Here is a 57,671-nt window from a genome sequence, read left to right on the forward strand (position 1 = left end):
TTCAATAAGCTATTAGTTTTTAACTCTAATAGTTTAATAATGACTCAGTTCAATGAAATGGACTATTAAAATGACCTTATGGCTAATGAGAATGTATAGTTCTTATTACACAATAAAATGCTCGTTTGATAATACAGAATTTCGGTAAATATTGAGTCATCAATGCATAGTTTTACTATGCTATTCACTTAATTTCATATCTTTTTTCATTAAAAAACCACAAATTTCTACTTATATATACGAGAAGTTAATTTGATATGACAATTATAAAGGTTTAATCTGATAGTAGTTGTATGCCTGTATTAAAAAACATTGGTTTCCTGGCAACATGTAAGGATAAGGGAGCGCAGAGTGATATCCATCCCATTACCCAAGCTGCAATCGCCTGGGAAGGGGATAGTATTAAATGGGTAGGAAAGGAAGCTGCTTTGCCCGATCAGTATATGAACGAAAAGATGCATGACGCCGGTGGCCGAATGGTTATCCCGGGACTGGTTGACTGCCATACGCATTTAGCTTTTGGGGGATGGCGCCCGGGTGAGTTTGAGATGCGTGTACGCGGAGAAAGCTACCTCGATATTGCAAAAGCCGGAGGCGGAATCTTGTCAACGGTAGAGGCAACTCGCAAGGCATCAGAACAGGAGCTGTTTAAAAAAGCATCCGGTTTTCTTGATGAAATTGCCAAGCAGGGCGTTACAACGGTGGAATGCAAGAGCGGCTACGGATTGTCGCTGAAACATGAGTTGAAGACATTACAGGTGTACCAGCGGCTGGCAGAAGAGAGTCCACTACATATTGTTTCCACCTTTTTGGGGGCACATACTATTCCGCCTGAATATAAAGATGACCGTGAGAGTTATATAGAACTTATTATTGACGAGATGATTCCCACTGTGGCTGAGGAGAGGCTGGCAGACTTCTGCGATATTTTTACCGAAGAATCGGCATTTGATATTGAGGAGTCCCGTAAAATTCTATTGGCCGCAAAAGCAGCAGGACTTACTCCCAAGCTCCATGCAGATCAGCTCACTTCTTGCGGAGGAGCGGAACTTGCGGCCGAGGTAGAAGCAGCCAGTGCCGATCACCTGGAGCAGATTTCAGAACAGGGAATTGAGGATATGGCCGAAGCCGGCGTTGTAGGCGTGACCTTGCCACTGGCTACTCTTTACACCCAGGAAGAACCTTTAAACTGCCGAAAGCTGGTTGATGGCGGTGTGGATGTAGCGGTAGCCACCGATTTTAATCCCGGTTCAGCTCCCACTTACGACTTGCCACTGGCAATGATGTTAACCTGTAACCAGGGACGGTTAACGCCTGCCGAGGTTCTTAAGGGGGCTACCATCAATGCTGCTAAAGCGATTAAGCGGGATTATAGGGTTGGTTCTATTGAAGTAGGTAAGTCAGCAGATTTTGCTGTTATCGATGCTCCTAACCCGAACTTCTGGATGTATCATTACAAAGGAGCAAATTGTGTGGAATCTTATGTGAAGGGGCAAAAGATTTAGAAAGATATAAATTTAGTACATTTAAGGTACTGGAAGGAGATAAACGTTCTTTTCAAAAAATATCTTATGACTAATGATTTTAAGGCCGAGAAGAGAGTAGCAACGATCTTGTTTTGTGATATACGAAACTTCACGAATCTTTTTGATGATGAAGATCCCTTAAAAGCAGTGCATTTTGCAAACACGGTATTGGCTGAGCTTGGAGAAGAGGTAGAGAAGCAGGGTGGAAAGGTAGATCGCTTTACAGGGGATGGTTTTTTGGCACATTTTGGGATTGCAAATGATACTGCAAACCATGTAGGAGATGCTTGTGAAGCTGCATTAAGGATGCGTGGTGCGCTTCAAAATATTAATGCTGCCCGATATTTAGATGTGCAGCAAGTGGTAACTGCTGGCATTGGCATACATACCGGCACTGTTGCAGTTGGTGAGATATCGACAAACCATATCAAACAGACTACTGTGTTGGGAGATGTGGTGAATACAACTGCCCGGATAGAACAATTGACTAAATATTTTTCGGTGGATGTTTTGCTTTCTGAGCAGAGTTATAAGAGGGTGAAAAAAGAGTTCCAGTTTAAGAAGATGCCACCTAAAAAGATAAAAGGTAAAAGAAAGGAAGTTACCACGTGGTGGTTGCTTCCCATGAATGATATGAACGATTAATTATATTTTTAAACTTAACCAGTTGTTATGCAGATTACCGTTGAGGATGGCAGTCAAATTAGTGAGGAAGCCATAGAAGAGCTAAGTAAGCACGCTGACATGATTGAGTGCGAATGCCCGGCACGACTGATGGAGATTTTGGAAAAGGTGCGGGCATTCACAAAATATTCGGAGCAGTGTATTGAAAAATATCCCGAAGATAAAGCAACCCATAAATGGCTGCGTTCTTCTTCAATGAATCTGGACCAGCTTATCTCAACGACCCTTATACAGCTGGCTCGTTATGAAGGGTTTATTAATGAGGATAATGAAATTGTTGAGCGCCCCAGCTCCTGATTGTTATCCTGATATACAGTGAGGAGCTTTTTCCTTTGCCTTGTATTGTTTTTGAAAATTCTTCAACAGCTCAGGGATTCTCCCTAATTTTTCTCCATTTTCTTTAGCCTGTTGTTCAATCTGCTGTGTGTTTTTAATAATATCGCAGGCTTCTTCAAAGTTGTCGATCTCCAGGTATGCTTCAAATAACCACCGGTAAGAGTGATAGTCCCGATCTTTTAACGGTCTATCTGTCTTTTTCTGCCAATTAACGGAAGCGTCATAAGCCTTTATATTAGATTGTATCACTTTATCCCACATCTTCAGCTGCTTAAAAATATGGCTGGGCATATGAATAGCATGAGAGGACGAGTAGGCTACCTCTGAGTAATCATTGGCCGGACGAATTCCCATCTCGGCAAAAGTGCTGTTATCATAAATATGAATAAGGTAGTGCATGCCGCCGGGATGCTTCGGATTGCGTTTGTATAGCTGCTCAAGATTGGCCGCAATAGGAACAAGTTTATCCGGAGCGGGATTGCTGTAATTGTAGTCTGGGGTAGTCATTGAAGCCAGGGCAGAAAAAGCCAGTGTTTCATCACTGGGGTACTTTTCATAAAGGGATTGCATCGCTTGGGCATATTCGGTACGCCGGTCATCCATATCTTTGCGGTCGTTATAGAGAATACGAACGGCATCTAAGTACCCTTTTTCGCGCTCCGTCCAGCTTATGCTACCACTTTCTATTTGACGACCTAATCGTTTCAAAACTTGTGAACCGGCAGACTGATTGTGTTGTTCCCATATTGGGTGGTCATACGTCATCAGTTCACCCCAGTAGGCCATTGCAAAGGTGGGATCTAATGTTTGAGCTTTTTTAAAATGGTCACGGGCCTCCGGGTACCAAAAGCTGTGGAGTGCAAGGACTCCTGTCAAAAATTCTTGTTGTGCTTCGCCGTCTGCCGAAGTGGGGAAATGGATGGAGCCTAATTTAAGCTGGCTGTTAGTCGTTCTGTTTTGAGCAAAAATTGTTGATGAACTTATAAGCAATAATATGCAGGCAGCAAATGATAACAGGAATGATTTTAAATCTAACATAATGGCCAGTGGGTGAAGATTTTGATTCAACAACTCAAGCACTAACATACAATACTCTGAGATCTGTAGAAAGGCCGACAACTTTTTTTACCTAAAAACTGAATTATCATAATCTTACCTGATATTAGTATTGTTTGCGACTCACCTAGCCTTTTAATCGTTAGGCTTAAGGGCTTGCTCCAGCTTTGTAATAATGTTATGCTTAGGGCTATTATCACAAGCAATTTAAAAACGATAAAACAATTCCGCTGTGTCTGATTTTAATCCACCCTCTGTAGCTATTCTTGAAACCGCTAATGATGATCCCCGGTTAGGTCACTGGTTCCGGGATAATCAAGATAATGTTGAGTCGGCAGATGTAGTGTTGCTGGGGTTTCCCTCCGATGAAGGAGTTGCTCGTAATGGAGGGCGTACGGGTGCTTCGGAGGCCCCTAGTGCTATTCGTGAACAGCTTTATAAAATGACGCCCAGTACAGAATATTATCAACCGTTTGTTGAACTGCTTGATAAAACAGCAGATGTCGGGGATGTAGAAGTGACCGGGAGTCTGGAAGAAGATCAGCAGCGCTTAGGGAATGCCGTGGCCGGTTTCTTGGAGCAAGGTGTGGTACCGATCATTTTAGGTGGGGGGCATGAAACAGCGTTTGGCCATTTTTTAGGTTATGCCAAGGCCGATAAAAATACGGCTATTTTTAACCTGGATGCCCATACTGATGTGCGTCCATTGAAAGAGGGGAAGGCCCACTCCGGATCGCCTTTTCGACAGGCGTTAGAACATGAAAGCGGATGCGGTGAAACCTATCTTGTATCGGGAATACAACCTCACTCGGTAGCGCAATCACACCTTGATTTTATTAGAGAACATGGCGGGAACTATATATTTCGTGACGAGACAAATATTACGGCAATATCCGGACAGTTCCACCAGCATGAAAGTGAGCGGTTAATGGTTACTTTTGATATGGATGCGGTGGATCAGTCGCAGGCTCCCGGGGTAAGTGCGCCTTGTACCAATGGGTTGCCGGCCGATTTATGGCTGACATCGGCATATTTGGCCGGCCGAAACGAGCAGGTTTCTTCTTTTGATCTGTCTGAAGTAAATCCTGAATACGATCGTGATGGCCAAACAGCTAAACTTGCGGCCTTAACGATTTGGCATTTTCTACTTGGTTTGAGCCAGCGGTAATAGAACGCGGATCTTACGGGTAGGGCTGGTTTTCACAGGACTGTATTTGTGCAAGTTCGTTGGATCCGGGAACCAGTGTTCTATTATGGCTTATCACTTTATCGCGCAACCATCTCATTTGTGCGGTAATAGTAATAGCTTTTTTACAACAAAACCCCCAGCGTCTTCAAAAACGCCGGGGGTTTAATTGGTATTAAATTTCACTGCAAGCTATGTGGCAGTCCAATATTTAGGGCTTAATCTTAATATCGATTTTCTCCGTAGGATCTTGCTCCTTATTTCGGATAGCCAGCTGCTGAATCACATTGTTTGAAAGTTCAACAAACTTCTTGGCAGAGACAGAATCCAAGTCCTCATCCAAGACAATAGGTTTGCCTTCATCCCCGCTTTCACGCACTTTTTGTTCTAATGGGATTTCTCCAAGGAAGTTGGTACCAATGCGTTCGGCCAAATTCCGAGCCCCGTGCTTTCCGAAAATATGATATTTCTTGTCCGGCATATCTTCAGGGATAAAGTAAGCCATGTTTTCAACGATGCCGAGTACGGGTACATTTACTTTCTTAAACATAGCAACGCCTTTCCGGGCATCATCCAAAGCAACATCTTGAGGGGTAGAGACAATCACAGAGCCGGTGAGCGGCACTGTTTGTACCAGGGTTAACTGAATATCGCCGGTTCCGGGTGGAAGGTCGAGAACCAGATAGTCGAGCTCGCCCCATTCCACTTCATTCATAAACTGTTTAACAGCACTGGTGACCATCGGTCCACGCCAGATCATCGCCTGGTCGGGATCGACCAGCAGGCCCATAGAAAGGAATCGAACCCCGTATTTTTTCATCGGGATAAGCTTTTTGCTTGTCGTAATATTGGGGCGCTCGTGAGTATTCATCATTGTTGGGATACTTGGTCCGTAAATATCGGTATCCAAGAGGCCCACTTTTGCTCCTGTACGAGCAAGGCCACAAGCCAGGTTAACGGCAACAGTAGATTTTCCAACACCGCCTTTTCCGGAAGCAACGGCAATAACATTTTTAACCCCGGAAAGAGCATCTGCTTCCTCATCTTCCTGCTCTTTCTTTTGGCGATGTCCTTGTCCCGGGAATTCTCCCTTATCTTCATTGTCGCGAAACTTGGAGATATTAACGGCAGTATTGATATCCAGCACTGCATCCTCATCGACAAATTTGCGAATAGCCTGCTCGCATTTTTCTTTGAGCTTGGCTTCCAGCTTGGTGTCTTTTTCGGGGAGGTCGATGGTGAAGGTGATAAAGGTGTCTTGTACGACAAGGTCCTCGATCATATCTAAGGTCACGAGATCCTTTTCCATCTGTGGGTGCATCACATGGGTGAGCGCCGTACGCACTTGTTGCTTGTTAATGGCCATCAGCTATAAAATCTTGGTTGTATCTTTGTTAAGTGAAGTCTTCAAAGATAAGCATTTAATACCAGATGCTAAACGTATTTTGTGGATAAAGAAATTAGCCAAAAAAGGAGAGTCAGAGCTTTGATCGCACCTTTTTTGAAGATATATTTATAGTAATAATTATCACAAGAGAATATTTTATGATCCCTTTCGATGTTAGTGACATTAAGAATGAAAAGACATTCTCTATTCTATTGTTAAATCTGTATTTTGGCCCACTCGATTACAGGATATAGGTCCGCGTTCCTTGGCAGAGGGTCCATAAACCAATTCTCTGCGTATATTCTGTATTTAAAACGCTGAAGCGTAACAAAGCTGGTAAAAGAAACTAAACGAAAAAACATATAACTGATGTTAACACGAACTCCTTTTTACGACCTTCACGAACAAGCCGGAGCAAAACTTATCGACTTTGGCGGATTTGAAATGCCCGTGCAGTACGATAGTATCCGAAAAGAACATAACGCAGTACGCGAAGAGGTGGGTATCTTTGATGTCTCTCACATGGGAGAATTTTTTGTATCCGGTGAAGAAGCAGATAAGCTTATACAGTATGTTACTGTTAATGATGTGTCAAAACTGGAGCCGGGGAAGGCACAATATACCGCTATGTGCTACGAAGACGGTGGTATTGTCGATGATCTGATTGTGTATATGCTGGAGGAAAACAGTTATATGCTTGTTGTTAACGCCTCTAATATTGAGAAAGATTTTAACTGGATTAAAGAGCATAATACGTTTGATGCTGAACTGGTTAATAAATCCGATGATTATTGTTTATTGGCTGTTCAGGGACCCAATTCAGTAAAGACGCTGCAAAAACTGACCGATAATGACCTGGAAGAGATTGGATTTTATCGTTTTGAGATTGGAAATCTCGCCGGCTATGATGATGTGATCTTGTCAGGAACCGGGTATACGGGGGAAAAAGGGTTTGAGCTGTATTTTGATAAAAATGAAGTTGACCCCGCTGAAATATGGAATGCTATTTTAGAAGCCGGGGAAGAGTTCGGTATTGAGCCCTGTGGGCTCGGCGCGCGCGATACGCTACGACTGGAGAAGGGATACGCACTTTATGGCAATGATATCACCAAAGATACCCATCCGCTCGAAGCTCGCATGGGATGGTTAACGAAGCTAGATAAGGGTGATTTCATAGGGCGCGATGCCTTGCTTGAAGCCAAGGAGAATAGTTTAGAGCGAAAGCTGGTAGGGCTTACCATCGACGATAAGCGTTCCATTCCACGTAAGGGATATACCATTTTAGATCATAATGATAATGAAATTGGTTTTGTAACAAGCGGATCGCGGTCTATCACTCTTGGAAAAAATATTGGTATGGGCTATGTAACCACTGAACATGCAGAAGAGGGCAATACGGTGATGGTTGAAATCAGAAACAAAAAGGCCGAAGCTACAGTAGTAAAACCACCCTTTGTTAAATAGCAGTGATTCCAAATTTACGATTCATTAATTTTTTTGAAGAAATACTTGGCACCATTTATTTATGATTGATACACTTGATGTTTTTTCATCAGCCCATTCTTTCCAGGAAGAGGACCTCCGCGATAAAACGGTGGTAATGATTGATGTATTACGGGCCAGCTCCACTATGATTACTGCTCTGCACCATGGAGCCAAAGGAGTGATTCCGGTAGGAGACATGGGAGATGCGGGGAAAATTTCGCATAACCTTGACTCTGAGAGCTTCATGCTTAGTGGCGAAAAAAATGGCGTAAAGATTGACGGGTATGATCTTACGAACTCGCCCTTGGAACATACCGGTGAGAACGTCGTTAATAAGACTGTGATCTTAAATACGACCAATGGTACAAAGGCGATAAAGCGATCGGGTCATGCTAATCGAATCATTATAGGAGCTTTTTTAAACCTGGCTACAATTATTGATCATTTAAAAGAGGTCGACGAAGAAGTAGTATTGGTTTGTGCGGGCTGGCGTGGGCGACTTTCCTTTGAGGATTTACTTTGTGCTGGAAATATTATTTACGAACTTAGTTCAGGAAAGCTCTCTAGTAGTGCACGGGATGCGGTAAAAGTGGCTTTTGGTCTTTATGAAAAATTTGCTGATGATATAGAGGGCAGTGTTAAGTCATCAAATTACGCAGAACGGTTAAAAGATGTTGTCAGCGAGGAGGATATCTCTTATTGCTGTCAGCGTAGTACGCTACAGGTACTGCCTGTATTAAACGAAGGAATTATTACAGATTTCAATGACAAAGAAAAATAGTTCGGGAAATTTTTTGGGAGGTCTTTCAGAATCCCGAAAAATGGAAATATTAGGGATTCTGATCATGGCTGTAGGCGGTCTGATAGGCCTTAGTATTATCAGTTATGATCCTGCAGACTTTACCCTTATACAATCGCTTTCCAGCGATAGCCTCTTTATGCTGGATCAGGGGCCAGCCCTGCGTATTCAAAACTGGTTGGGCGTTATTGGTGCATACCTGGCACATTTCTTCGTATATCTCCTTTTTGGGTATATGAGTATTATTGTGCCACTTATTATTCTGGGGTATGGATGGTTTATATTTCGAGACCGCGATATTGCCCAGATGTTGTGGCCTACGGCTTACGGTATCTGGAGCATGGTTTTACTCTCTAGCATCCTGGGTTGGTTTAATATCGAATATGACTGGTATTCCTCGGTATGGAATGGCTCGGCCGGGATCGCTATTTCACGTATCTTGCAGAATATTACGGGTATTGGATCCATTATTATCCTTTCAGTATTGCTGTTGACCACATTGTTGGCACTGCTGGATCGTGACCTGCAACAAACGGTTGAACGCTTTAAAGAGTGGATAGCAGGAATTAAAGCCTCGTTTGCAGACTGGCAAGAGCGTCGGCAAGCCAAGAAGGAGGCTAAGCGTGAAAAGAAGAAACAGAAGGCGAAAGAAAAAGAGATCAGGCGCCAGCGCAAGGCCGAGAAACAGGCAAGTCAAAAGAAAAGCTCGTCTGAGCCTAAAACAAATTCGACTCCCAAAGAACCGGAGGAGGATTCAAAGCCTAAGTCAATTGATGAAATTGTAGAGCAGTCGCAGCAACAAGATCGTGAGCGAATAAAGCGCGAGCAGGAAGAGGTACAGTCGCTGGACTCTCGACCCCGGGCCGATATTGAGAAAAAGAAAATTGCCGAAGACGAGGAAGATGATGTTGATATCTCAGTATATGTGGGCGAAGGCGATGAGCAGGCTGATGAGAAAGAGCTCGACAAGCAGAATAAAGATAAGGCCAAAGAGATACCCCAGGTTAAATACAAATTTCCGACAATTGATCTGCTTGATTCGCCTCCCAATGAAGGCAATGATGTTGATCTGGAAGAGATCAAAGAGAATAAGCGTATTATTCTTGATAAGCTGAAGCGCCACAATATTGAGATTCGGAGCATTAATGCTATTGTAGGCCCCACCGTAACACTTTATGAGTTGGATCCGGCACCGGATGTCAAAATCAGTAAAATTGAAAGCTACGCCAATGACCTGAAGATGGCGACTGCAGCCAAAGGGTTGCGTATTATGGCGCCGATCCCGGGTCGTTCGGCCGTTGGTATCGAAGTGCCTAACGGTTCGCGAGAGACCGTATTTATAAAATCTGTTATCAATACAAAGAAGTTTGTGGAAAGTGACCATGAACTGCCCCTGGCCTTTGGTAAGACGATTGAAAACGAGGTGTTTATGGTGGATCTCACCAAGATGCCTCACCTGTTAATTGCAGGGGCTACAGGTTCGGGTAAGACAGTGGGTATGAATACAATTATTACCTGTCTACTCTATAAATGTCATCCGGATGACCTGAAATTTGTGATGATCGACCCCAAGAAGATTGAGCTTTCGCTTTTTCAAAAGATTGAAGACCACTTTTTGGCTACCTTGCCCGGCGCCGAAGAGCCTATTATTACCGATACTGCTGCCGCACAAGAAACCCTGGAAAGCCTCACCAAAGAGATGGATGAGCGCTATGATCTGCTCAAGGATGGTATGGTGCGCGATATTCGATCGTATAACGAAAAATTTGATAACGGTGAGCTCGATGAGGAAGAAGGTCATCGCCACTTGCCATACATCGTAGTGCTTATTGATGAGCTGGCTGACTTGATGATGACGGCAGGGAAACAAATTGAAGAACCAATTTCTCGCTTGGCACAGCTGGCACGAGCAGTGGGTATTCACTTGGTTGTAGCTACCCAGCGCCCTTCAGTAAATGTTATTACCGGTACTATTAAAGCGAACTTCCCGGGACGAATTGCTTACCAAGTAGCGTCAAAAGTTGATTCCCGGACGATTTTGGATACGGGTGGGGCCGACCAGCTTATTGGTCGCGGAGACATGCTCTTTACCAACGGCGGTGGTATGACGCGTATTCAGAACGCTTTTGTTTCTACAGAAGAGGTAGAGAAGATCACCGATTTTATTGGGAAGCAGAGAGGATATAATAAAAAGTACGAATTACCTGTTCTACAAGATGAAACTTCTTCGAGTGGCGATATCCCCGATCCACTGGAAGATATTGATGAACTTTTCGAAGCTGCAGCAAAAGTTATTGTGCTGCACCAACAGGGTTCGGTATCACTGTTGCAGCGAAAGCTAAAGATTGGATATAATCGAGCCGGACGAATTGTTGATCAGTTATTTAATGCGGGCATTGTAGGGCCTTACCAGGGAAGTACAGCACGTGATGTACTAGTTGAAGATGAAGAGGAATTAGAACAATTATTAGATGATCTGGACGAGTTTGAACGATAATATTTTTCGTTTTCTATTTGCAGTATGGTTTCTGGCAGGATACTCAGTAATAGTTAATGCACAAAACACTCATTTCGATAAGCTCAAACAAAAGTTTGAGCGGGGTGAGGTTTTTAAAGCAGCATTTAACCATGAGTCCATCGATTCCTATACCCAGGATACGGTATCAAGCCAAGGTAAAATTTGGGTTGGACAGCAGCGGTATAAAATCAGAGGTAGCAACCAGACGGTGGTGGTAGATGGCCAAACATCGAGGGTGTATGATGACAGGCGGAACCGATTAATTATTAGTAAATATGAGCCACAGGAAGATGATTTTGCTCCTTCCCGTATATTGAACGGGATTGATTCAACGTTTGCAATTAAAACACAGCAGAAACGTAATAATCAGATTTATATACAGTTGGTTTCTGATGATCCTTTTGCGATCTATAAAAAGGTAGAGATTTATCTTTCCGAGGCATTGATACCTCAAAAAATTCGTGCTGTTGATCCGGTTGATAATATCATCACCACACGCTTTCAAAATGGAAAATTTATGGAGCCTCAAAAAGGATTATTTGTGTTGGAGTATCCGCAAGAGGCTGAAGTTGTTGATATGCGTAACTAGCGTTCTAAAATATTTATAATGTACAAACGACTACTGAAAATAGGCCTCGCACTCATGTTGGGGGCGTTATTTATGTGGCTGGCTTTTCGCAATGTGCGGCTTCAAGAGGTTTGGGAGTATTCAAAAGATATTCAGTTTGGCTGGATTATTCCTTTTGCAATCTCCGCACTATGTAGTCATGTTGTTAGAGCAGAGCGGTGGCGCCTGCTTATCGAGCATGATAAAAAAGAACTCGATCGCGTTACCCTAATATCAGGGGTACTGGTCGGGTATTTGATGAATATTGTGGGGCCTCGTCTCGGAGAGGTTTCTCGACCGGTGTATGTGGCTAAAAAAGAAGGACTGAGCACGTCTAAGTTGATGGGTACTATTGTGCTCGAGCGGATCATTGATGTGATAGTTATGGGTTTTCTGATGTTGGTGGTATCCGTGTATTTGATCTCAGACCTGAACTTGCTCAGGCAGATTTTTGGCGACCAAACTGTCAACTTTCTCACCAATGAATCTAGCCTTATCACTTACGGTTGGGTTGCTCTCTTTGTATTGTTGATGATAGGTTGTGCTTATATTGGCATAAAGCTGATACTCTATTTGGGCACAAAGTTTGAAACGCTCCAGGTGTGGATCGATCGAGCTAAAGATGCTCTTATCTTGTTTAAAGATGGGGTGTTGGCGGCGCGGAAGGTACAGCGGTGGTGGCTTTTTATAACGCTTACCGTTCTTATCTGGTTTTGTTATACCTTAATGACCTATATTCCTTTCTGGATGTTTGATATGCAGGAGGTTTACGGCCTTGATATGCTGGATGCCTTGGTGATAACAGTGATTTCTGCTATCGGGATAGCGATCCCTTCCCCGGGTGGTATCGGTACGTATCACTACTTTGTAAAGCAATCACTTTTGGTTCTGTTTGCCGTTCCTGCTGTAACGGGTATCGCCTATGCTACGATAACGCATGCGGGCATGGTGATTTTTGTAGCCAGTATTACTCCGTTGTTTCTATTTATTGATAAATGGCGCGCGACTAAAGCGGGGAAGCCAATATTTTAGCAATCTTCTACTCATTTTTACGTTTATTGAAACAGATAGACGCAGCTTCGGTATAAAACAGCGAATTGAGGCATTATTCGTTGCCAAAAAATTAGTACCTTTACATCTGATTTTTCTCCGTATAAAAGTATGCATCAAAATTTCATGAAACGCTCTTTTTTATCAGTATTCGTATTATTGCTCACTATTGTGGCTGCAACGGCTGTTAAGGCACAAGACCAGCAATCGGGAGAGGGGTCACTGCTGCCCGAAATTGATCCACAGGATATTGAAATTCGAAGTCAGTTTAAGGCACGTTTCCCGGGATTGCGTCGCCAGCCAATTCTTGGTTTTGATCCCACCCCGCGAGTCTATCAGGTAGACCCCAATCGCATGCCTTTTATGGAAACTGCCGAGCAAGTAGTGGCGGATATGCCGGTAAGCAACCTTTCGCGACCAGAGGCACCAGCTTATGTCCCTCTGCACTATTCCCCTGATATCAACATGTTTAGCCGAGCGGGTATAGGTAGTTTTATGAGCCCCGAAGTTGATTTTTGGGGTGTTCGCAGGCTGACCTCCAAAAGTTATATTGGTGGTGATTTAGATTACAGTTCATCATCAGGGCATCTTGATAACCAGGAAAGCAGTTTTCGATTTTTGAATGCAACAGGGGAATATGTAACCAAAATTAGTTCTAAAAATCGCATAGGTTTTCAGCTTGGAGTAGAAAACAGTTTTAACAATATGCCCAACTTACAAGGTTTAGGAACCTTGGATAACGCACGCAAAAAGTATGGAGGTTTTAACCTGAATGCTGATTTTGAGCATTTCAATAATACTATTTCCGGGTGGAACGTGCAGGCTAATATGCGCTATTACAAAATTGAGCTTTCCAATGCAGGAAATCTTTATACCGGTTCCAGCCAGGAAGAGATATACAATGGCTCTGTTGCAAAACGTTGGTCAGGCAGTAATGTTGATGAGACCTTTACTGTTAAAGCTGGAGCAAAAGTCGGGAGATATGATAATAATACGATAAATCCCCAAGACTGGTTGACAGCTCAGGCAGGTGTGGTTTATGATCGACTTTTCAACTACAGTACCAAGGTCCACGCTGATGCCAGTATATACTATACGCAGAATGGATTTACAGACGCGGTGTATATTGGTCCGTCATTAAAAGTAAAGCATCCGTTTATGGAAATGCTGACGCTGACATTGAAAGCGGAAGCAAAACCCAATATTAAAAGTATTCAACAGTTACATTCAGAGAATAGATTCCTGGCTGTAAATAATAACCTGCGACATTCATATAGAATTAACGGATCTGTTGAAGCTGAGCTCGAGTATAATGAGTTGGGTTCAATGAACTTTGGCGTACAGTATACGAACACAAGTGATCGTTCTGTCTATATACGACAAGATGGGGGGCGTACTACTGTGAGTGGAGAATCATTGTATGACTTTTACAGTACGACTTATGCAGATACCTATACAATGCGAGCTTTTGTTGGGGCTACTCACCAGATTGTGCCTGAAAAGCTCTGGGTTGATGCAAAGTTTTATATGCAGTCTCCTCAAATTAAAGGTGGAGATCGTATCCCATATGAAGAAAAAATTGGTCTGAAGTCTGGAATAAGCTTTCGCCCATTGGAACAGTTATCAATTGAAGGGTGGGGTGATTATGTAGGATCACGACAGACCTTTCAAACCAATGAAGAGTTGAGTGGATACTTTTTGTTGGGAAGCCGGGCGGATTATCAGATTACTGACCGTTTTGGTGCTTATGTTAAATTAGTAAATTTACTAAATCAGGAATACGAAGTGTGGCAGGGTTATACCGAGCGTTCGTTTCAGGCGTACGGCGGTATAACAGTAAAATTATAGATGGTGATGTATAACGAATTTATAAAAGCATTTTCTGAAGTAGTGCGTGAAGAAGTTATGCGTAAAAATGAGGTACAGGTTGATGGTATCGGTTCTTTTCAATTTAAGCATAGAAAACAGTTTCAAAAACAGTATGATAACGGAAGAGTTGTGATGATGCCACCCAAAGATACGATCACCTTTGAGCCGGAAAATAACCAGGGGATATGACCATCGATAAGGAACAACTAATAGAACTGCTTGTTGAGAAAACCGGGTTAGAGCATGACCAGGTTAAGGGACAGCTTTCAAAGTTGATTCAACGTATTCAGCAAGCAGCCGAAGAAGGGAAAACCTTTGAGATTGAAAATTTCGGTACTTTTGGTATGGAAGAGGGTGTACTGCAATTTACGCCTGCCGATAGATTAGAAACAGAGATCAACAATAAATATGCCGGTATGAAGCCTATTGAATTGATAGGTGCTTTTAAAGAGCCGGAGGGAGATGAGATCCCTGATGTTTCTGAGATGGAAATTGAGCAAGGTGAGAAAGCCTGGAGTTTTGACAGGGATGCTGCCGAAGAAGAGGAAAAACAGGCAGAACCCGATAGTGAGCCTGTTCCGGAGCAGGCCGAAATTGAAAAGGTTCCCGGGCAAGAGCCCGTAGATGAAGAAGCACAGGAAGAGTTTGAGGAGTTGATTAACGCCGATCAGGTGGATGAGGCTCAACCATCCCCGCAAAAACAAGAAGAAGCTACGGATGAACCGGTCGTTGCGAAAGGTGAAGACAAGGATCCCATCGGTCGGCTCTTGATAGCAGCAGTAGTTCTGTTAGCTGTGGGGATAGGAAGTTTGTTGATGTATGATATGGGAATGTTCCAGGAGTTAGGGTTGACCAATAAGGAATCTCCCTCTCAAACAGCGGAGCAGTCACAAGCCTTGGATAATACTGATCGCGATGAAGATCGTACAACAGAGCAACCGGTTATTCGTTCGGAACCTAAAGGGAAAGATCCTGTATCTAATGGTGAGGGTGCCAAAGAAGCTCCCGGAGATAATCAGCAGGGATATGGCTTGGAAGGTGAGTTTAACCCATCGGTAAATAATGGCTATATGATTGTGGTACACTCAATGCGAGATAAGCAGCAAGCAAAAGCCAACAGACAAGAGTTAAGAGAAAAAGGCTATCGAACATCTATTAATGAGGCAAGTGTACAGGGAACAACCTACTACCGGGTTGGCATCGGGCAGTTTGAAACGATAGAAGATGCCCAAAACGCGATTAGTAAAATTCCCGAGCCATATCGTAGCAATAACTTTATTAAACGAATTCAATAATTTCAGCAACTAGGCAAATAAATTATGCAAGTGTTACTTTTTATATTTATTCAATCTCAGGCAGATACTTCCACAGCTGCTGATACTTTAGGTTTAGCTGCTCAACAAGAAAGCATGTCGATGTTTGAGCTACTTGCCGAAGGGGGAATCTTGATGATTCCACTATTTATTTTATCACTGGTAGCTATCTTTGTGATTGCCGAGCGTTGGCGCTCACTCAATAATTCGCGCATAGAAGTAGATGGTTTTTTACGGACGGTAGGCAGTATGCTTAAGGATGGTGATCGCCAGCGTGCACTTACCTATTGTGACGGTATTGATAAACCATTGGCTCGTATTCTCAAAGCCGGTATCAAGCGGTTGGGACGCTCTATTCGTGATATTGAAGATGCCATCCATAATGCAGGTAAAAAAGAGATTTTTCATCTGGAAAAACGGATGAACTGGCTGGCTACTATTGCCGGTGTTGCTCCTCTCATTGGCTTTACCGGTACGGTTACCGGGATGATCGAGGCCTTTATGGATATACAGTCGTTACAGGGGAATGTGAATCCCAGTGTGTTGGCCGGTGGTATCTGGGAAGCGCTTATTACTACTGCAACAGGGTTAATTGTTGGTATTATTGCGTATGGATTCTATAATTTCTTGCTCGGGAAAATAAATCGCACGGTTCATGAGTTAGAAAATGCTTCGGCCGATTTTATTGATATGCTGCAGTCGCCTTCAAAGAATAAAAAAGATAAAGATCGACAGAAGGTAGGATAATGAACTTTAGAGAAGATAATGATCGTATGGAGCCGTTGACGCTGTTTTCACAGTCGTCGCTTACGGATATTGTATTATTGCTGCTTATTTTCTTTCTGTTGACCTCTTCTTTTGTTACCAACTTTGGGATTAAGGTTGATATCCCCAAGGCCGAAACAGGAGCACAGACCGAGTCGCAGATGATTACGGTCGCAGTAACGAAAGACGGTGAGTTTTTTGTCAATGGTGAGCTTACAAGCAGTGGAATGCTCGCCTCGGCTTTACGTGAAGCAAAGTCTGATCAAGGGCAGAACACCCTTGTATTGCGGGCTGATAAAGAGGCCATTATCGATAATGCTGTTCGGGTAATGAATATTGCCAAGGCCCTGGAGCTCAAAATTGTGATGGCCACGGAACAGGCCTCCAGGTAAAAGGAACCAAGTGAATTTATGGAGCTTCCAAACTTTAAAGAAGAAGATCAGTTTGCACTCACCGTAACGGGAGGGGTACATATTGCTCTGATAGCATTTTTTCTGCTTTATACATTCTCTATAGAAGCGAATGTACGCCCGTCTTTTATTGAAGTTGAGTTTGGGGAGTTTCAGTCGGGCACGCCTACCCAGCAGGCCGAACAAAAGGCCGAGCAGGTGGAAACTCGTCCCAACCCCTCGGAAACAGAGCCGGAAGAGCCTGAGCCAGAAAAGCCTGATCCGGTGGAAGAGCAAAAGTCTACTACCAAAGAAACTACCAAGCCGGTAGATGTGCCTGATCAAAAAGAGGAAGTAGAAGAGGAGGAGGTTAAAACCCCCGAAACGGATAAGGTAGATCCCCAAAAAGAGACCTCTACTGAAGAGAAAAAAGAGGTGACGGTACCTCCGAAGACGGAGAAAGATGAAGTACAGCAAGAGGGAGTTAAAACAAGTGGCGACAAAGAAGGAAATACCGGGGAGCGAAATGCTGACCAGGGGACCGGGAATGAACAGGAAAAATCGGCCCCTTACGAGTTGAAATGGGAAGGCGATATCGAGCGTAACCCCATGGTTCAGCCACTACCTACGAATACTACGGATGCCGAGGCTACCATTACCATTCGTTTTGAAGTAAAACCTGATGGCACGGTTGGCCGTATTATTCCGCTTAAAAAGATGAACCCGGAACTGGAGCGCGAAGTGATGAAAACGCTGCGTAGCTGGCGTTTCTCTCAATTGCCTTCCGGAGTACCTCAGCAATCGCAATGGGGAACCATTACTTTCCGATTTGTGCTTGAATAAATGGACTTCTTATAGGCAGAACTTTCTGCCACCAGGCCGCAAGCAGGTGGGGCATATTATTTTTCTGGATCGAAGTATCGACCCGCTTGTTGGCACTATTTCTGGTTTTGGCACATTGGCTAGCTCTCGTATTTAAGAGTGTTTTTTAGATTTTGATATTTGGGATGATTAGCCTTGCCGTAATTATGATGTGGGAAAGTAAAATTACGGCCTATGATCCCGGCTATAAAACAAAACTGTATCCATGGGTACAGATAATCGGGAATTTTAACCCCGGTGGTTCTTATCACCAACTCGGAAGCCTTCCGGTGGGGCTGCCACAGGAGGGATTGAATTGGCAGATACTGAGGAACCTGTTTATGCGGTATTTGTACCGAAGATCATTTGGAGATAGCCTATCCCATAAAAGAATATCACGACAAGAAAATTGGTGATATCCCTATAGACCGTGACTGCCATATTGAAATTATCAAGAGAAATGGAGGCTTGATAGTACCCCATGGCGATACAGTACTGCAGGCCGATGACAGGCTCACCATTGTTGGTAAAAAAGAGGCTGTTCAAAAGACCCTTTCAATGTTCGAGACTTAAGTTGTGCCTAGAGGTCAGGAGTAATGTTTTTTGATAAAGAGATATGGGAGTATTGAAACCCTAAATAAGATCAGTTAGTGTGCTATCCACTTGGAAGGGGGCAAAATCAAAATTTGTCTGATTTTTTTAGAATAGCCGTTCTTTAGACGCTATAACTATTTATGCCCCTGTTATAAGAGTATTCCACCTACACTTCTTTGGAAAAAGGTTGTTTTATCTATTATTTGTAGAACAGCAATTATTTTGATTTGGCAAATTATAGCCAGCTTTTAACTATGAGTTTTGTTCTTCTAACTCTTCAATAGCTTCAATCAAGGGTTCTACGCTCCCCCTTTTCAGACGATTATTAACCGCTTGAGGGGTGATGCCAAGATGTTCCGCAATCATTTTTTGAGATACGTCAGCATCAATCATCATTTTCAACACCTTTTTCTCGGCTTTATTTCTATTTCTTTTTTGCATTTCTTTTAAGTTTAAACAATGTTTATTTATAAATTAATATGTAAATTCATCAATTCACATATTGTGAACATATATAATACAGCTATTAAACGAAAGTGAATACTATATTAGAACGTATTAAGGAAGCTTATCATTTGGAGACAGATGCCGATGTAGCAGATTTTTTAGAAATGAATCCCAGTACCCTCAGTATGCAAAAAAACAGGGGACGTATAAATCTGAGAGTTATTATTGATAAATGTTGTGATATTAACCTGAACTGGTTGCTGCATGGCAATGGTCCTATTCGCACACTTGACGACGAGAGTTCTATACATGTACCGGTATACTCAGGGGATATGCTGAACCAAAATGGTAACGAGCTTTTTAAAGACGAAAACAAACTCGGCTGGCTTAAAGCAGAAGGAGATTTTTTAGAAGGCATGGATAATGGATATGCTAATACTGATTTACTGGGATATCTTATTTCTGATTATCCTGTGCCTCCCACACTTACTAAAAATGATATTGCAATAATTAGCAGGTCAAATATAAAAATGGAAGAAGGGATATATTTAGTGAGTGTAGACAGTACAGTGGCGTGCAGGCGTGTCCAAAGGCAATCTAACGGTAACTTTGTAATACGGGATAATCATTTAACGGAAGAAAATATCACAGTACACGATGATCCAATGAATACTTATATTCTTGGTAAGATGGTTGGGGCTATGCAGAAAAACTGTTAGTATTTCTGTCATATGATAAAAGGAAGTATCTTGAGATAAGCTCCTTTTTTATCATATTGTCAAAACAAATAATCTAAAAGGTGAATAAAAAATTTAGGGAATGGTCTTTAAAAAGGGATTAATCTTAGTAATAATTTCAGTTATTTGCACTACAATAGGAAATGCACAGACAGCGGTTCATTCGAAGGATAAACAGATTAAGGCAGCTGTAAAAGCAGCACCTGCAGCAGAAAGGGCAGAAGCTACAGTATTCGGTTACAGTGAAAAAGGTGAGCTAGTTAAATTTCGGGAAGGTGATAATTCCCTGGTTTGCCTGGCTGATGATCCCAATCAGTCGAACTTTCACGTTGTATGCTACCATAAAGACCTGGAGCTATTTATGAGCAGGGGGCGGGAACTGAAGGCGAAAGGGTATTCGCGCAAAAAAGTTGATAGTCTCCGTAGAAAAGAGATTGAAGCCGGTAAACTGACGTTACCAAGAAAGCCTATGGCGTTATATTCGTTAACAGGCGCAAAAGATGCTTACGATTATTCATCGGGAATGATAAAAAAAGTTTCTCCACTGTATGTTATATATGTTCCCTATGCAACGGAAAAATCTACTGGGCTTTCAAGCAAGCCTCAAATAAAGGGAGCACCATGGCTTATGGAACCCGGCATGCCGTGGGCACATATTATGGTTATGGGTACAAAAGAAATTGGAAATGGTATAAGAAACTAGTTGAATTTTCTTGGTAGTTAATAGTTGGAAAAAATAAAAAAGCGGCCGGGTTATCGGCCGCTTTTAATCTTAGTAAAAAAGAGAAGTGGAAATTATCCTTCTTCGCCACCCGTCTCTTCAGACCCTTCAACTTTTAGCATGCCTTTCATACCGGCAGCATAGTGTCCCGCAAAAGAGCAGATATATTCATAGTCACCGGGCTCTTCGGGAGCGGTAAATGTAACTTCTACAGTTTCTCCACCTGCTGCAAGCCCTGTCTCGGCAAGAATTTGATCCTTTTTGTCAGCGGGGATGTAATCATTGTCTTTAGCTTGTGATGCTGCAGTTGCAAAAGCCTGACCATCGGCTTCCATCGTCAATAGTATCCAATTGTGAGCCATGGCGTTTGCCGGAAGGTCGCTTTTTGTAGTCAGCTTAATGCGAATCTCTTCACCTGGTTCTGCAGAAATACTTTCCAGTAACAGGTTTCCATCACTGCCTACGGCATCACCAACAGTGATTCCTTCTTCGTTCTCTTCAACTACAAATTTCATTTGGTTAGTACCGATAACTTCGATAGTACGTACATTGTCGTCACTCGCCATTTCTGTTTCCTCAGATTGGGCAGGAGTTTCGGTTTTCTGTTGGTCACCAGATTCTCCTCCACATCCGATAAAAAGCATGAGGGAAAGAGCGATAAGCGTGTGTAATAGTTTCATAATATTTGTGCGTTTATTTGTTTTAAATTATGTGATATAGACGTAACAGAGGTTATTTAATAACCATTCAAGATACCGAATTTGAGATAAGGATCCGAACTCTTCCGCCTTTAAAAGCTTCTTTGAATATGCAACCTTCAGAAGCAGTAGCGGAGGCTATTCGAATGGTGAAAGGCAATAAAAAAGGACCAAGAGCTTAACTTGGTCCTGGTAATATAAGTTGCAATATCATTAATGAAAAGACAACGAAACAGTACCGCCAGAAGTTCGGGCTTTTAATTGTGCGCCGCCTCCGTTCAATCGTCCTTTAACTTCATCTTCTTCAATCTCGCCAGAGAGGTTTTCAAGCTTGGAACTTACGTAACTGCCCCGCAGGTCAAGGTCTAACCCCAAGTTACGATGAACAGAGATACTAATATTTCCACCACTGGTACGAAGACTAACAAATTGGTCGATAGATGTTAGATCTGCTGTTATACTACCACCGCTCGTTTTTGCATCCACACGGCCGTTAGTATTAGCAAGATCTATATATCCACCACTGGTTTTTACTGCCAGTTGGCCATTCGCATTATTGACATTTATGTGTCCGCCACTTGTTCGGGCTTCCAGATCGCCTTCAATATCTGTGATATTAATATGACCTCCTGAGGTTCTGGCATCAATGGTTCCTTCAAGGTTTGCTAGTTCAAGATGTCCGCCGCTGGTTGAAAGGTGCTGATTACCCATTAGGTTTTCGATATCTATATGTCCCCCACTTGTTTCCAGGTCGGTGCTAATCTCACGGGGACTATAGACAACAAAAGAAATTGACAGGTTGTTGTTCTTGCCAAATAAACTCCATCCGGATGATCCTTCACGTTTGGCAACAGCTCGCAGTGAATTGCCAGACTGGGAAATATCAATATCCCATTTGTCGATATCCGTATCCTCAGGCAGTAAATTACGTCCATTCTTACTTACATACATTTCTATACGCGCTTTGGTAGAAGAACGCCCCTTAACCGTTATATGTCCTCCGGAAGTTTCAACCTCAAGGTTTCCCGGACTGGTTATATCAAAGGTATCAACTCGATAAGGTTCATCCTGTATTTTCGACAAAGAGGCAGAAGCCATCGAGGTGCTCATGAGTGCCAAGGTAAACATTAGTGCAATGAACAAGATAAGTGCTACTTCTGTTAAATATGATTTTCGACTAGTCATAATATTACCTGATATAAATTGGGGGCTGGAATTCAAATCTACAGTATGACCATATCTGCCACAGGTTTCATTAAATTGTTTTTATAGCGCGTTTTTGGTAGGAGAGATGCTATCAATTCATTATTTTCAGTCAGCTCCAATATCAGATAAATATATTATTAGCACACCATGAAGTTACCATTTGCTCTCGCAAAGCGATTTGTTGCCGGCGAATCTTTTGAAGATGCCAAACCAAAAGTAGAAAAGCTTAATAATAAAGAGATAAAGATTACGCTCGATCTTCTGGGTGAGAATGTAGAAGATCGCGAAACGGCCGATGAAACGGTAGAGAGTTATATTGATCTGCTAAAAAGTATCAATGCCGCAGGTCTCGACAGTACGATCTCAATTAAGCTTACGATGATGGGGCTGGATATCGACCGAGCGTATTGCAAGGATAATTTATTCCAATTATTGGATGTAGCTCGTGACAACGATCAGTTTGTTCGTATTGATATGGAAGGTACGGACTATACCCAGGAGACCATCGATCTTTTCACAGAAGCTTTTGAAGAGTACGGAAAGCATGTGGGTATCGTAATTCAGGCATATTTACATCGAACAAAAGAAGATATTGATGAACTTGCCGAGCTTGGTGCAGATGTGCGAATCTGTAAAGGCGCTTATAATGAGCCGGCTGATTTAGCGATTCAGGATATGGATAAAATCCGTGAATCATATAAAGAATGTACAAAGGTATTGCTCGAGAAAACCGATTATCCTCGTATTGCTACTCATGATGATGAACTGATCGATTGGGTAAAGGCCTATGCCAAAGAAAATGATATCGATAAAGAGTGTTTCGAATTCCAAATGTTGTATGGCCTGCGACAAGATACTATGGAGGAGTTTGTTGAGGATGGCTACAATGCTCGTATTTATGTACCATTTGGAACAATGTGGTTCCCCTATTTTAAACGGCGGCTCATGGAACGAAAAGAGAATATCTGGTTTGTGCTTTCAACGATGTTTAAAAAATAACCTATGGGTATTTCTCCAGAAATACATCGTTATATTATAGCTGCTGCTTTTGTTGCAGTAGGGATTTTACACTTCATTAAACCCCAGCTTTTTGTCCGGATTGTTCCCGATTTTGTTCCCTATCATTTGGCTATGGTATACATAAGTGGGATAGCAGAAATATTAGGGGGTATCGGCATCTTGCTCACCCAAACAAGATCGTTAGCTGCATGGGGATTAATCTTATTACTGTTAGCTGTTTTTCCAGCTAATATAAATATGACTGTTATGTCTGTTAAAGAAACGGGATTTACCTCGTTGTATAGCATTGTAACTATCTTGCGTTTGCCTTTACAGTTTGTGCTTATCTATTGGGTTTACTGGGCTTGTTTGCGGTAAGCAAGCTACTCTCGATTCTTAGTCTTTACTCTGTTACATTATTTCCATGTTTACGATAGACAGAAGTTTTGCAACCCAGATCGCAGGGCCTATTCTTATTGGTACCCTGTTGCTTTTTGTACCTCTTTTGGGGGACTTCCATTTTGAGTCGGCCCTCCTGGCTTCTCTGATTGGATGCTTTTGGGCAGGCACCAAAGCATCAAAAAAAAATCATGCTGCCGGTGACTTCTTTGATGCCCTTCGCATAGGATTTTTTTTGTTTTTGATGGGCACCCCGCTACTGGTAAATGCTATATTTACGGGATGTTTTAGTATCCACGGGCTTGGTTTTTGGTTGATCTTCCCCTTGCCCAGTATTTTTTTCGGCTATTCGATAGGGCGTTTATTTCGGCAGTGGAATATTTCGTATGCAGCAACACTAACATTTTTGCTGCTCCTGGTGGTAGCGGTTGGCATTTTTGTTTATGAACTGCTGACATACCCCCAAGTGTACTTTTTTAATCATGTATGGGGCGGTTGGCCGGGCCCAATTTATGATGAAATGGTTGTTGTTACCGATGCAGCCGTCTTTTTTCGATTACTTACCATACTTTGGGCGCTATTTATCTGGCATATTCCAACAGTTGGAAGAGACAAGTATTCTGCCTGGATCGTTGGTTTTGCTTCAATTTCTATTGCACTCTTTTATCCACAGTTGCCAGAAATGGGAGTTGTATCACCTCCGGCGCATATTCAATCTGAGCTAGGAGGCGCCCATTCCACAAAGCATTTTGAGTTGTATTATGATCGAGATCACTACAGTAAGCACGAAATCCAACGGATAGCTAAAGAGCATGAATTCTATTTTAGCCAGATTGTAGAAAGACTTCAATTAACTTACCCCGATAGCAGTAGAATAACGAGCTATTTATACGGTCATCCCTGGCAAAAGAAAAAACTGGTAGGGGCCAAATTTACCAGTTACGTACCGGTGTGGCTTCAACAAGACCAGCTACATATTGCCAAACAGCAAATCTCCGGGAGCCTCAAACATGAGTTGGTACATGTACTAACGAAACAGTTTGGTAATGATCTGTTTAATGCCAGCTGGAGTATAGGATTAATTGAGGGCCTTGCCGTTGCAGTTGCCGGCGGTTCTTCATCAACCTCTACTATCGACCAGATCGTAGTATCAGAGAAGCCATATCCCACAGCAAAACAGCTTGAAAATTCATTTTCATTGAAAGGATTTTATGGCGGTCGTTCAGGGATTAACTATATCACCAGTGGATCTTTTGTTCGTTTCTTATTGGATAAATATCCAGTAAAAGATATAAAAGAAGCCTACCGGACAGGTGATCTTGTTAATTCATATCAGGCAGACTGGCAAACACTTGCGAAAGGGTGGCACCAGCATTTAGACTCAGTGCAGGTTGATTCGTTGGATGAACAAACGGCAGCCCGAATATTCGGATACCCGTCACTTTTTGAGCAAGACTGCCCCCATGTGGTTTCTGATTTTATGGCCTCGTGGGATCGATACCGATACGCGATGGCTACAGAAGACACTACTAGAGCTTTGAGGGCGTTAGATCAGGCTGTTGCTACAGGCGACAGTGTGCCCCCAATAAAGGCCGAATGGAGTTTCCGCCATTTGGTAATTAGCGACCTTGGTTTAGTGCAGAAAGCCGCCTCACTGCAAGACACAACGGTAGACTTACAGTTACTGTATGCTGATGCCAATATAATGACAGGAGATACGGTACGGGCGAAAAAACATTTAACACGAGCTAAAAAACTATTTGCTGAAAAGCCCGACTCGTTACTGGAGCCAGCTCTTGCTGTTCGAATGAATAAAAAGCATTGGGCCTTCTATAGGACATTGCGATATAACAACCAATTACCGGATGCTACCCGTTTTTCACGTATGCACTATCGTTCTAAAACTCGGAGTATTAAAAAAGCTATTACCCAAGAACATTGGCCGTTACTTACTGCCTATTCCCGAGAATTACTGAGGCAACCAGTAAAACTTCGTTATTTTGACTCTTATCAATTGCTCATTCATGAGCTTGCCGCTTTGGAAGAACAGGCTCTGGCCACGTCACTCTTAAAGAAAGTTCAGGGATTAGCACTACGGAGACGATTTAAAGAGAGATTAAAGATCGAAAAAGAGTGGCTGCAATTTTTAGAATCAGATCGGGAACCTAGCCTGCAATGAATATGTTATTGATCGCTTGATACTGAAATAGATATAGCCAACTGCAAGCAGGGTTGGATATATTTTACCGGTAAAAGCTGGTAAAATATTTTGGTGAGAAAGGATTTATAGGTAGGTAAAAAAAGAGAGGGAGAACGGTCAGGTTCTCCCTCACAAGGGTATTGGTAGGTTACAACTGTTAAAAAACAAGGTAGTATCAGTAATGCTGATACTTTAAATCATTTCAATTCAGCAAATAATATATTGTTTGGTGCAATTGTGTTTTAATGGAATACAAAAACCTATAGCTGTTAATTAATCACAAGGTGAAGCACAATTACTCTAAAACCATTTCGATATCTTTTGAGATACAAAATATATTTTGTGTTTGTTTATTTCGGTTAGATCCTTTTAACAAAGCCCTTTTTAAGTAATTTATAATATTAATTAGATCGTATTAATATTATCGTTTAATTCGAGATTCGTGATTGCGAAGGAGGGTCACGGAGCTGCCGGCCGAATCATTTCTAGGGACCTTTGCAAAACCAGGCAGTCATCCTGAATGTAATGAAGGAACTCCCTTTCAACGGCAGCAGATGGATACGGGAGATTCTTCGACAAGCTCAGAATGACGAAATAAAAGGTTTTGCAAAGCCCTCTTCTAATTATACCTTTGCTCTGAGATGATAGAGTATAACGATGTTGATACTGTTCAAATTAAAATCCTTGTAACGTTTGAAATGCAAGGATTTATCATACGGCTGTATTAAAGAAATAGCTGCTGTTATTACTGGAGAATCATCACAAGTACTTAAATCGATTCATAAGACAGAGAAAACAGGGGGGTACTAAAGGAGATGGTGATATTCGGGGGATTCTTATTTATAATACAGCAACAAAAGAGGAACCCGTAATCTGGCTGAGCAAGTTCCCGCTTTATAGCGGGGCGTTTGGAAGTAATGGTTCATCACAGTGGGCAACAGAAGTTTCAACACTAAAGAAGAGTATTTATGGGTATGATTAAGCAAAAGGTACAAAATGAGATCAATGATCAAATACAAGCTGAGTTCCAGTCAGCCTGGCTTTATTTAGCCTATGCGGCCTGGTTCGAGGAGAAAAACCTGGAGGGGTTTGCTCATTGGATGCGGATGCAGTGGCAAGAAGAACAAGCCCATGGTATGAAATTCTATAACCACATGCTAAGCCGGGGAGGCACGGTTGAGTTGCAGGCGCTTGATAAACCTGTAGCAGATGCTGAAGAGTCAGAAGAGGTTTTTGAAAAAGTACTTGAGCATGAGCGTTATATCACCAAGCGAATTCACAGTCTCTATGATCTTGCCAAAAGTGAGGGAGACTACCCACTGCAAACACTGTTGCACTGGTTCATTGATGAACAGGTTGAAGAAGAAAATGCCGAACGTATTTTAGAACGGTTAAAACTAATAGGTGATGACAATGCAAGTTTATATATGCTAGACCAAGAGCTGGCCGGAAGATCGGAAGAGGAAGATGCCTGAAGAATATACATTGAGCTTCCAACAGGCCAACTGGTACGGCCTGGCTCTTTTTATACCTCTTACGTCGATATTGGTGCTGCCATATGCCGGTATGTACGGTTGGTCAACTTTGGTTAAAGATCTAGTCTTTTTTTTGCACGACTTTCCTCTTTTCTTGGTGTCAGTAGTTATTGGTACTATCGCCCATGAATTGATTCATGCAATATGTTGGGTACTGCTGGGGAATATTCCATGGTCGCATATCCATTTCGGGTTTAACTGGAAGGCTTTGGCTCCCTATGTTCATTGTCCTGATCCGGTAGAGGTTAGTAGCTATCGCTGGGGGGTAGCAATGCCCGGTATTATACTGGGGCTGATCCCTTATCTTTATGCCCTATTGTTTCATCAGGAGTGGTTGTTGGGTTTTAGTCTCTTTTTTACTCTTGCTGCCGGTGGTGATATGTTAATTCTTTGGTTATTGCGAAGAGTCAAAAGGGGAAACAGGGTACAGGATCATCCAGATTTAGTTGGTTGCCGCCTAATAGATTCTGATACAATGACTGGTACTGGTGACGGTGGGTCATAGACCTTAAAGGTGATTTCTATCAGCTTTAGGTAAGCTAACTCAGCTTAGGCTAGGAATAAAAAAGCTAATCTGGTTAAATCATAAAGTAAGGAAAATAGGGCAGCTTACGTGAATAAGTAATTATCAACAAAGAATAGGCCAGCTAGACGCAGTTAAGTTTACTGTGGCAAGAATAGTTTGAGCTTCCAGCTGCCCTCCGTTAATTGCCAGCAGAGGTATAAAAGTCATAAGTAAAGGTTCCTTCGCGGTAAGCCCCAACAAAGCCAAGTCCACCGTCGATGTCTGGTGATTGGAGAGGGTTTTCGGGTCCATATCCCCCGTTTGCATGTTCCCAATCTGGTCCAAAGTGAAGATACTTAACCCGAACAGTTTTTGAATCTAGTTGGTTGCAACTAACAGTTGGGTTTAAATAGAGGGGGTTAACATTTCGATTGCCAATTTCGGGTGGTGGAAAGACTTCAACCAAGAGTTGGCGTGTACTCAAGGTAAGATACATTTCATCAGTATTCTCACGGTGTTTTACTTGGTCAACTTTACCTACTTCCGACCACTTGTATTGCCCTTTATATTTGAAACCTATTTTCATTCGGATACTTTCAGGATCGGGAACATTTTTATAGTTAAAGGTTATCTGTTGCGTGCAAGCCACACTATCAGGATCCGATAAAGATATTTGTGTGATGTCAGGTGTTGTTATTGTACTTGTTATCGGTTCTTCTGCAGCCTTCCCATCAACAGTAACCTTATAAGTAGAGGCAGGGTCCATTTTTTGTTTGACAATAAAGTTGTGGGTATAGTGCCCTGAAAAGTTGACAACGGTATCTTCGAGTATGTTACGGCTGCCAGTCTGTAGGTCCTCAAATGTTACCTTGGCATCCAAAGATTTGGCTTTTTTTGATAGGAATGGGGTATTGAGATTCTTAACCCTGATGTAATTGGGTGAGTCATCAATTTTTAGGGCTCCATACATTGAATAGGTGCCTGTTTTTTCTTCAAACGGACTGATATTTCTGTCTTCACATCCTACGAACAGAATGCAGGTAAACGTAAAGAGGATGAATATAAAGGGATATTTTGATTCAAACATCATAGTAAGACAAGACAAGTTTATAATTAGGCCATACTTATTTATTAATGTTGGCAGTTACTGAGATGTAGGGTAGTAATGGGGTTTGGTCAACTTGGCTCAAAGTATTTACATCATAATAGAATACATTTCTCATGTTATAGGCATTAATCGCACCGGCTTCTGCTTTCAGTGCAAAGTTGGGTGTCAGTTCAAAGTTCCGACTCAAGGAGATATCAAGGCGATGGAAGCTTGGAAGTTTGCCGTCAAAAGGTTTTGAGTACAGGGATTTTGCAGTGCCCCGGTTGGTTAGTACACCATCGTCGGGTAAATTATCGAGCTTCAGATCAAAGGCAAAAAGACGTGTGTAGGGACTTCCACTACTGAATCGCCAGTTTAGGTTAGCCGTAAAGCCAGCCACTTTGTAACTTGCGATAATGTTAAGTTGGTGTCGCAAATCGTGTGATGGATTGTATGTGAATTCAGAGCCTTCAAACCAGGTTGGAAGTGACGATTTCGGCATTTTGTATGTTACTTCTGCTAATCCGTATCCGAGAGAGAAATAAAATGGGTATGTGTTAAGCTCTAGTTGAATATCTGCTCCGTAAGTAAAGCCATCAGCAGTAATAGTACGGATGGTATTCCCGGGTTCTTGCGTCCACTTAGAAACCAAAATATTGGATTGATCTTTTACATATCCTTCTATACTTGCTTCAAAAGATTGGCCTACTTGGCGTCGATATCCTAAAATGCCATGCAGGGCTGTAGGCATTGCTCCCTCTGAACCTACTGGTTTATAAACATAGAAGACCGTTCCCGCATCTCGTTCGTCTGTTATACCTTCCGCCATTTGTACATATCGGCCAGCTGCGAAATTAAACTCATGACGGTCATTGTTATTAGGGTTCCATGCGATACGGATACGGGGTTCAAATGTCAAATGCATATCTTGAAGCCTGTTTTGAGAGGCTATGCTTGGCGTTATAGTCAAGCCTTCAAAAGGTTTTAAATCCAAGGATGCATATCCGCTGAAGATTGAATTAAACTTGTCCATAGAGCTATCTAAGCCGGGAAATCGTTGCTTTTTATCCCGTAATTCGGGATAAGGTTCATCCAGTTTAGCATCATAAAAATTCAAATTCCATCGAAACCCATAATCCATCTTCATGCCCAAGAAGGTTCCGCCATTATCAAATTGGAAATAGGCTTTGGTAACCCCGGATTCACGCCCAAAACCGTCGACGCCTCTTTCTGAACTGTTAAAATTGGAATATCCTGCAGTGATATCCAAGGTATGACTGACGTTCTCACCATATCCCAGACAGCGAATACCGGCAGCTGAGTTATTCCACTTGAGTTGCAAATTCCGCTCGGGATTGATTTTACCCCGGTCGTAGGTATGAAGTCCAGTTATATTACAGCTAAAACCAGGCCAGTTTACCGAGTAGCGAGCTATCAGATCATTAAATAATATCGGTACCTCTTCTCCAGTTAAAGAAGGAGCGGTTTGATCGATAGCAGAATGTCGGCCGATAATAAAGAACGAGCTTTTTTCTTTCATTACGGGACCTTCGGCTTGGAAAGAAACAAGGTATGGGCTTAAAGAAGCACTGCTCTCGTACTGTTTTAAATTACCTTGCTTCAGACTCACGTCAAGTACTGATGAGGTAGCTCCGGTATATTTGGCGCCAAATCCTCCGGCATAAATATTCACATTGTTAATAGCTTCTTTAGGGAAGGCTGAAAAAAGGTTAGAAATATGAAATGGTTTGATGATCGGCATATTATCGAGAAGAACGATGTTCTGTGAAGGGGTGCCACCCCGGATATAAAATTCGCCTCCTTTGTCACCTGTTGTAACCACCCCAGGCAGGGTTTGAAGATAGCTGCTAAGGTCTCCTCCAGAGCCCGGAGCTGGTACTAGGTCAATATCTTCAGTAGTAATAGTTTGTTGTCCTGCTTCGCGTTTGACACTTCCGCTTTTAACGCCAACAGTAACTCCCTCAGATTCGATAGTTTCGGTTTTAAGCGATACTTTTTGAACATGGGGGTCACCGCTTTCAAGGGTAATGGCTTTCCGATATTTTTGATATCCTATGTAGCTTATATGAATGTGATAAGTTTTGGGAGCTATGTTTGAAAACTCTTTAATTCCGTTTACACTGGATGCTCCGGCATGAAGGGTATCTCCTTCGGGATTGGTAAGTACTATATTGGCATTAACTATGGGCCTTCCGTTATCTTCAGAGGTGATAACCAAGCGAAGAGTCGCATCGGATGATTGGGCAAATGAGGATAGGATCGTTATTAGGATCCAAACGACAGTTAAAAAGCCAGTTTTGCTCGATTGAGAGAGAACAGTAGATTCTTTCATTATTGAAGTTATATTAAGATATCGAGAAAATATAAGTCCCGTTTTTCAACGCTGATAAATAGGGCTTAATAAATACCTAGAATTTAGATACATCGCAATTATAACAGGGTAAAATAGGTCTGGATAAGATTAATATTATTTAATACAGTTGATATAATCCTTAAAGGTGAGGTTGTAAAGTAGGTGTTACGTTTATTATAAGGGGAAAATTGCCTTTAAAAAAAGTAGTGCGAACCTTTAAAAGGTTATTGTAAAAGTTTATAAAGGTTCATTGGGGGAAGGAAGAAGTCTTATTTAGGAATGTAGCTGTTGTTATATAAGTATTCTTTTTTAAATTGCAGTGAAAATGAGATAGTCCCATAATTATAAGAGTAATAAAGCAGATCTTATGAATAGCAAAAACTTTGTTTTACATAATGAATACGAAGAATATCCTGTAGAGGAGATGCGCGAGAGAGCCCGCTCATTTTATGAGCATATGAGCCGGCGTCGAACAGTAAGAGAGTTTTCAGAACGTCTGGTACCACAAGAGGTAATCGAAGATTGCTTGATGACAGCAGGTACTGCTCCAAATGGAGCAAATATGCAGCCATGGCACTTTGCCGTAATAAGTGACCCGGAAGTAAAAAATGAGATCCGAGAAGCGGCCGAAGAAGAGGAGCGAGAGTTTTATGAGAATAGAGCTACTGATGAATGGTTAGAAGCTTTAGCCCCGCTTGGTACTGATGCTAATAAACCATTTTTGGAAGAAGCACCGTATTTAATTGCGATTTTTTCTCAAAGTTATGGAATCGATGAAGAGGGGAATAAACAGAAGCACTACTATGTAAAAGAATCAGTCGGTATTGCTACAGGTATGTTGATTGCAGCCGTCCATAACGCGGGCTTGGCTTCTCTAACCCATACTCCCAGCCCAATGGGTTTTTTAAATGAAATACTGGATCGGCCAAGTAATGAACGTCCCTTTCTTTTGCTTGTGGTAGGATATCCGAAAGAGAATGTTAAAGTACCCGATATTTCTAAAAAGCCGCTGAAGGATATCGCCAGCTTTATTTAATAGCTATGGGCCTATTTTGCCAACCTCTGCTGGGGCGGAGGCGATTATTGTAATTTGTTAATAAACACAATAACTTATCCGTTTATCGCTTTATGAATGGGTAGGCTTTTGATGTTCAATAACCAGTGAATATTGTTTTACTATTTGCAGAAAAGTGAGCATAGGTGAAGCAATCGATTTTAAAATACTATGAATGAGCTAGAGCGCGGAGCTTTATGGGGTAGTTGGGAGCTCAATATTGCAACGGATACATTCCGGTGTTCTTCCAAAGCAGCCCACATATTGGGACTGTCTTCCGGGAGAGGTCTGGATAAAGAAGAATTATCTGCCCATATCCCGTCGGGAGAGCGTAATAAGTTTGAAACTGTTATAGACAATGCAGCTAAGAAGGGGACTCTTGATACGGAATTGCGGATAGAGGAGAAAGATTCTTCATTCCGATATATTAAGTTACAAGCAGAACTGGTTGGTGCTGATGCCAATCAGCAAAAGCGATTAGTAGGAACAGTACATGAGTTGCTTAGTCCTGAGGCTGAAGTAAAGCTGGATAAGTCCCTGTCCAACTCAATGATCGATGGCTACCTGTTGATTTCGATGAATAAGAATGAAATTCTTGATGTTAATCCGGCGTATTGCCAAATGGTCGGTTATACGGCAGATGAGCTGATAGGAAAAAAAATTAATAACCTTGACCTGGTTGTTAATCAAGAGGACTTTAAGAGAAGAACAAAAAAGATAATAAAACAGGGTGGGGGTAGATTTAGAACTCGCCATCAACATAAAAGTGGCAAGGCTATACACTTGGAGGTGAGCATAACAATTTTGGAAAAGCGCGGAACCACCTTTGTTATGGCCTTTATGACTGATATTACTGATCGTATAACGACTAAACAAAAACTGGAGGAAAGTGAAGAACGCTGGCACCGGTTGGTAGAAAATGTTCCCCAAGGGATTGTTATTAGTGTTGACGGGCGGTTGCAATATTTAAACCAAGCAGCTTCGAATTTAGTTGAGGTAGCCGATCGTGAAAAACTGCTTGGTGAACAGATGGTCAACTTTGCCGATGGAAAGTATAAGGAGCGTCTTAGAAGTAGGCAGGAAAAAATAAAAGAAGTCGAAAAACTTCCGCCTGCTGATTTCGAGATTCCTGTTGAAGGGGATGATAAAAAAGTGATTCGTACTTATCCGGTCACCATAAAATATAAAGGGCAAGATGCCATTCTTGCTGTTTTAAACGATATTACAACTTTAAAAAAGAAGCAGGAAGAACTAAGGCAAGGGGAGAAAAAATGGAGGCATCTTGTTAAAAAAAATCCACAGCCGGTACAGATTGTACAGGCAGGAAAAATTGTTTTTATCAATCAGGCAGGAGCTTCGTTATATGGTGCGGAATCTCCTGATGAACTTATTGAGCGGTCGGCTTTCGATTTTACTCATCCCAATAATATAGATCTTGTTAAAGAGCGAAGAAGAAAATTTGAGGAAGGCTTACCGGTAGAAAACGAGCAGGAACAGAAAATAATTGACTTGGATGGTAATGAAAAACATGTATTAATTCATTCTATTGCTACGATCTATCAAGATAAACCGGCAATACAAACAGTACTTTTTGATCTTACAGAGAGAGAGCGTGAGCAGCAGAGGATTCGCAGCTCGTTAAAAGAAAAAGAAACGATGCTCAAGGAAATTCATCATCGCATTAAAAATAACTTGTCGGTGATTTCCGGTCTTCTGGAACTGCAAGCGATGAACACCGAAGAAGAGGCAACTTTAAATACGTTGAGAGATAGTCAGCAGCGTATCCATTCAATGGCTATGATTCATGAAAAGTTGTACCAATCAGAAGCTTTGGCAGATATCGGGTTTGATACCTACCTCAAAGAGCTCGTCGAATCGATAAGTCAAACTTATAATACAAGCAACAGAAATATTGATATCAGCTATGATTTAGAATCTACTTCTTTGGATTTAGATCATGCGATTCCGTGTTCACTTATTGTTAACGAGATAATCGTGAACTGCTATAAGCATGCCTTTGATGGTAAGAAAAATGGCAAAATAATGGTTAGTTCAGAAGTAAAAGGATCGGAACTGGTTATCAGAATTAAAGACAATGGAGACGGCCTGCCGGAAGATTTTGCCCTTGAGCAGCAACAATCGCTGGGTATGACTCTTATTCAAACCTTAACCCAACAATTGGATGGCACCCTTAACTTTTACTCTAATAATGATCAAGGGACAACGGTTGAGCTGTGCTTTGAGAAATAGCAATTATGGCTATTAAGAGGTGTTGAGTAGCTTTTCTGGACTTTTCTTTGATCCCTAATAGGGAAAGTTGGATAACACTGGATTAGTACTTTTTTATATGAAAATACCTTTAAAAAGCGTAAAGGGAGAAACTTGGCGTGATATTTGTAGCTATACTAATGGGGATTACAAAATATTTTTCTGAACCCTAAAATATAGATCAGTGCTTACAACGGTTTCAGCTACTTCGGATAATAAATCACTAGAAAACAGGTTTCATCTGCTGCATGAAATCACATCTCAGTCAGATAGAAGCATACCTCAACAGCTTGAGAAAGCCTTAGAGGTAACTTGTGGACTGTTAGATCTCGATATCGGTATTATAAGTCATATTGAGGGACAGCAGTATACTATCGCTCACAGTTGGTCAGAAGAAAATATTTTAGAAGAGGGGCAAGTATTTCCACTGGGAGAAACGTATTGCAGTATTACATTGGCAGTAAAAAATGTAGTTGCAATAGATAATATAAATCGTTCGCTCCATAAGCGTCATCCCTGCCACCAGGTTTTTGGGATGGAATCTTATATAGGGATTCCGCTCACAAAAGAAGGTGAGGTATATGGCACTCTTAACTTTTCAAGCTCAGAAGTCCGCGCCGAAAAATTCTCGGAACTTGATAAAGGCTTTATTTTACTATTAGGTGATTGGGTTTCTGATACGTTGCATAAAAAGGAGATGCAAGAGAAATTAAAGGAACGAGAAGAGCTCTATGAGGTGGTTACCGTTAATGAAACCGATATGGTATGTTTGCATGATCCCAACGGGACCTATCGTTTTGTTTCTCCATCGGCAGAAAAAATATTAGGGTATACCCCTGCTGAGCTTGTTGGAAGAAATGCCTACGAACTATTCCATCCGCATGATCTTAAGGATATCCGTAATAGATCGCATCAATCAGCCAGAGAAGGTAGGCAGGTTAAGAATTTTGAATATCGGATCCGTAAAAAAAATGGAGATTATATCTGGTTTGAGACCTCTACAGAACCTATTACCGACGAACGGGGAAAGGTGGTCCAGCTCCAAACAAGCTCTCGGGATGTCACAAAACGGAAAAAGCTGGAAATGCTGTTTAAGGAATCTCAGCGCCTTTCTTCAACCGGGGGATGGCAATACAATTTGGAGACAGAAAAATTGTTTTGGACAGAAGAGGTTTATCGGATTCATGAACTTCCGGTTGATAGAGAAATTACCGTTGATGAAGCTATAAGCTATTATCATGAGTCTGCCCAGCCTAAAATCAGGGAGGGCCTGCGAGAGGCAATTGATAAGGGAGAGGGGTATGATGTCGAGCTTCCCCTTGTTACCGCAAAGGGTAACAAGCGGTGGGTACGTGCCATTGGAAAAGTTCAAACAAATGAAATGGGAGAAGTATACCAGCTCTATGGAGTATTTCAGGATTTGACTCATCGGAAACGAATGGAAGACGAACTGAGAGATCGAAATCAAGAGTTGAAAAAACTCCATGAAACGAATAGTAAAATATATTCGGTAATTGGGCACGATCTTAAAACCCCGCTGTCATCAATCGTAGGATTTGCAGACCTTCTTATTGCAGATGCCGACAGATATGATGAAAGTGAAGAACTAAAAGAGAGCCTGGAGATTATACATCAATCTTCGGTAAATACGGCTTCTTTGTTGGAAGACCTGTTGGATTGGGCTCGCTTTCAGGATGGGGATTTGAGTTTAGATATTAAAGAGTTTCCTATTGCAACGGCTATTAAGCAGGTGGTAAACCTGTTACGGGTATCTGCGAATCGCAAAGATGTTACTTTCATCTTTGAAAACAACGATGCTGATAAAACAGTATTAGGGGACAGGCAGGTAATTACGACGGTGGTCCGTAATCTGTTGAGCAATGCCTTAAAATTTAGTCATCGGGGGGGCGAAGTTACTATCAGCTTAGCTTCTGATGATGACTATTGGCACGTAAAGGTCAAGGATGAAGGCCAGGGCATGTCGAAAGAGGTACAGGACCAGTTATTCCGAGACGAAACGAACGAAAGCCAAACGGGTACGGCCGGTGAAAAAGGAACGGGCATAGGGCTCCGTTTGTGCAAGGATCTGGTTGAATCGCACGACGGAATGCTTGATTTCGATAGTGAGCTGGGAGAAGGAACTACATTTGTCTTGAGTATTCCTTTTGCATCCCTGGTTTATGATAAAGTTTCTTAAGCATATCGATCGGCCAGTCGATTAATCAGGTTGCTGCTTACTTCCAGCGTCTGGCTAGCAAACTTGCCAAAGGAATCAGGTTTTAATTACCGGTTAGTTTTTGCATATATAATTTATATCGCTAAACTATTTGGTAGCGAAAAGTCTATTTAACTTGAGAGATAATGAGGACTAAAATATCGGTAATTATAGTCTTTTTCTTAATCGTAAGCTGTGGTTCTCCCGATGATCCTTATGCTGGAGAGTACATTGAACTGTCCTTTGAAGAGAGGTTAACGTTTGGCCAGCCCGACTCACTTTCAAAATCAACAATACATTATGCAAGAGATCTACGGTTAGGACCGGCCGGAAGAATCTATGTGGCCGATGCAGGGGTTTCAAAAATAAAGGTATACTCTCCTGAAGGTAAACTTGTTAATAGCTTTGGCAAGAGAGGGAGAGGGCCGGGCGAATTAACCGGTATCAAGGGATTTGCAGTAACGGATAGTACAGTTTTAGTCTGGGATAAAAACATTCAGCGAATGAGTATATTTGGTCTAGACGGTCAGCTTCGTACTGTACGTAACTTTGAGGGTTTGCCATCTCCTATGTATCTATATCCCTTCAGAAATTCTTACTTGGCTCTTCATGGGGATGGACATTACGGAAATCAATTTAGTAAAACACGTTTGGGTCACATTTACTCATCAGATTTTTCCGATAGGAAGAAAGATTTTTTAATCCTAGATGAAGTAAATGAACATTTTGAAGATATTTCCCAACTTTTACTTACAAGGTTTGGAAATATTTTAATTCAAGACAATCAAAAGTTTCTATTTATTCCGATCATCTATAACGGAAATATATATGAGTATTCAAAGAATTCAAGTAGTTGGGGAAAAGAGCATAGTTACAAAGGTTTGAACCAGCAATTGCCTTATTCAATTGTTGAGAATGGTAATGAACGAAAACCTGATGGAAGGATATCTTCCGTGAATATCTCTAAAGACATACAATTCATAGCTCATAACATGTCCCGAGGTCTGTTAAAATATAACGGCTATCTTTTCCATTTTACGTTTTCCGACATTGATGATAAACGGGTGTTGGGTGTTGAGGTTTACGATGAAAATGTATCTCCAATTGGATATAGTCCCATTAAATCTATACCAATTTCTAATGAACGAGATAACTACCTAAGCTGGTCTGTAGAGGAGGTCGATGAAAATGGCAATTTCTACTTCTTGCAACGAAACGATAAAGGCATGCAAGTACGGGTAATGCAGGTCAACCACGAAGATTTAGAACGCCTGAGTGAGTAATAAATATTCTAAGCAAACCGATCGGCCAGCCGGTTAATGAGGTAGCCGCTTTCTTCGAGCGCCTGGCTGGCAAACTTCCCAAAGAAATCGGCGACGGCTTCAAGTTCTATATAACTGTAAGTCCCGCAAGTATTAGGTTTTGCTAATATTTGTAAAACATGGGGGGGGGTAAAGTGTAACATTTTGGGTTGGCTAGTCTCTTGTAGGTAAACAGATAACTATTAAAGAGACTTATGAGCGCTAAAAATATAACAGCTTCTATTTTAGTACTCATTGGATTTGTAGTACTGGGCATTACCTTTCTAAAAGGCGGTGACCAAAATGGTTCAGAGTTTGAGGGGCATTTAGATCCTAAAGATCATGCATATAACCCTGCCTTGATAACCAATTATATAGATTCGACGAAATCGTATGATGCCTTGGCGCTATTTGTTGTAGCAGATGAATTGTGCTCCAGCTGTATAAATGAAATTATAGAATATGCGCAAGCGGTCAAAGAGTATGACAGCTCACCCTTGAACAGCTTTTCAGTAGCGAAACATGGCGTTATTGTAGGTAATGATTCTACCGATTACCGGCGGATGAATCACTTAATTAAGTTCCCTTTCTCATCAAGTTTGTTGGACAAAAAGTCAAAGCTGGCAGCAAAGATAAGAGCATGGAAACAGGATGTGAGTGGAATTAACCAAATCGTATTATTTGATCTAAGAGAAGAACAAGTGGTTGGGCGTATAGGTATTTTTACCTCTTCTACTACTCCGACCTTTAAAAAGAATCTGGTTCAGGAAGCCTTCTATGAACTGGAAGCGAAACAAAACCTAAACTAAATAGAGAGTACTATGTTACATACATTAAAAGAGAACCTATTTGTAATACTTGCAACGTTATTCTTCACTGCAACCCTCGCATTTTCCTTTACTGCTTATGGACAAACGAGTGGCGATTGTGAAGCTTGTGGTGGAGATCCCGATGATGGTGGTACTTGTTATGCCGTGGATGCAGGAGCAACTTTATGTAGACCAACAATGTTTGGTTGTACTCAAAGCGGTAGCTGTGAAAATGGATATCCTGTATTAGAGTTAGAAGAAGTTTAAATGTGAAAAAATATCATCTCTGCCGGTTAAACACTTGGCAGAGGTGATAAAAATCAAGAATTTATGATTCGAAATATTATTTTTTTTGCAATTATTTTAGGTTTTATTTTTTGTTGTAAGAATCAAGATCCTTACCAAGGTGAATATATTGAGTTGTCATTTGAAGAGATGTTAACGTTTGGTCAGCCCGACTCACTTTCAGAGTCAACAGTAAATTACGCACGAGAAGTTCGATTAGGGCCGGGGGGGAGAATCTATGTGGCCGATGCGGGGGTTTCAAAAATAAAGGTATATTCTTCTGAAGGTAACCTTGTCAGTAGTTTTGGTAAAAGGGGCAGGGGGCCGGGAGAAATAACCGATATACAAGGATTTGCAGTGACCGACAGTACGGTTTTAACATGGGATCAAAATATGCAGCGAATAAGCATATTTGGGTTAAACGGTAAGCTCAAAACTGTAAAAAACTTAAAAGGAAGTCCGTTTCCCATGCATATATACCCTTTGGAAAATTCATATTTGGCTCTGCACGAGGAAAATAAAAACTTGGATAAGTACAATACGGTACGACTAGGCCATATATATTCTGCAGATTTTTCAACCCCTCAAGCAAACTTTTTAAGGGTGGAAAATATCAACGAAAATATTGAAAAAATATCTGAAATCTTGGGGGGATGGTATGGTTCTTTGCATATTGTAACAAATCAAGAATTCATATTTGTTCCTTTTATATATGGCGGTAAAATATATAAATACGCAAAGACGAATAATGGATGGCAACAAGTTGATACCTATGACGGCCTAAATCGGCAAACACCTTTTTCTTTAATGGAAGAAACGAATGGAAAAAGGAAGCCGGATGCCGCGATCTCATCAATATATCGATCTGAAGATATCTCCTTTATTGGCCACAACTGGTCCCGCGGGTTATTTAAGTATGACGGTTATATATTTCACTTTGTCTTTACGGATATTAAGGAAAAACGAGTATTTGGTGTTGAGCTTTATAACGAAGATATGAACCCCATTGGATTTACGCCTATAAAGTCAATACCCATCACAAACCAAGAGGATAATGCTTTGGTTTGGGGAGTTGAGGATGTCGATAAAAATGGAAATTTCTACTTTTTGCAGAGAAATGATGAAGGCATGCAAGTACGGGTAATGCAGGTCAACCACGAAGATTTGGAGCGTCTGGTTCAGTAACAAATATTTCGGATAGCGTATTTTTTAATAAGTTTCATTGCTATGAAGAGGTACAGAGTATGTGCATGTTTGGTTGCGGTATTATACTTAGCAAGCTGTAATCCTGGAGAAGATTATAAGGATCGTTTTATCGATGTATCTTTTGAACAGGTAGTTCAATTTGGCAAAACAGATTCACTTACAAACAGTACTCTCCATGCGGTATCGGGTGTGGAAAGTGCAGATAATGGAAATATTTATGTAGCTGATGCAGCAGAGTCAGTAATTAAAGTATATTCCAGCAATGGGGATTATTTGAAGTCATTTGGTGAAAAGGGTAGAGGACCGGGAGAGTTTAATACTATTCGAAATATTGAATTGGCAGATAGTACTATTTATGTGTGGGATCAGCCATTGCAAAGACTATCTGTATTTAATGTAGATGGAAAATTGCTTAAAACGCATAGCATAAAAGGAGTTGCATCGACCATAAAAATAATTCCTTTTATGGACTCCTTTTTATTATTGTATCCGGAAGGTAGAACAGATCCGTCAAATATTGCTGATGTTACACTGGCACACTTTTATAAGGCTGATTTATCAGCAAAAAAAAGTAGCTTTCTGAAAATATCTGATTTAAATATTGGGAATAAAGGTATTTCCAGTTTTTTATTTTCGATAACGGGCAGTGTATTAAAAAAGAATAACGATTCCTTAATGTTTGTCCCTTCAATTTACAGTGGCACTTTTTATAGGTTTAAAAAGCAAAGAGGGAAGTGGAAAAAAGCTGAAGAGCTTAAGGGCATTTGGTCAAAAACTGCTTTTTCCCAAGTTGAAGAAGACTCTGACCGCAAACCGGACTTATCATTGTCCTCTATATATTATGATGATAAACTAAATTACATTATCCATAGTATGTCAAGAGGATTATTCTATTATAAGAACTACTATTTTCATTTTACATTCTCCGATTTTGATAAAACCAGGAAGTTCGGGGTGGAAATATATAATCAAAAGTTTGAACCGTTAGACTATGCCCCTATTAAATCAATTCCTATAACCAATAAAGAAAATAACCTAATCCAGTGGCATGTGGATGATGTTGACGAAGAAGGTAATTTTTATATCCGTGAACGGTATAGCGGGGGGAGCCGAATTCGTGTAATACAGGTCAGCCACGAAGACTTAGAGCGTCTATCTCCAAGCTAATTTTTAAGGCTTTCAAAGCCTTAAAAAACCAGCTTAGAGGGAGTTGTACTCCCGCATAAAAGGGTAAGCCGATGGAATAACATAGGAGTGAGGATTTCAAAAAGGTCCCATTTAAGCAAACCGATCGGCCAGCCGATTAATCAGGTAGCCGCTTTCTTCGAGCGCCTGGCTGGCAAACTTGCCAAAGAAATCGGTGACGGACTCAAACTCTTTGACAAAGCCTTCTTTGTCATCATTTTTTACCATCCGGGCTAGCTTATCATTGTGCTCAATAAAGTTGAGCAGCAGCTCTCGACGCTCTTCATTGGCAAAGACAATATCCGCATAGAGTTCGGCGCTTTGGGCAAAAATTCGTCCCGTCATCATCAGCTCGGCGCGGTAGATGGGCGAAGAGTAGTCCAGGATATCCTGCGGCTTCAGGTCATAGGTCTTCATGAATGAGCCGTGTGTTAAGGCTACAAAGTGGCGCAGTCCCTGTACCATATGCATTACGTGATCGTGCTTTTCCGCATCGGCCTCAACCACACGCATACCCCACAGCTTCGATTGTTTGACTACCCATTCTGAGGCGTCCTGATCTCTTACCGGGCAAAAGACCATCAGCTGTTTCGACAGGTTGTCGACTCCCGGACCGTGCATAGGGTGCAGCCCCAATACCGGACCGTCATGGGCCTCTTTCATTGCCTCAATTGGTTCTGTTTTATTACTGGTAAAATCTGCCAGAATCGTATCCGATTTTAGTTTGGGCGCGATTCTCTCAATAACATCCACCGTAACGTTAATAGGCACAGTAACAATAGCCAGGTCAAGCTTCGGTGCCATCTCTTCCAGCTCATGCCAGTTGTGCTTATCAATGGTATAGAGTTCATGTCCCGTTTGTTTGATAATGCGCGAATAGAGGCTCCCCATGCCTCCTTTTGCTCCTACCACAAGAATGTGTTTGGGCTCTTCGGTTGCACGCGGAAATTCTTTAGAAGATTGGCTGGAGCGCGAAGAAGCCATAATCATGCGCAGGAAGTCTTCCGCCCAATTGGGATCTAAATCATGATCCGCGGCCATTTCGCGAAACTTTTTGGTCTTTTCATCTTCCCGTTTAGGGGCAAAAATGGGAAGCTGGTTTTGGATTTTCTTGTCGATCACTTCGTGCACAATCTCCCGCCGCTCAGACAGCAGATCCAGCAGTTTTTTATCAATTTCGTCAATGCGTTTCCGCTGGGGATTGAGTTTCTTCTCTTTCGGGGTCATACAATTACGGGACTCATAAAATTTAATTCAACATATTCGGGATGGATCAGGCGTTTAAGCCCGATACAGCTGTAAAAAGCTTCTAAAAATAAGGAATTTGTTACTGCTATACCGAAAGGATTTTATATTGCATCGATATTAAAGCATAGGTGCCGTTTTGAAAATTAATTTGAAGCATCACTGTTAATTGCCCTAAAAATATGGGATTTTTAGTGAATGATTGATACTAATATTCGTTATTAGTAGGCAGGCTTATGAAGGGTAAAATCAGATATAAAAAATGTTTATGAGAGTAGCAGCTTAAAAAGTTCTCCATAGACGCATAGCTAACACAAGCAACGGCTACGACTAACGTTAAAATCCATATTATTTAGATGTCCAACTTTGATTTACAATCTCCCTGGCCACCGGCAGGTGACCAGCCACAAGCAATTGAAGAACTGGTAGAAGGCATTGAGGGCGGAGACAAGTACCAGACCCTTTTAGGGATTACCGGCTCCGGTAAAACCCGTACTGTTGCCGATGTTATTGATCAGGTAGAACGACCGACGTTGGTGATGAGCCACAATAAAACATTGGCGGCCCAGCTGTACCGGGAGCTCAGCGATTTCTTTCCCAATAACCGAGTAGAGTTCTTTATCTCCTATTATGATTACTACCAGCCGGAGGCTTATCTCTCTTCACAGGATAAATATATCGAAAAGGATCTGTCGATAAACGATGAGATCCAGCGCCTTCGACTGCGGGCCACCAGTTCGCTGCTATCGGGACGACGAGATGTAATTATTGTCTCATCAGTAAGCTGTATTTACGGTATCGGCTCTCCTTCAGAATATCAGAAATTGATTATTACCCTTGAGACCGGCACGGAGATCCCCAGAAACAAACTGCTGTATGATCTTGTGGACCTGCACTATACGCGGAACGATCGCGAATTCACGCGAGGGACGTTTAGAGTGCGGGGCGATGTGGTAGATCTCTATCCCGCCTATGCCGAAGATGGGTTGCGTATCTCTTTCTGGGGCGATGAGATCGAAAAGATGGAGATTGTAGATCCCGAAACCGGTAATGTGCTGGATACGGTACAGGAATTTAAGATCTATCCTGCTTCGCACTATGTAACAACCGAAGATCGCCTGAACCAAGCCATCGATCAAATCCGGGATGAACTGAACCATCGTATCGGCACGCTGGATGATGAGGGTAAATACCTGGAAGCCAAGCGCCTGGAGCAGCGCACCCTCTTTGATATCGAGATGATGCAGGAGATTGGGTACTGTTCCGGCATTGAAAACTACTCACGGTACCTCAGTAACCGTAAGCCGGGCGAACGGCCGTACTGCCTGTTCGACTACTTCCCCGATGATTTTATGCTCGTTGTGGACGAAAGTCACCAGACCGTGCCCCAGATATCAGCCATGTACGGCGGGGACCGCTCCCGTAAAATTGAACTTGTCGAAAATGGATTTCGCCTGCCATCGGCTATGGATAATCGGCCGTTGACGTTCGAAGAGTGGGAGAGTGTGGTAAACCAAGCGATATTTGTGAGTGCTACGCCCAGCGATTATGAGCTGGAAAAAAGCGGGGGTGTGTTTGTAGAACAGATTGTACGACCTACCGGGCTGATGGAGCCCGAAATAGAAGTGCGTCCCGTTGACAACCAGATCGATGATCTGCTGGAAGAGATTCAAAAACGAATTGCCAATGGCGATCGTGTGCTCTGCATTACGCTTACCAAACGACTTAGCGAAGAGCTCAGTGAGTATCTCAAAAGCGTGGGTATTTCTGCGGCCTATATGCATAGCGAGCTCAATGCCATGGAGCGGGTAGAAGTACTCTTTAAATTCCGCCGCGGCGATTTTGATGTGCTCGTAGGAATTAACCTGCTTCGTGAGGGGATTGATATTCCGGAGCTCAGCTTAGTAGCCATCCTCGATGCCGATAAAGAAGGGTTCCTGCGTTCAGAGACTTCCCTTTTCCAGATTGTTGGTCGTGCAGCGCGTAACGTCGAAGGTAAAGCAATTATGTATGCCGATAAGATTACGGATAGTATGCAGACCGTGATCGACGAAACCAAACGGCGCCGCAAGATACAGAAAGAATTCAACGAAGAGCACGGCATCACGCCCAAGACCATTGAAAAAGAGCTCAAGCCGCTTGTTGATCCGGCACTGATATCCAATAAGAGTTTTGATCTCAAGGATCCCGGCGATGGGGAAGACGACGAAGCCCTTGAAGTGGTTAAAGTGGCCGACGAAGGCATTAAGTACAAGGCCAACCCGGCCATGAAGGAGGTCACCTTCGATAACAAAGAAGAGTTTATGGAATATTTACAGGAGACCATGTATAATGCGGCTCAAAATATGGAGTTCGAAGAAGCGGCGCGCATCCGTGATCAGATCGAACAACTAAAAGAAGAACTGTAATTTCGTTACCAGTTATTGGTTATTAGTTGATTGGAAGCCCTGATAACCAATAACAATTAACCAATAACTAAAGATGAGTACGTTAGCGTATCTAAAGAGCTTTTTTAAGGATAAAGATGTAGCTTCGGTCACGCCCACCTCGCGATTTTGCGTGCGTCGGGTGTGTCAGCCGATCGACTTTTCAAAAGATATTACCGTGGTCGAATATGGAGCCGGTGCCGGGGTGTTTTCGCGTTACCTGCTGCAGCATATGACGGATGATTCGCATCTTTATCTCTTCGAAACCAACGAAATCCTCTACGATAAGCTCCAACAGATCAAGGATCCTCGTGTCACCAGTTACGACCAGAGCGTAGAGCATGTAAACGACCTGTTGCCCAAAGATATCATTGGGCAAGCAGATTTTATTATCTCCGGCATTCCCTTTTCTTTTTTGGATCCGGATACGAAATCTTCAATCCTGAGCCAAAGTTACCAGCTGCTGCGCGTCGGCGGAGAGTTCTTGGCCTACCAAACGTCCGGTCATCTCGAAGATTCACTGCAAGATACCTTCGGTAATGTTACCACCGACTGGGAGTGGCGCAACATCCCACCCATGACTGTCTACCAAGCAAAAAAATAGTTCAGTAAATCGATTTGTTTAAAAAATGATGCTCCGGCCACAATATCTTGCTATACTCCTTAAGAGATGGGGCAATGTAAGGATGTAACTGTTATCCTGAACTTGTTTCAGGATCTATCCATCACCACCATTAAAGGTGCCCTGTAGACCTTAAGATGCCGAGCTTTGATAAAAGAAGACATGATGATAGTATAGTACTTAATAATCCGCATCATATCCTTTTTGTGATTGGTTGCTTATTATTTATGAAGTGAACCTTCTGGCTCTAAATGAAAATTAACTCGTATTGAATCACCAGCGCTAATAAAAAACTTGTTCGTTGTAACAGAATCATATCCTACCATATATCCTGTAAAATGATAAGTATCAGGAGTAATGAGCTGTAAATTAGCGGTTACTGTTGCAAGGGACGTCTTACAAAAATTAAATTAGAAGACAATTTTTTAAGAGATCTTCCCTCTTTTTTAAAGTTAGCTTTGTAAATGGCATTTTTATGCAGCAGATTCATTTCTACAGAAATAGTACTGTCTGTCTCTACATAAGAAGTAAATTCAATTACTTCTAATTCTTTAGAATCAGATGGGCTTAGAGTTTTAACTTTCTTCCCCGGCAGATTTATTTCTGTCCCCGGTTCCCAAATAGAATATTTGTTGGCTAAAAGGTTGATGGTTTCCCTATCATCAAATAATCCATCGTTATTGGGATCATTAATAACTTCCTTAAGTACCATTTTCTGATATGACGTGCCAGAAAGGCAAGAACAGATAAAGCAGAAAGCAGTAAGATACAGTAAGAGCTTTTTCATTTTAATTAGCCTTTAAAATTAAGCTGGCATTGTCTCTCCAAACCGTTTGTCCATATACATCTTTTTCAAAAAGAATTCCTGACTCAGGACTATTCCATGACTCATCTCTCCATTCGCTAAAATGAACATATTCATGTAGAATAGTCACCCCAACTAAAAATGAAAAAGAATCAGCAAGAGAAGAACCAATTGTAGTATTTTCTAAATCATTCACTAAGTCAATATCAATACTTAATGAATTTGGATTTAATCCAGAAAAATAACCATAGCAATTTTCACCACATAATTTGTCTAATTGCTTGATTTTAATAATTGGTCCTTCACCCCATTGAAGATCATCTTTAATATCATCTACACTTAAATCTCCATACTTTTCGATAGCATTAATAATTGTTTCGTTATCCTTCAGTGTAGGTAACTTATTTCTAAGATACTCTGTTAGCTTGGGATAATCTTGTGCATAATTTGATCCATCGGGATATTGTACTTTTGGAGCGAGGCTGAGTACACTCTTTGGGAGTCCAGCACTACATCCAACGGTCTCATCGGAGGGATATGATAAATGATTTTCTGAACCGATTACTGTCGAGCATGGATCAGGATCATTATCGGGGTTAGAAACAACATCGCTTCCGCCTCCTCCGCTCCCACCGAAATGGTCGGTAAACTTCTCATCTTCAGGTTCACTATCACTGTAGACAAACTCACATTCCTCATGAAAATAGTAGGTGGTATAGGTAGTGCCTCCTACCGTAATAGTGCTCGAGGTATTGCCGTACGCATCGCCCGGAACGTAGGAGCACACAAAATCAACACCCGTTGTCTGGCGATCGGGGGTTTTGTTCTTCCCTGATGGGGCAGCATCAGTAGAGGAAACATCATTATACCAGCTTGTAGTGCCAAATTTTTCCATTTCCTTTTCCAAAATTTCTACTGCTTTTGGGGCATCCGGGATTTTACAGCTTAAGTAACGGACAATCCCATCACGATTTAAAAAATCAGGGGTTCGTTTTTTGGCGCGATCGCTTTGCAGGGCAAAAGTGTGGTTGGCAACCTTACCTTGAGCTTGCTTCATAACGTCCCGGGGAAACTGGATATAAAACGCTTGATAGCGATAGGTTTGGGTTGCTCCTTCTTCATTGAGAGTTGAAAGAGAACACCCGAATTTTGAAGAGGTGTCGATTGATTGTTGACCGGATTTTTTTGCATGCCCCTTGACCGAATTATGCTGTTTAAAAGGAATAAAAGTTGTTGTTTCGGGATAGGAGGGTTCATCAGGCTGCGTTATGTGATCACTACAGCTGCTTGTAATAATAAAAATGATGAATAGTAATGGTATTACTAATTTTTGGCGTGACATATATTGATGATATAGGGTTATATGGTTCTTTTAGATAGCAAGAGTAGTTGCCCCCCCTTTTGTTACAAAAAAAGCTGTAAATATTGGTAGATTAAAAATGTTTAATAAAACACACTGTTTTGTGTAAAAGGTGGGAGAACAGTCGGATCTTAAAAGTTAGATACTTCTCTCTAAAAACTATCTTGGTGAAAACGATTTAACTATTTAGATAAATTATTTACTGAACCTTGTGAATAAGTCAGTTATGGGCTTTGATATAGCCGGTTTAAAGAATGTCGAAGCCGTTTTGCTAGGCGTAGAAATATCAATCAGTTTGCAATAACCGTAACTCATAACAGTATAAAAGTCTTTTCTACGTAGCTAAATGTACAGGATCTCGAGGATAGGGGAGCATCTGTCACATAAGTTTATCAACAGCGTCTGTGAGGGCTGCTTTATGGAGGAAGGCTGAATGCTTTACAGATCGACTTGGTAAGTCGATCCACTGTGTTTTTCTGAATACAGTACTTTTTCTGGTCACAATGCTCTGCGTTGTGACCCAAAACTGTTAACCAGTTAAGTATATTCAATAAATGTGTTAAACGGCTTGGCAACCCCTTTGACGGTTTAGAATTGCTCTCCTATATAAAAAAGCCATCCCACCCATATGAGCAGAATGGCTTTAAAAAGTAGAGTGTTTATAACAGAGAAATCAACGCAGGAACATTACTCTTCTTCTGAAGAGTCTCCATTATTTTCGGCAGCTTTTTGTTCTGCCTCTCGGTTGAGTTTCCGAACCGTATCCTGGTTTTGGTCTTTCTCTTTAATACGAGCCGCTTTACCCTTTCTGTCACGCAGGTAATAAAGCTTAGAACGCTTAATATCACCCTGCTTTTTAAGTTCAATTTTAGCTACGAAAGGAGAATAAAGTGGGAAAATACGTTCCACCCCAATATTTCCGGCAGAAATTTTTCGCACCATAAATGTTTGGTTCGCTCCGGATCCGCGGCGTGAGATAACGAGTCCTTCAAACTGCTGGATTCGCTCTTTATCGCCTTCGCGTACCTTGTAATGAACATTCACGGTATCGCCGGTTTTAAACTCGGGATACTCATCCTTAATTAGTGTCTGTTCTGCTAGTTTTAACTTATCCATGATTAATCCTTACTACTGTTCGTTTCGAAATTTTTTGTAAATATCAGGACGTACTTTCTTCGTACGCTCAAGCGACTGTTCAAATCGCCATTCTTTCACTTTTTGATGATCACCGGAACGTAACACTTTTGGTACTTCCATCCCCTTAAATTCAGCGGGACGCGTATAAACAGGTCCCTCCAGTAAATCATTTTGGAAGGAATCCGTTAATGCACTTTCGGAATCGCCCAATGCTCCGGGCAGCAACCGCACGATGGAATCTACCATCACTAGGGCCGGCAGTTCTCCGCCGGAAAGTACAAAATCGCCAATGCTATACGTTTTGGTGATTAATGTATCAATAACACGCTGATCAACGCCTTTGTAGTGTCCGCACAAAAACATCAGGTTTTTACTGATAGAAAGCTTATTTGCGCTTTCCTGTTCAAACGGTTCCCCATTTGGGGCCGTAAAGATGATTTCGTCATACTCCCGTTGGCTCTGCAAATGCTCGATGCAGGAAAAGATCGGCTGTGGTGTTAATACCATACCGGCCCCTCCACCATAAGGGTAATCATCTACCTTGTTGTGCTTGTCCTCAGTGTAGTCGCGCAGGTCATGTGTATGGATTTCAACCAAATCATTTTCCTGTGCATTCGCTACAATGCTATGCTGTAGCGGACTTTCCAGGAGCTGCGGAACAGCAGATATAATATCAATGCGCATCATTTATAAACCTCTCAGTTGATCCAGGTTTTTGCATTGGATGTTCTGTGATTCCTCATCAATATCAACAACATATTCATCCACAAAAGGGATTAACAGTTGCTCCTGTCCTGTTGTTACTACTTCGAGAATCGGATGTGCCGGGTTTTCCAGCAGTGCTTTCACAGTACCGACGGCCTCTTCATCTTCTAATACTTCGAAAGATGTCAGCTTTAACGGTAGCTCATCCGAATCCAGCAGGCTATTCACTATCTCGCGGTCTGCATAGACCGTGAAGTTTTTTAGCTTTTCTGCCTGCGTGCGATCAGTCACGTGTTCAAATTTAACAAAGAACGAAAGCCGATTGTTTTTTTCTTGCACCCGAACCGACTCAATACGGGCAGGGACTAAATCCCCTCTGGTATTTGCAATATGTACCAGTTCAAGAGCATCAAAAAGTGTTGGAGCGTATATATCGGGGATGATTAATACATCACCCGCTACGCCATGTGATCGAGAAATATACCCGATCTGTTTGTACTGGTTTTCTATTGGTTCCAGCATAAGCTGCCAGGTGTTAAACACCTGTGTGCTTGTTAACTATTTTCTTTCTTTTCGTCTAGAGCACGTTGTACGGTTACACGATCTTCGTCATCGGTAACAAAGCCTTCGAGCTCATCCAGAGGAGTATTTTCGATATGTTCAATAGCCTCTTTAGCTAACATATCGCTAGAGGTTTGACCTTCGGAATCTTCCTCAGTGTCATCGTCCTCATCTTCATCCCCGTCATCAGAATCATCAGAAGCTTCAACTTCTTCCTCAGCGTCATCTTCCGAAGCATCGTCTTCCTCTTCCTCAGATTCATCTTCTTTGGCTTCAGCAGCTGCTTCTTTTTCTTCAGGCTCTTCATCTTCGTCGGCAGAATCTTCTTCTGCTTCAACTTCTTCAGACTCTTCCTGTTCAGCAGTTTCCTGTGTTTCTTCTTCAGCTTCAGGCTCTTCTTGCTCAGCTTCTTCTTGAGTTTCAGCCTCTTCAGCTACTTCTTCTTCCGTTTTAGCTTCGGCTTCATCATCTGCTTCATCTTCCTCTTCTTCAGCAGCGAGAGCTTCTTGTTTCGCCTTTTCTTTAGCTGCTTCTTCAGCTTTTTTCTTAAGCTGCTTTTGGAATTCTTTTTCTTCGGCTTCGAGCAGTGCTTGCTGACGTTCTTTGCGTGTAGGAACCTCTTCTTCCTTTTCTTCACGCTTTTGACGCCATTCAGCAAGTGCTTCTTCAATCTCTTCTTCCGATTTGTCCCAACGAATCAGGTGCATTTCGTACATGATCCCTTGGTTCTTGAAAATGGATCGTACGGTATCAGTAGGCTGAGCACCTTGTTTTAGCCAGTGGAGTGCCCGTTCTCTGTTTAGTGTAAGCTGATTCTTTGGTGTTACATTATCAAAGCGACCTAAGTCTTCAATGATTCGACCATCTCTGGGTTTACGGTTATCCGCAACAACAATGTGATGGATAGGTCGCTTTTTTCGACCTCTACGTTGTAATCTTATTCTTAACAATGGATTATCTCCTTAAATTATAACTTTTAATTTGCGTTGATTTTTCTATAGAGGATATTGTCGGAATCTTGCGCAATATATCAGGGATGTTGGGCTGGGCTAAACAGCGGTCAACATCCTTGTAAATTATCCAAATGGTAATTTCCCTTTCATACCTTTCATGCCCTGCATCATCTGGCCGAGTTTACCCATGCCAGAGAAGGACTTCATCATCTTTTTCATCTGCTCAAATTGTTTCAGCAGATCATTAATATCAGAAACGCGGGTACCCGAACCTTTGGCAATACGCCGTTTTCGGGTCGCATTCAGGATCTCCGGGTTATGCTTCTCTTCCGGAGTCATCGAGCAGATGATTGCCTCGATGGGTTTAAAAGAATCTTCATCTAATTCAGCATCGGCATCTTGTAGTGCTTTTCCGGCTCCCGGTATCATTCCCACCAGATCCGAAATATTACCCATGCTTTTAACTTGTTGCAGCTGCTCATAGAAATCTTCCAGATCAAAACTGTCAGACTTTATTTTCTTTTGCAGCTCCTGTGCTTCTTTTTCATCAAACTCTTTTTGAGCTTTCTCGACGAGTGAAACCACATCACCCATGCCAAGGATACGTTGTGACATCCGTTCTGGGTAGAAGGGAGAAAGAGCGTCAAGCTTTTCGCCGGTACTTACAAACTTGATCGGTTTTTGGACCACATTCTTAATTGAGAGGGCCGCCCCGCCGCGGGTATCACCGTCAAGCTTTGTTAATACAACACCATCGTAGTTGATGGTTTCATTAAATTCTTTTGCAGTATTAACAGCATCCTGTCCCGTCATAGAGTCAACGATAAACAGTGTTTCATCGGGCTGTACTGCTTCTTTAATTTCAGCCACTTCGTTCATCATCTTTTCATCAACGTGCATACGACCGGCTGTATCAATAATAACTGTGTCGAGCGCCAGGCTTTTTGCCATCGCTACTGCTTCTTTGGCAACGCGTACGGCATCTTTTTGGTCAATAGAATACACCGGAGTATCAATGGTGTCAGCCAGCGTTTTAAGCTGGTTAATAGCTGCCGGACGATAAACGTCGGCTGCCGCTAAAATAGGGTTTCGGTTATTCTCTTCTTTCAGATATTTAGCAAGCTTAGCGCTAAAGGTCGTCTTACCTGAACCTTGCAGGCCGGCAATCAGGATAACAGTAGGAGGCGTATGTGCAACAGATAGATCTACGCGCTCTTGTCCAAGAATTTGTGTGAGTTCATCATGCACAACCTTGGTAAACTGCTGGCCGGGATTGACGGCTGACAACACGTCCTCGCCCATGGCTCGTTCTTTAATATCATTGGTGAACTCTTTAGCAACTTCATAGTTCACATCAGCATCGAGCAGGGCACGACGTATTTCTCTCACCGTCTCCGCAATGTTGACGTCGGTAATCTTAGATTCTCCTTTCAGTTTCTGAAAGGCATCATCCAGTTTTGATGAGAGATCCTGAAACATGAGTGAATGTATATTCTATAGAATTATATGCTGTTAATTGCATGCCCGGTACAGTACCGGAACAAAGTCTCGCAAAATAAGGACATTTTATTGGGTTATCAACAGAATTATTCGATTGAATGCTAAACCATAGGAAAGCAAGGTTTGCAACCAAGGTGCTTGTAAGGGTATAAATGATACGAAGGGCAGAAAGACTAATGTCTATTGTATAACAGCTGTTCTGCTAACAGTAGTTTCTTATAGTCTGAAAAGAAAAGCTGTGTTTAACGCACAGCAGTGAGGTTTTAGGGACGGATTGACCGACCGTTTTTTGACGGAACAACTGGCTTTGAAGACCCTATAAGATGTGTAAAGGTAGGGTATTTAATATATCGAAAGAGTCAAGGTTAGCCTATGTATATAATGACAAGCAGATCCACAGAGGTTTTCGCCCGTTTTTTAGTTGGGGGTTTCTGTTTTAATGCTGGGTGCCTGTGCGAGCACACAGCCTCCAACGCAAGAGCTGACAAAAACAGAGGCTGCCATTAATCAGGTAGGGGCAAAGAGATTATCTCCCTGGAGATAAGGGAAGCACGAAAGAAATTGAAGAAAGAAAAAGAACTAGTTAAAGTTATTATCTCTGTCAAAATGGAACTATCGACGAGTGGTTGCTGGCAAACTGATCGTTCTTTATAGCTGTCATTTCGAGGAGTTTGCGGAATCTCTTTGGAATGACAGTTTTTTATTTTGTTTTATTATCTTCAGGCAGAAGAAATTGAATTCCAAGAAATAGAATAACGTATTTTATGGCTGACCAACAAGGATATGGATTGCTGAAAGGCAAAAAAGGATTGATTTTTGGTGCGCTGGACGAACGCAGTATTGCATGGCGCATCGCACTGGCGTGTCAAAGAGAGGGCGCAGAATTTTCACTATCCAATGCTCCGGTGGCATTACGATTTGGCGAATTGGATGATCTGGCAGAAGAGACTGGCGCAAAAGTAATTCCTTGCGATGTATCTAACGAGGAAGACGTTGAAGAGTTGATGCAAAAAGTAAAAGAGGAGCATGGCAAGATCGACTTTATGTTGCATGCGATCGGGATGTCTCCCAATGTGAGAAAGAATAAAGGATATGAGGAGTTGAACTACCAGTGGATGCAAAAAACACTGGATATTTCAGCAGTCTCTTTACACAAGGTTATTCGCTATGCAGACGAAGCTGATATATTGAATGACGGGGCCAGTATTCTCGCTCTTTCCTATATCGGTGCCCAGCGTATCTTTTCTAAGTATAGTGATATGAATGATGCGAAGGCCCTGCTGGAGAGTATTGCTCGCAATTACGGAAGTCGTTTGGCCGATCGCGGGATTCGGGTAAATACTATTTCACAGGCTCCGACCAAAACATCAGCGGGTAGTGGAATCAAAGGATTTGACGGAATGTATACGTTCGCTGAAAAGATAGCACCGTTGGGTAATCCTTCTGCGGATGAATGTGCGGATTATTGTGTTACTTTATTCTCAGATCTTACGCGAAAAGTAACAATGCAGAATCTCTATCACGATGGCGGCTTTGTTACGGCCGGTATTGATGAGGAGATGATCAATGATCTGGCTGAAATGTATGCCGATGAGGATGAGTAAAAACGATCCTTTTTAATGTTATTTGTTTTATGAGTCTGATGGGCTATGAGCCTGTCAGACTTTTTTTATTTAATGGATGTTAAAATATGTCCAGCTATTTTAAACTCTTAGCGAAAAATAGTTACTTACTAGCAGTTTGAAACGACCATTAAAAAACCATCATGATGAAAAGACTGGCATTTCTTTTATACGTATTGTTGTTTACAGTAACAGCGGTTACGATTGCACAAGATACCCCTACAATTAGTGAGAAAACGAAAGGGTTTGAAAAGCAGGAGGGGTACTTCACCTATTACTGGGATGACACCAACGGGAAGGTGTGGCTGGAGATCGATAAGTACGATACTGAGTTTTTATATGTTAACTCCCTGACAGCGGGTGTCGGTTCTAATGATATTGGTCTTGATCGTAATCAGCTGGGAGATAATCGAGTGGTTTATTTTGAACGCCGGGGTCCCAAGGTATTGATGGTGCAGCCGAACTATTCGTATCGTGCTATTACCGACAATCAGAAAGAGAAACAGTCGGTGCGCGATGCTTTTGCAAATTCTGTGTTATGGGGTTTTAAAGTTGCTGCTGAAGAGGATGGCAAGGTATTGGTTGATATGACGAGCTTTTTGATGCGGGATGCACATGGGGTCAGTAACGTATTGCAGCGCAATAAAGAAGGAAGTTATAGTGTGGATGAAAGTCGCTCAGTCCTCTACCGGGAAGCGACTATGAACTTCCCTGAAAATACGGAGTTTGAAGCTACCCTAACCTTTACAGGGAACAAGCCAGGTCGCCAGGTGCGTTCGGTCACGCCTACTGCTGATGCCATTACAGTTCGTCAGCACCATTCTTTTGTGAGGTTGCCTGATGATGATTTTGAGCCCCGTAAATTTGATCCCCGGGCCGGATACTTTGGTATCAGCTATCAAGATTATAGCACGCCCATTTCTGAGTCCATTGATAAGCGATTTATCACCAAGCATCGATTAAAGAAGAAAAATCCCGATGCGGAAATGAGTGAGCCGGTAGAGCCGATTGTGTATTATCTTGATCCCGGGACGCCCGAGCCGGTACGGAGTGCTCTGTTGGATGGTACTCGATGGTGGAATCAGGCTTTTGAAGCAGCGGGATATAAAGATGCGTTCCAGGTAAAGATGTTGCCCGATAGTGCACACCCGATGGATGTTCGTTATAATATGATTAACTGGGTACACCGTTCTACCAGGGGATGGTCGTATGGAAGTTCAGTAGTAGATCCACGCACGGGTGAGATTATTAAGGGACATGTGTTGCTTGGATCGTTACGTGTTCGCCAAGACTATCTGCTAGCTGAGGGATTGCTTTCTCCTTATAAAGAGGGAGTGAATTTTGATGAGGATAATCCCATGCTTGAGATGGGCCTGGCTCGTATACGCCAGTTATCAGCTCATGAGGTGGGGCATACACTGGGGCTTGCCCATAATTTTGCGGCCAGTACGAATAATCGTGCCTCGGTGATGGATTATCCGGCGCCCAAAGTTGGAATCAAAAAAGATAGTACCCTTGATCTTTCGAAGGCCTATGATACCGGTATTGGTGAGTGGGACAAGGTGACGATCACCTACGGATATAAAGATGTACGAGGGCTACCCAGCGCGGAAGCAGCCCTGGAAAATGTTATAGAAGATGCTATTGATGAAGGGCTGCTGTTTATTTCAGATAGAGATGCGCGTCCGGCAGCCGGAGCACACCCCAAAGCGCACCTGTGGGATAACGGGAAAAATGCGGTAGACCAACTACATCATATAATGCAGGTTCGGGAAATAGCACTGCAGAACTTTTCTGAATCAAATATTCCCACCGGTACGCCAATGGCAAAGCTTGAGGATACACTGGTACCTATGTATTTATTGCATCGTTTCCAGATTGAAGGTACCGTAAAACTTGTCGGGGGATTGGATTATAGCTACAACCTACGAGGCGACAGTCAAAAGGGGCCAAAGCCGGTGGCCGATTCCACACAGCGGGCTGCTCTAGATGCTATGTTGGCAACCCTGTCTCCAGAGGCACTGGGTATGCCCGATCGTATTTTAGATCTTATTCCTCCACGGCCTCTCGGTTATTATGATTCCAGGGAGCTGTTTAATAGTCATACCGATCCGGCTTTTGATCCGTTGGGAGCTGCAGAAACAGCTGCTTCTATGTCAGCAGAACTCCTCTTGAATACCAACCGAGCAGCTCGCTTGGTAGATCTTGAGGCTCGCAATGCCGATAATCTTGGCTTGGGTGATATGCTGGATAAGCTGATTAAAAATACATGGCAGAAGAAGGTGGGAAAAGGATATGAGGGGGCTCTGCAGAATACTATTAATCATGTTGTCTTATATGAGATGATTAAGCTGGCATCCCATGAAAATGCTTCTACCCAGGTTAAGGCAATTACTAATCTTAAGCTTGAAGCTCTTCGAGAATGGATGAAAGTGAAAGCCGAAAAAGGAGAGGCAGGGGCTCAGCGAAAGGCCTCGCTCTTGTACGGTTATCGAACACTCAAGCAATTTAAAGAAAAAGGTGATTCCTTTATGCCTGCCTCCCCATTATCGCCCCCTCCGGGGTCACCAATTGGAAGTGGTGAGGTACCACATCTTGAGTGTGGATTAAGTGAATGATATGTTAAGACAGGACAGGGATTGTTTCGCTATGGGAAAGCGGAACAATCCATTTTATTTAATTGCCAATCAAGATAGGTTGCCAAAATATATTTTAGAAGGTTTCAATGATTTCTCCCCAAGAACTTCTTAATGCGTATGCCAATGGGGCGTTTCCGATGGCGGATTCTCGTGATGATCCCGAAGCCAAATGGTATACTTCGAGCCGGCGTGGAATAATCCCTTTGGATGAATTCCGGGTCTCATCGAATGTGCGTAGGATCGTCCGAAATCATCATTATAATATAAAGTTTGATTATGCCTTTCGTGATGTGATAGAGGGGTGCGCTGACCGGGAATCAACATGGATTTCTCATGATATTGTTAATTCGTATTGTCAGCTGCATCGCCTTGGTCATGCCCACTCGGTGAGTGTATACAATAAAAAATGGGAGCTGGTTGGTGGTCAGTATGGTGTCTCG

General features: G+C 42.1%; 53 protein-coding genes (1 of these 53 cut by a window edge). 37 read left to right on the forward strand and 16 right to left on the reverse strand.

The window, feature by feature from the left end:
• The first annotated feature begins 293 nt into the window (after positions 1-293).
• The 3 genes from hutI to G3569_RS02725 all read left to right on the forward strand — a co-directional run bounded on the left by hutI (position 294) and on the right by G3569_RS02725 (position 2,507).
• Positions 294-1,505: an imidazolonepropionase gene (gene hutI, locus G3569_RS02715; protein WP_165265829.1), complete on the forward strand. Its 1,212-nt coding sequence runs from the start codon at positions 294-296 to the stop codon at positions 1,503-1,505.
• Positions 1,506-1,571: 66 nt separating this feature from the next.
• Complete coding sequence (locus G3569_RS02720) at positions 1,572-2,171, forward strand: adenylate/guanylate cyclase domain-containing protein (RefSeq protein ID WP_165265831.1); 600 nt, start codon at positions 1,572-1,574, stop codon at positions 2,169-2,171.
• Positions 2,172-2,198: 27 nt separating this feature from the next.
• Complete coding sequence (locus G3569_RS02725) at positions 2,199-2,507, forward strand: hypothetical protein (protein WP_165265833.1); 309 nt, start codon at positions 2,199-2,201, stop codon at positions 2,505-2,507.
• 3 nt (positions 2,508-2,510) lie between these two features.
• Here the strand turns inward: G3569_RS02725 and G3569_RS02730 are convergent, their stop codons facing one another.
• Positions 2,511-3,584 carry a hypothetical protein gene (locus G3569_RS02730; protein ID WP_165265835.1) on the reverse strand — a complete coding sequence of 358 codons (1,074 nt, stop codon included), beginning with the start codon at positions 3,582-3,584 and terminating at the stop codon, positions 2,511-2,513.
• A 250-nt stretch (positions 3,585-3,834) separates the two neighbouring features.
• Here G3569_RS02730 and G3569_RS02735 point away from each other — a divergent pair, with 250 nt between their 5' ends.
• Positions 3,835-4,770: a formimidoylglutamase gene (locus tag G3569_RS02735; protein WP_165265837.1), complete on the forward strand. Its 936-nt coding sequence runs from the start codon at positions 3,835-3,837 to the stop codon at positions 4,768-4,770.
• Positions 4,771-4,999: 229 nt separating this feature from the next.
• Here G3569_RS02735 and G3569_RS02740 read toward each other — a convergent pair whose 3' ends face one another.
• The gene (locus G3569_RS02740; protein WP_165265839.1) at positions 5,000-6,154 is read right to left on the reverse strand and encodes an Mrp/NBP35 family ATP-binding protein; all 1,155 of its coding nucleotides are present in this window, start codon (positions 6,152-6,154) and stop codon (positions 5,000-5,002) included.
• Between the two features lie 390 nt (positions 6,155-6,544).
• Between G3569_RS02740 and gcvT the strand changes: the two genes are divergently transcribed.
• From gcvT to G3569_RS02800, 12 genes are all read left to right on the forward strand, one after another.
• Positions 6,545-7,639: a glycine cleavage system aminomethyltransferase GcvT gene (gcvT, locus tag G3569_RS02745; protein ID WP_165265841.1), complete on the forward strand. Its 1,095-nt coding sequence runs from the start codon at positions 6,545-6,547 to the stop codon at positions 7,637-7,639.
• Positions 7,640-7,700: 61 nt separating this feature from the next.
• Positions 7,701-8,441: a 2-phosphosulfolactate phosphatase gene (locus tag G3569_RS02750; RefSeq protein WP_165265843.1), complete on the forward strand. Its 741-nt coding sequence runs from the start codon at positions 7,701-7,703 to the stop codon at positions 8,439-8,441.
• Positions 8,425-10,956, forward strand: coding sequence for a DNA translocase FtsK (locus G3569_RS02755; RefSeq protein ID WP_165265845.1), 2,532 nt, complete (start codon positions 8,425-8,427; stop codon positions 10,954-10,956). Before G3569_RS02750 ends, G3569_RS02755 begins: the two co-directional genes overlap by 17 nt.
• Positions 10,931-11,566, forward strand: coding sequence for a LolA family protein (locus tag G3569_RS02760; RefSeq protein ID WP_165265847.1), 636 nt, complete (start codon positions 10,931-10,933; stop codon positions 11,564-11,566). Before G3569_RS02755 ends, G3569_RS02760 begins: the two co-directional genes overlap by 26 nt.
• A gap of 18 nt (positions 11,567-11,584) precedes the next feature.
• Entirely contained in the window at positions 11,585-12,616 is a 1,032-nt protein-coding gene (locus G3569_RS02765; RefSeq protein ID WP_165265849.1) for a lysylphosphatidylglycerol synthase transmembrane domain-containing protein, read from the forward strand.
• 144 nt (positions 12,617-12,760) lie between these two features.
• Complete coding sequence (locus tag G3569_RS02770; RefSeq protein ID WP_165265851.1) at positions 12,761-14,482, forward strand: TonB-dependent receptor; 1,722 nt, start codon at positions 12,761-12,763, stop codon at positions 14,480-14,482.
• 6 nt (positions 14,483-14,488) lie between these two features.
• The gene (locus G3569_RS02775) at positions 14,489-14,692 is read left to right on the forward strand and encodes an HU family DNA-binding protein (protein ID WP_165265853.1); all 204 of its coding nucleotides are present in this window, start codon (positions 14,489-14,491) and stop codon (positions 14,690-14,692) included.
• Positions 14,689-15,798, forward strand: a complete 1,110-nt coding sequence (locus G3569_RS02780; RefSeq protein WP_165265855.1) for an SPOR domain-containing protein — start codon at positions 14,689-14,691, stop codon at positions 15,796-15,798. Before G3569_RS02775 ends, G3569_RS02780 begins: the two co-directional genes overlap by 4 nt.
• Before the next feature lie 24 nt (positions 15,799-15,822).
• A complete protein-coding gene (locus G3569_RS02785; protein WP_165265857.1) occupies positions 15,823-16,563 on the forward strand; it encodes a MotA/TolQ/ExbB proton channel family protein in 741 nt (246 codons plus the stop codon).
• Positions 16,563-16,973, forward strand: a complete 411-nt coding sequence (locus tag G3569_RS02790; RefSeq protein WP_165265859.1) for an ExbD/TolR family protein — start codon at positions 16,563-16,565, stop codon at positions 16,971-16,973. The genes G3569_RS02785 and G3569_RS02790 overlap by 1 nt, the downstream gene beginning before the upstream one ends.
• 18 nt (positions 16,974-16,991) lie before the next feature.
• Entirely contained in the window at positions 16,992-17,813 is an 822-nt protein-coding gene (locus tag G3569_RS02795; protein ID WP_165265861.1) for an energy transducer TonB family protein, read from the forward strand.
• A gap of 384 nt (positions 17,814-18,197) precedes the next feature.
• Entirely contained in the window at positions 18,198-18,404 is a 207-nt protein-coding gene (locus tag G3569_RS02800) for a TrkA C-terminal domain-containing protein (protein WP_165265863.1), read from the forward strand.
• A 273-nt stretch (positions 18,405-18,677) separates the two neighbouring features.
• Here the strand turns inward: G3569_RS02800 and G3569_RS02805 are convergent, their stop codons facing one another.
• The gene (locus G3569_RS02805; RefSeq protein WP_165265865.1) at positions 18,678-18,866 is read right to left on the reverse strand and encodes a helix-turn-helix transcriptional regulator; all 189 of its coding nucleotides are present in this window, start codon (positions 18,864-18,866) and stop codon (positions 18,678-18,680) included.
• A 95-nt stretch (positions 18,867-18,961) separates the two neighbouring features.
• Between G3569_RS02805 and G3569_RS02810 the strand changes: the two genes are divergently transcribed.
• Positions 18,962-19,591, forward strand: a complete 630-nt coding sequence (locus G3569_RS02810; protein ID WP_165265867.1) for a helix-turn-helix domain-containing protein — start codon at positions 18,962-18,964, stop codon at positions 19,589-19,591.
• 100 nt (positions 19,592-19,691) lie between these two features.
• Positions 19,692-20,312 (forward strand): hypothetical protein, encoded by a 621-nt coding sequence (locus tag G3569_RS02815; RefSeq protein ID WP_205719997.1) that lies wholly within the window; start codon positions 19,692-19,694, stop codon positions 20,310-20,312.
• A 92-nt stretch (positions 20,313-20,404) separates the two neighbouring features.
• On the opposite strand, the gene G3569_RS02820 is transcribed toward G3569_RS02815, so the two are convergent.
• Together G3569_RS02820 and G3569_RS02825 are read right to left on the reverse strand one after the other, a co-directional pair.
• A complete protein-coding gene (locus G3569_RS02820; RefSeq protein WP_165265869.1) occupies positions 20,405-21,010 on the reverse strand; it encodes a plastocyanin/azurin family copper-binding protein in 606 nt (201 codons plus the stop codon).
• Positions 21,011-21,241: 231 nt separating this feature from the next.
• Entirely contained in the window at positions 21,242-22,213 is a 972-nt protein-coding gene (locus G3569_RS02825) for a DUF4097 family beta strand repeat-containing protein (protein WP_165265871.1), read from the reverse strand.
• A gap of 168 nt (positions 22,214-22,381) precedes the next feature.
• Between G3569_RS02825 and G3569_RS02830 the strand changes: the two genes are divergently transcribed.
• From G3569_RS02830 to G3569_RS02850, 6 genes are all read left to right on the forward strand, one after another.
• Positions 22,382-23,233, forward strand: a complete 852-nt coding sequence (locus tag G3569_RS02830; protein WP_165265873.1) for a proline dehydrogenase family protein — start codon at positions 22,382-22,384, stop codon at positions 23,231-23,233.
• A gap of 3 nt (positions 23,234-23,236) precedes the next feature.
• On the forward strand, positions 23,237-23,611 hold the full coding sequence (locus G3569_RS02835) for a DoxX family protein (RefSeq protein ID WP_165265874.1): 375 nt from the start codon (positions 23,237-23,239) through the stop codon (positions 23,609-23,611).
• Positions 23,612-23,657: 46 nt separating this feature from the next.
• Positions 23,658-25,811 carry a hypothetical protein gene (locus tag G3569_RS02840; RefSeq protein WP_165265876.1) on the forward strand — a complete coding sequence of 718 codons (2,154 nt, stop codon included), beginning with the start codon at positions 23,658-23,660 and terminating at the stop codon, positions 25,809-25,811.
• 516 nt (positions 25,812-26,327) lie between these two features.
• Positions 26,328-26,477 (forward strand): hypothetical protein, encoded by a 150-nt coding sequence (locus tag G3569_RS18310; RefSeq protein WP_205719998.1) that lies wholly within the window; start codon positions 26,328-26,330, stop codon positions 26,475-26,477.
• Between the two features lie 323 nt (positions 26,478-26,800).
• Entirely contained in the window at positions 26,801-27,307 is a 507-nt protein-coding gene (locus G3569_RS02845; RefSeq protein ID WP_205719999.1) for a ferritin, read from the forward strand.
• Positions 27,300-27,872: a DUF3267 domain-containing protein gene (locus G3569_RS02850; protein WP_165265880.1), complete on the forward strand. Its 573-nt coding sequence runs from the start codon at positions 27,300-27,302 to the stop codon at positions 27,870-27,872. The genes G3569_RS02845 and G3569_RS02850 overlap by 8 nt, the downstream gene beginning before the upstream one ends.
• A gap of 199 nt (positions 27,873-28,071) precedes the next feature.
• Here G3569_RS02850 and G3569_RS02855 read toward each other — a convergent pair whose 3' ends face one another.
• The gene (locus G3569_RS02855) at positions 28,072-28,962 is read right to left on the reverse strand and encodes a hypothetical protein (protein ID WP_165265881.1); all 891 of its coding nucleotides are present in this window, start codon (positions 28,960-28,962) and stop codon (positions 28,072-28,074) included.
• 34 nt (positions 28,963-28,996) lie between these two features.
• Positions 28,997-31,312, reverse strand: coding sequence for a TonB-dependent receptor (locus G3569_RS02860; RefSeq protein WP_165265883.1), 2,316 nt, complete (start codon positions 31,310-31,312; stop codon positions 28,997-28,999).
• A 388-nt stretch (positions 31,313-31,700) separates the two neighbouring features.
• Here G3569_RS02860 and G3569_RS02865 point away from each other — a divergent pair, with 388 nt between their 5' ends.
• From G3569_RS02865 to G3569_RS02880, 4 genes are all read left to right on the forward strand, one after another.
• On the forward strand, positions 31,701-32,369 hold the full coding sequence (locus tag G3569_RS02865; protein ID WP_165265885.1) for a nitroreductase family protein: 669 nt from the start codon (positions 31,701-31,703) through the stop codon (positions 32,367-32,369).
• A gap of 189 nt (positions 32,370-32,558) precedes the next feature.
• Positions 32,559-34,637: a PAS domain S-box protein gene (locus G3569_RS02870; RefSeq protein WP_165265887.1), complete on the forward strand. Its 2,079-nt coding sequence runs from the start codon at positions 32,559-32,561 to the stop codon at positions 34,635-34,637.
• A gap of 202 nt (positions 34,638-34,839) precedes the next feature.
• Positions 34,840-36,852 carry a PAS domain-containing protein gene (locus G3569_RS02875; RefSeq protein WP_165265889.1) on the forward strand — a complete coding sequence of 671 codons (2,013 nt, stop codon included), beginning with the start codon at positions 34,840-34,842 and terminating at the stop codon, positions 36,850-36,852.
• 164 nt (positions 36,853-37,016) lie between these two features.
• Positions 37,017-38,153, forward strand: a complete 1,137-nt coding sequence (locus G3569_RS02880; RefSeq protein ID WP_165265891.1) for a 6-bladed beta-propeller — start codon at positions 37,017-37,019, stop codon at positions 38,151-38,153.
• A gap of 8 nt (positions 38,154-38,161) precedes the next feature.
• On the opposite strand, the gene G3569_RS02885 is transcribed toward G3569_RS02880, so the two are convergent.
• Positions 38,162-38,335 carry a hypothetical protein gene (locus tag G3569_RS02885; protein WP_165265893.1) on the reverse strand — a complete coding sequence of 58 codons (174 nt, stop codon included), beginning with the start codon at positions 38,333-38,335 and terminating at the stop codon, positions 38,162-38,164.
• 51 nt (positions 38,336-38,386) lie between these two features.
• On the opposite strand from G3569_RS02885, the gene G3569_RS02890 reads away from it, so the two are divergent.
• From G3569_RS02890 to G3569_RS02905, 4 genes are all read left to right on the forward strand, one after another.
• Positions 38,387-38,980, forward strand: a complete 594-nt coding sequence (locus G3569_RS02890) for a hypothetical protein (RefSeq protein ID WP_165265895.1) — start codon at positions 38,387-38,389, stop codon at positions 38,978-38,980.
• Between the two features lie 12 nt (positions 38,981-38,992).
• Positions 38,993-39,247 (forward strand): hypothetical protein, encoded by a 255-nt coding sequence (locus G3569_RS02895; protein ID WP_165265897.1) that lies wholly within the window; start codon positions 38,993-38,995, stop codon positions 39,245-39,247.
• A 63-nt stretch (positions 39,248-39,310) separates the two neighbouring features.
• Positions 39,311-40,450 (forward strand): 6-bladed beta-propeller, encoded by a 1,140-nt coding sequence (locus G3569_RS02900; protein WP_165265899.1) that lies wholly within the window; start codon positions 39,311-39,313, stop codon positions 40,448-40,450.
• Between the two features lie 42 nt (positions 40,451-40,492).
• Positions 40,493-41,638, forward strand: coding sequence for a 6-bladed beta-propeller (locus G3569_RS02905; RefSeq protein ID WP_165265901.1), 1,146 nt, complete (start codon positions 40,493-40,495; stop codon positions 41,636-41,638).
• A gap of 111 nt (positions 41,639-41,749) precedes the next feature.
• On the opposite strand, the gene tyrA is transcribed toward G3569_RS02905, so the two are convergent.
• Entirely contained in the window at positions 41,750-42,883 is a 1,134-nt protein-coding gene (gene tyrA, locus G3569_RS02910; protein ID WP_165265902.1) for a bifunctional chorismate mutase/prephenate dehydrogenase, read from the reverse strand.
• A gap of 374 nt (positions 42,884-43,257) precedes the next feature.
• Between tyrA and uvrB the strand changes: the two genes are divergently transcribed.
• Positions 43,258-45,309, forward strand: a complete 2,052-nt coding sequence (uvrB, locus tag G3569_RS02915; protein ID WP_165265904.1) for an excinuclease ABC subunit UvrB — start codon at positions 43,258-43,260, stop codon at positions 45,307-45,309.
• A 73-nt stretch (positions 45,310-45,382) separates the two neighbouring features.
• A complete protein-coding gene (locus tag G3569_RS02920) occupies positions 45,383-45,931 on the forward strand; it encodes a class I SAM-dependent methyltransferase (protein ID WP_165265906.1) in 549 nt (182 codons plus the stop codon).
• A gap of 394 nt (positions 45,932-46,325) precedes the next feature.
• Here the strand turns inward: G3569_RS02920 and G3569_RS02925 are convergent, their stop codons facing one another.
• The 7 genes from G3569_RS02925 to ffh form a co-directional block, all read right to left on the reverse strand.
• The gene (locus tag G3569_RS02925; RefSeq protein ID WP_165265908.1) at positions 46,326-46,736 is read right to left on the reverse strand and encodes a hypothetical protein; all 411 of its coding nucleotides are present in this window, start codon (positions 46,734-46,736) and stop codon (positions 46,326-46,328) included.
• 1 nt (position 46,737) lies between these two features.
• On the reverse strand, positions 46,738-48,096 hold the full coding sequence (locus tag G3569_RS02930) for a hypothetical protein (RefSeq protein WP_165265910.1): 1,359 nt from the start codon (positions 48,094-48,096) through the stop codon (positions 46,738-46,740).
• 705 nt (positions 48,097-48,801) lie between these two features.
• Positions 48,802-49,230 carry a 50S ribosomal protein L19 gene (gene rplS / locus G3569_RS02935; protein ID WP_165265912.1) on the reverse strand — a complete coding sequence of 143 codons (429 nt, stop codon included), beginning with the start codon at positions 49,228-49,230 and terminating at the stop codon, positions 48,802-48,804.
• Positions 49,231-49,242: 12 nt separating this feature from the next.
• Complete coding sequence (gene trmD / locus G3569_RS02940) at positions 49,243-49,935, reverse strand: tRNA (guanosine(37)-N1)-methyltransferase TrmD (protein WP_165266015.1); 693 nt, start codon at positions 49,933-49,935, stop codon at positions 49,243-49,245.
• Between the two features lie 3 nt (positions 49,936-49,938).
• Positions 49,939-50,478 (reverse strand): ribosome maturation factor RimM, encoded by a 540-nt coding sequence (rimM, locus tag G3569_RS02945; RefSeq protein WP_205720000.1) that lies wholly within the window; start codon positions 50,476-50,478, stop codon positions 49,939-49,941.
• Positions 50,479-50,510: 32 nt separating this feature from the next.
• Positions 50,511-51,467 (reverse strand): 30S ribosomal protein S16, encoded by a 957-nt coding sequence (gene rpsP / locus G3569_RS18700; protein WP_165265916.1) that lies wholly within the window; start codon positions 51,465-51,467, stop codon positions 50,511-50,513.
• 126 nt (positions 51,468-51,593) lie between these two features.
• Entirely contained in the window at positions 51,594-52,949 is a 1,356-nt protein-coding gene (gene ffh, locus G3569_RS02955; protein WP_165265918.1) for a signal recognition particle protein, read from the reverse strand.
• Positions 52,950-53,734: 785 nt separating this feature from the next.
• On the opposite strand from ffh, the gene G3569_RS02960 reads away from it, so the two are divergent.
• From G3569_RS02960 to aat, 3 genes are all read left to right on the forward strand, one after another.
• The gene (locus G3569_RS02960; RefSeq protein ID WP_165265920.1) at positions 53,735-54,574 is read left to right on the forward strand and encodes an enoyl-ACP reductase FabI; all 840 of its coding nucleotides are present in this window, start codon (positions 53,735-53,737) and stop codon (positions 54,572-54,574) included.
• A 161-nt stretch (positions 54,575-54,735) separates the two neighbouring features.
• Positions 54,736-57,210: a zinc-dependent metalloprotease gene (locus G3569_RS02965; RefSeq protein ID WP_240894591.1), complete on the forward strand. Its 2,475-nt coding sequence runs from the start codon at positions 54,736-54,738 to the stop codon at positions 57,208-57,210.
• Positions 57,211-57,317: 107 nt separating this feature from the next.
• Positions 57,318-57,671, forward strand: partial view of a leucyl/phenylalanyl-tRNA--protein transferase gene (gene aat, locus G3569_RS02970; RefSeq protein ID WP_165265922.1) — the 5' portion only. The gene runs 246 nt beyond the window's last position; the window shows 354 of its 600 coding nt (coding positions 1-354); the start codon lies at positions 57,318-57,320; its stop codon lies off the right edge, out of view.

The organism is Fodinibius halophilus (assembly GCF_011059105.1).
Taxonomy (GTDB): Bacteria; Bacteroidota; Rhodothermia; order Balneolales; family Balneolaceae; genus Fodinibius; species Fodinibius halophilus.

What these genes read in the sequence shown, in the direction of transcription:
- hutI (WP_165265829.1), top strand. Translation starts at nt 294, where the DNA reads ATGCCTGTATTAAAAAACATTGGTTTCCTGGCAACATGTAAGGATAAG.
- G3569_RS02720 (WP_165265831.1), top strand. Translation starts at nt 1,572, where the DNA reads ATGACTAATGATTTTAAGGCCGAGAAGAGAGTAGCAACGATCTTGTTT.
- G3569_RS02725 (WP_165265833.1), top strand. Translation starts at nt 2,199, where the DNA reads ATGCAGATTACCGTTGAGGATGGCAGTCAAATTAGTGAGGAAGCCATA.
- G3569_RS02730 (WP_165265835.1), bottom strand. Translation starts at nt 3,584, where the DNA reads ATGTTAGATTTAAAATCATTCCTGTTATCATTTGCTGCCTGCATATTA.
- G3569_RS02740 (WP_165265839.1), bottom strand. Translation starts at nt 6,154, where the DNA reads ATGGCCATTAACAAGCAACAAGTGCGTACGGCGCTCACCCATGTGATG.
- gcvT (WP_165265841.1), top strand. Translation starts at nt 6,545, where the DNA reads ATGTTAACACGAACTCCTTTTTACGACCTTCACGAACAAGCCGGAGCA.
- G3569_RS02750 (WP_165265843.1), top strand. Translation starts at nt 7,701, where the DNA reads ATGATTGATACACTTGATGTTTTTTCATCAGCCCATTCTTTCCAGGAA.
- G3569_RS02755 (WP_165265845.1), top strand. Translation starts at nt 8,425, where the DNA reads ATGACAAAGAAAAATAGTTCGGGAAATTTTTTGGGAGGTCTTTCAGAA.
- G3569_RS02760 (WP_165265847.1), top strand. Translation starts at nt 10,931, where the DNA reads ATGATCTGGACGAGTTTGAACGATAATATTTTTCGTTTTCTATTTGCA.
- G3569_RS02765 (WP_165265849.1), top strand. Translation starts at nt 11,585, where the DNA reads ATGTACAAACGACTACTGAAAATAGGCCTCGCACTCATGTTGGGGGCG.
- G3569_RS02770 (WP_165265851.1), top strand. Translation starts at nt 12,761, where the DNA reads ATGAAACGCTCTTTTTTATCAGTATTCGTATTATTGCTCACTATTGTG.
- G3569_RS02775 (WP_165265853.1), top strand. Translation starts at nt 14,489, where the DNA reads ATGTATAACGAATTTATAAAAGCATTTTCTGAAGTAGTGCGTGAAGAA.
- G3569_RS02780 (WP_165265855.1), top strand. Translation starts at nt 14,689, where the DNA reads ATGACCATCGATAAGGAACAACTAATAGAACTGCTTGTTGAGAAAACC.
- G3569_RS02785 (WP_165265857.1), top strand. Translation starts at nt 15,823, where the DNA reads ATGCAAGTGTTACTTTTTATATTTATTCAATCTCAGGCAGATACTTCC.
- G3569_RS02790 (WP_165265859.1), top strand. Translation starts at nt 16,563, where the DNA reads ATGAACTTTAGAGAAGATAATGATCGTATGGAGCCGTTGACGCTGTTT.
- G3569_RS02795 (WP_165265861.1), top strand. Translation starts at nt 16,992, where the DNA reads ATGGAGCTTCCAAACTTTAAAGAAGAAGATCAGTTTGCACTCACCGTA.
- G3569_RS02805 (WP_165265865.1), bottom strand. Translation starts at nt 18,866, where the DNA reads ATGCAAAAAAGAAATAGAAATAAAGCCGAGAAAAAGGTGTTGAAAATG.
- G3569_RS02815 (WP_205719997.1), top strand. Translation starts at nt 19,692, where the DNA reads ATGGTCTTTAAAAAGGGATTAATCTTAGTAATAATTTCAGTTATTTGC.
- G3569_RS02820 (WP_165265869.1), bottom strand. Translation starts at nt 21,010, where the DNA reads ATGAAACTATTACACACGCTTATCGCTCTTTCCCTCATGCTTTTTATC.
- G3569_RS02825 (WP_165265871.1), bottom strand. Translation starts at nt 22,213, where the DNA reads ATGACTAGTCGAAAATCATATTTAACAGAAGTAGCACTTATCTTGTTC.
- G3569_RS02830 (WP_165265873.1), top strand. Translation starts at nt 22,382, where the DNA reads ATGAAGTTACCATTTGCTCTCGCAAAGCGATTTGTTGCCGGCGAATCT.
- G3569_RS02835 (WP_165265874.1), top strand. Translation starts at nt 23,237, where the DNA reads ATGGGTATTTCTCCAGAAATACATCGTTATATTATAGCTGCTGCTTTT.
- G3569_RS02840 (WP_165265876.1), top strand. Translation starts at nt 23,658, where the DNA reads ATGTTTACGATAGACAGAAGTTTTGCAACCCAGATCGCAGGGCCTATT.
- G3569_RS02845 (WP_205719999.1), top strand. Translation starts at nt 26,801, where the DNA reads ATGGGTATGATTAAGCAAAAGGTACAAAATGAGATCAATGATCAAATA.
- G3569_RS02850 (WP_165265880.1), top strand. Translation starts at nt 27,300, where the DNA reads ATGCCTGAAGAATATACATTGAGCTTCCAACAGGCCAACTGGTACGGC.
- G3569_RS02855 (WP_165265881.1), bottom strand. Translation starts at nt 28,962, where the DNA reads ATGATGTTTGAATCAAAATATCCCTTTATATTCATCCTCTTTACGTTT.
- G3569_RS02860 (WP_165265883.1), bottom strand. Translation starts at nt 31,312, where the DNA reads ATGAAAGAATCTACTGTTCTCTCTCAATCGAGCAAAACTGGCTTTTTA.
- G3569_RS02865 (WP_165265885.1), top strand. Translation starts at nt 31,701, where the DNA reads ATGAATAGCAAAAACTTTGTTTTACATAATGAATACGAAGAATATCCT.
- G3569_RS02870 (WP_165265887.1), top strand. Translation starts at nt 32,559, where the DNA reads ATGAATGAGCTAGAGCGCGGAGCTTTATGGGGTAGTTGGGAGCTCAAT.
- G3569_RS02880 (WP_165265891.1), top strand. Translation starts at nt 37,017, where the DNA reads ATGAGGACTAAAATATCGGTAATTATAGTCTTTTTCTTAATCGTAAGC.
- G3569_RS02885 (WP_165265893.1), bottom strand. Translation starts at nt 38,335, where the DNA reads ATGTTACACTTTACCCCCCCCCATGTTTTACAAATATTAGCAAAACCT.
- G3569_RS02890 (WP_165265895.1), top strand. Translation starts at nt 38,387, where the DNA reads ATGAGCGCTAAAAATATAACAGCTTCTATTTTAGTACTCATTGGATTT.
- G3569_RS02895 (WP_165265897.1), top strand. Translation starts at nt 38,993, where the DNA reads ATGTTACATACATTAAAAGAGAACCTATTTGTAATACTTGCAACGTTA.
- G3569_RS02900 (WP_165265899.1), top strand. Translation starts at nt 39,311, where the DNA reads ATGATTCGAAATATTATTTTTTTTGCAATTATTTTAGGTTTTATTTTT.
- G3569_RS02905 (WP_165265901.1), top strand. Translation starts at nt 40,493, where the DNA reads ATGAAGAGGTACAGAGTATGTGCATGTTTGGTTGCGGTATTATACTTA.
- tyrA (WP_165265902.1), bottom strand. Translation starts at nt 42,883, where the DNA reads ATGACCCCGAAAGAGAAGAAACTCAATCCCCAGCGGAAACGCATTGAC.
- uvrB (WP_165265904.1), top strand. Translation starts at nt 43,258, where the DNA reads ATGTCCAACTTTGATTTACAATCTCCCTGGCCACCGGCAGGTGACCAG.
- G3569_RS02920 (WP_165265906.1), top strand. Translation starts at nt 45,383, where the DNA reads ATGAGTACGTTAGCGTATCTAAAGAGCTTTTTTAAGGATAAAGATGTA.
- G3569_RS02925 (WP_165265908.1), bottom strand. Translation starts at nt 46,736, where the DNA reads ATGAAAAAGCTCTTACTGTATCTTACTGCTTTCTGCTTTATCTGTTCT.
- G3569_RS02930 (WP_165265910.1), bottom strand. Translation starts at nt 48,096, where the DNA reads ATGTCACGCCAAAAATTAGTAATACCATTACTATTCATCATTTTTATT.
- rplS (WP_165265912.1), bottom strand. Translation starts at nt 49,230, where the DNA reads ATGGATAAGTTAAAACTAGCAGAACAGACACTAATTAAGGATGAGTAT.
- trmD (WP_165266015.1), bottom strand. Translation starts at nt 49,935, where the DNA reads ATGCGCATTGATATTATATCTGCTGTTCCGCAGCTCCTGGAAAGTCCG.
- rimM (WP_205720000.1), bottom strand. Translation starts at nt 50,478, where the DNA reads ATGCTGGAACCAATAGAAAACCAGTACAAACAGATCGGGTATATTTCT.
- ffh (WP_165265918.1), bottom strand. Translation starts at nt 52,949, where the DNA reads ATGTTTCAGGATCTCTCATCAAAACTGGATGATGCCTTTCAGAAACTG.
- G3569_RS02960 (WP_165265920.1), top strand. Translation starts at nt 53,735, where the DNA reads ATGGCTGACCAACAAGGATATGGATTGCTGAAAGGCAAAAAAGGATTG.
- G3569_RS02965 (WP_240894591.1), top strand. Translation starts at nt 54,736, where the DNA reads ATGATGAAAAGACTGGCATTTCTTTTATACGTATTGTTGTTTACAGTA.